The 57,671-nt window shown below is 56.0% G+C and carries 30 protein-coding genes and 26 pseudogenes; 37 read left to right on the top strand and 19 right to left on the bottom strand.

Annotation, left to right across the window (positions count from 1 at the left end):
* The first annotated feature begins 27 nt into the window (after positions 1-27).
* A complete protein-coding gene (locus tag MHI61_RS03850; RefSeq protein ID WP_011427357.1) occupies positions 28-768 on the top strand; it encodes a response regulator in 741 nt (246 codons plus the stop codon).
* 81 nt (positions 769-849) lie between these two features.
* Here MHI61_RS03850 and MHI61_RS03845 read toward each other — a convergent pair whose 3' ends face one another.
* Together MHI61_RS03845 and MHI61_RS03840 are read right to left on the bottom strand one after the other, a co-directional pair.
* Complete coding sequence (locus tag MHI61_RS03845; RefSeq protein WP_077991683.1) at positions 850-1,467, bottom strand: conjugal transfer protein VirC2; 618 nt, start codon at positions 1,465-1,467, stop codon at positions 850-852.
* Positions 1,468-1,469: 2 nt separating this feature from the next.
* Positions 1,470-2,165: a conjugal transfer ATPase VirC1 gene (locus MHI61_RS03840; RefSeq protein ID WP_011427359.1), complete on the bottom strand. Its 696-nt coding sequence runs from the start codon at positions 2,163-2,165 to the stop codon at positions 1,470-1,472.
* An 891-nt stretch (positions 2,166-3,056) separates the two neighbouring features.
* Here MHI61_RS03840 and MHI61_RS03835 point away from each other — a divergent pair.
* Positions 3,057-3,762, top strand: a pseudogene (locus MHI61_RS03835) (IS5 family transposase); the annotation flags it as partial.
* A gap of 16 nt (positions 3,763-3,778) precedes the next feature.
* Here MHI61_RS03835 and MHI61_RS03830 read toward each other — a convergent pair.
* Positions 3,779-4,012: pseudogene (locus MHI61_RS03830) on the bottom strand (transposase); the annotation flags it as partial.
* A gap of 62 nt (positions 4,013-4,074) precedes the next feature.
* Between MHI61_RS03830 and MHI61_RS03825 the strand changes: the two are divergent.
* A pseudogene (locus MHI61_RS03825) lies at positions 4,075-5,275 on the top strand (IS256-like element ISRle12 family transposase).
* A 71-nt stretch (positions 5,276-5,346) separates the two neighbouring features.
* Here MHI61_RS03825 and MHI61_RS03820 read toward each other — a convergent pair.
* Both MHI61_RS03820 and MHI61_RS03815 read right to left on the bottom strand, forming a co-directional pair.
* Positions 5,347-5,654: pseudogene (locus MHI61_RS03820) on the bottom strand (group II intron reverse transcriptase/maturase); the annotation flags it as partial.
* 546 nt (positions 5,655-6,200) lie between these two features.
* A pseudogene (locus MHI61_RS03815) lies at positions 6,201-6,650 on the bottom strand (transposase); the annotation flags it as partial.
* 529 nt (positions 6,651-7,179) lie between these two features.
* On the opposite strand from MHI61_RS03815, the gene virE1 reads away from it, so the two are divergent.
* The 6 genes and pseudogenes from virE1 to MHI61_RS03785 form a co-directional block, all read left to right on the top strand.
* Positions 7,180-7,377 carry a type IV secretion system effector chaperone VirE1 gene (gene virE1 / locus MHI61_RS03810; RefSeq protein WP_011427363.1) on the top strand — a complete coding sequence of 66 codons (198 nt, stop codon included), beginning with the start codon at positions 7,180-7,182 and terminating at the stop codon, positions 7,375-7,377.
* A gap of 3 nt (positions 7,378-7,380) precedes the next feature.
* Complete coding sequence (locus tag MHI61_RS03805) at positions 7,381-9,048, top strand: type IV secretion system single-stranded DNA binding effector VirE2 (protein ID WP_011427364.1); 1,668 nt, start codon at positions 7,381-7,383, stop codon at positions 9,046-9,048.
* A 65-nt stretch (positions 9,049-9,113) separates the two neighbouring features.
* Complete coding sequence (locus tag MHI61_RS03800; protein WP_239789422.1) at positions 9,114-10,667, top strand: virA/G regulated protein; 1,554 nt, start codon at positions 9,114-9,116, stop codon at positions 10,665-10,667.
* A gap of 76 nt (positions 10,668-10,743) precedes the next feature.
* Positions 10,744-11,037 (top strand): hypothetical protein, encoded by a 294-nt coding sequence (locus tag MHI61_RS03795; protein WP_239789421.1) that lies wholly within the window; start codon positions 10,744-10,746, stop codon positions 11,035-11,037.
* A gap of 41 nt (positions 11,038-11,078) precedes the next feature.
* Positions 11,079-11,279 (top strand): hypothetical protein, encoded by a 201-nt coding sequence (locus tag MHI61_RS03790; RefSeq protein WP_042119523.1) that lies wholly within the window; start codon positions 11,079-11,081, stop codon positions 11,277-11,279.
* Positions 11,264-11,935 (top strand): annotated as a pseudogene (locus MHI61_RS03785) (IS3 family transposase); the annotation flags it as partial. The gene MHI61_RS03790 and the pseudogene MHI61_RS03785, both read left to right, overlap by 16 nt.
* A 22-nt stretch (positions 11,936-11,957) precedes the next feature.
* Here MHI61_RS03785 and MHI61_RS03780 read toward each other — a convergent pair.
* A pseudogene (locus MHI61_RS03780) lies at positions 11,958-12,385 on the bottom strand (recombinase family protein); the annotation flags it as partial.
* Between the two features lie 144 nt (positions 12,386-12,529).
* Between MHI61_RS03780 and MHI61_RS03775 the strand changes: the two are divergent.
* The 8 genes and pseudogenes from MHI61_RS03775 to MHI61_RS03735 all read left to right on the top strand — a co-directional run.
* Positions 12,530-12,813, top strand: a pseudogene (locus tag MHI61_RS03775) (helix-turn-helix domain-containing protein); the annotation flags it as partial.
* A 71-nt stretch (positions 12,814-12,884) separates the two neighbouring features.
* Positions 12,885-13,580, top strand: a pseudogene (istB, locus tag MHI61_RS03770) (IS21-like element helper ATPase IstB); the annotation flags it as partial.
* Positions 13,581-13,974: 394 nt separating this feature from the next.
* A pseudogene (locus MHI61_RS03760) lies at positions 13,975-14,125 on the top strand (IS3 family transposase); the annotation flags it as partial.
* Positions 14,126-14,512: 387 nt separating this feature from the next.
* Complete coding sequence (virD1, locus tag MHI61_RS03755) at positions 14,513-14,959, top strand: T-DNA border endonuclease subunit VirD1 (RefSeq protein WP_011427368.1); 447 nt, start codon at positions 14,513-14,515, stop codon at positions 14,957-14,959.
* Between the two features lie 27 nt (positions 14,960-14,986).
* Positions 14,987-16,069 (top strand): relaxase/mobilization nuclease domain-containing protein, encoded by a 1,083-nt coding sequence (locus MHI61_RS03750; protein ID WP_239789420.1) that lies wholly within the window; start codon positions 14,987-14,989, stop codon positions 16,067-16,069.
* A gap of 182 nt (positions 16,070-16,251) precedes the next feature.
* A complete protein-coding gene (locus MHI61_RS03745; protein ID WP_239789419.1) occupies positions 16,252-18,126 on the top strand; it encodes a hypothetical protein in 1,875 nt (624 codons plus the stop codon).
* Positions 18,127-18,130: 4 nt separating this feature from the next.
* Entirely contained in the window at positions 18,131-20,131 is a 2,001-nt protein-coding gene (gene virD4 / locus MHI61_RS03740; protein ID WP_011427370.1) for a type IV secretion system ATPase VirD4, read from the top strand.
* Positions 20,132-20,295: 164 nt separating this feature from the next.
* Positions 20,296-20,445, top strand: a pseudogene (locus MHI61_RS03735) (helix-turn-helix domain-containing protein); the annotation flags it as partial.
* 110 nt (positions 20,446-20,555) lie between these two features.
* On the opposite strand, the gene MHI61_RS03730 reads toward MHI61_RS03735, so the two are convergent.
* Positions 20,556-21,701: an IS4-like element ISRel1 family transposase gene (locus MHI61_RS03730; protein WP_077988945.1), complete on the bottom strand. Its 1,146-nt coding sequence runs from the start codon at positions 21,699-21,701 to the stop codon at positions 20,556-20,558.
* Positions 21,702-21,864: 163 nt separating this feature from the next.
* On the opposite strand from MHI61_RS03730, the pseudogene istA (MHI61_RS03725) reads away from it, so the two are divergent.
* The 5 genes and pseudogenes from istA (MHI61_RS03725) to MHI61_RS03705 form a co-directional block, all read left to right on the top strand.
* Positions 21,865-23,122 (top strand): annotated as a pseudogene (gene istA / locus MHI61_RS03725) (IS21 family transposase).
* Positions 23,119-24,000 (top strand): IS21-like element ISRel3 family helper ATPase IstB, encoded by an 882-nt coding sequence (istB, locus tag MHI61_RS03720; RefSeq protein WP_003563080.1) that lies wholly within the window; start codon positions 23,119-23,121, stop codon positions 23,998-24,000. Before istA (MHI61_RS03725) ends, istB (MHI61_RS03720) begins: the two are co-directional and overlap by 4 nt.
* Before the next feature lie 151 nt (positions 24,001-24,151).
* Positions 24,152-25,262 (top strand): annotated as a pseudogene (locus MHI61_RS03715) (IS3 family transposase).
* 61 nt (positions 25,263-25,323) lie between these two features.
* Positions 25,324-25,569: pseudogene (locus MHI61_RS03710) on the top strand (transposase domain-containing protein); the annotation flags it as partial.
* A gap of 3,807 nt (positions 25,570-29,376) precedes the next feature.
* Positions 29,377-29,688, top strand: a pseudogene (locus MHI61_RS03705) (IS21 family transposase); the annotation flags it as partial.
* A 52-nt stretch (positions 29,689-29,740) separates the two neighbouring features.
* Here MHI61_RS03705 and istB (MHI61_RS03700) read toward each other — a convergent pair.
* Together istB (MHI61_RS03700) and istA (MHI61_RS03695) are read right to left on the bottom strand one after the other, a co-directional pair.
* Positions 29,741-30,622: an IS21-like element ISRel3 family helper ATPase IstB gene (istB, locus tag MHI61_RS03700; protein ID WP_003563080.1), complete on the bottom strand. Its 882-nt coding sequence runs from the start codon at positions 30,620-30,622 to the stop codon at positions 29,741-29,743.
* A pseudogene (gene istA / locus MHI61_RS03695) lies at positions 30,619-31,876 on the bottom strand (IS21 family transposase). Before istA (MHI61_RS03695) ends, istB (MHI61_RS03700) begins: the two are co-directional and overlap by 4 nt.
* A gap of 142 nt (positions 31,877-32,018) precedes the next feature.
* Between istA (MHI61_RS03695) and MHI61_RS03690 the strand changes: the two are divergent.
* The 6 genes and pseudogenes from MHI61_RS03690 to MHI61_RS03665 all read left to right on the top strand — a co-directional run.
* A pseudogene (locus MHI61_RS03690) lies at positions 32,019-32,201 on the top strand (IS21 family transposase); the annotation flags it as partial.
* Positions 32,201-32,778 (top strand): annotated as a pseudogene (locus MHI61_RS03685) (ATP-binding protein); the annotation flags it as partial. The pseudogenes MHI61_RS03690 and MHI61_RS03685, both read left to right, overlap by 1 nt.
* Before the next feature lie 929 nt (positions 32,779-33,707).
* The gene (locus MHI61_RS03680) at positions 33,708-34,070 is read left to right on the top strand and encodes a transposase (protein ID WP_009996987.1); all 363 of its coding nucleotides are present in this window, start codon (positions 33,708-33,710) and stop codon (positions 34,068-34,070) included.
* Entirely contained in the window at positions 34,067-34,477 is a 411-nt protein-coding gene (gene tnpB, locus MHI61_RS03675; protein WP_239789418.1) for an IS66 family insertion sequence element accessory protein TnpB, read from the top strand. The genes MHI61_RS03680 and tnpB (MHI61_RS03675) overlap by 4 nt, the downstream gene beginning before the upstream one ends.
* Positions 34,478-34,487: 10 nt before the next feature.
* Complete coding sequence (locus tag MHI61_RS03670; RefSeq protein ID WP_009996985.1) at positions 34,488-36,053, top strand: IS66-like element ISRel19 family transposase; 1,566 nt, start codon at positions 34,488-34,490, stop codon at positions 36,051-36,053.
* Positions 36,053-36,358: a hypothetical protein gene (locus MHI61_RS03665; RefSeq protein ID WP_009996984.1), complete on the top strand. Its 306-nt coding sequence runs from the start codon at positions 36,053-36,055 to the stop codon at positions 36,356-36,358. The genes MHI61_RS03670 and MHI61_RS03665 overlap by 1 nt, the downstream gene beginning before the upstream one ends.
* Before the next feature lie 44 nt (positions 36,359-36,402).
* Here the strand turns inward: MHI61_RS03665 and MHI61_RS03660 are convergent.
* A pseudogene (locus tag MHI61_RS03660) lies at positions 36,403-37,194 on the bottom strand (IS5-like element ISRel20 family transposase); the annotation flags it as partial.
* Between the two features lie 1,984 nt (positions 37,195-39,178).
* On the opposite strand from MHI61_RS03660, the gene MHI61_RS03655 reads away from it, so the two are divergent.
* The 5 genes from MHI61_RS03655 to MHI61_RS03635 all read left to right on the top strand — a co-directional run bounded on the left by MHI61_RS03655 (position 39,179) and on the right by MHI61_RS03635 (position 46,259).
* Complete coding sequence (locus MHI61_RS03655) at positions 39,179-40,591, top strand: trehalose-6-phosphate synthase (RefSeq protein WP_225882645.1); 1,413 nt, start codon at positions 39,179-39,181, stop codon at positions 40,589-40,591.
* 497 nt (positions 40,592-41,088) lie between these two features.
* A complete protein-coding gene (locus tag MHI61_RS03650) occupies positions 41,089-42,144 on the top strand; it encodes an NAD/NADP-dependent octopine/nopaline dehydrogenase family protein (protein WP_011427380.1) in 1,056 nt (351 codons plus the stop codon).
* A 1,054-nt stretch (positions 42,145-43,198) separates the two neighbouring features.
* A complete protein-coding gene (locus MHI61_RS03645) occupies positions 43,199-43,504 on the top strand; it encodes a hypothetical protein (RefSeq protein ID WP_011427381.1) in 306 nt (101 codons plus the stop codon).
* A 579-nt stretch (positions 43,505-44,083) separates the two neighbouring features.
* Positions 44,084-45,186 (top strand): IS3-like element ISRel21 family transposase gene (locus MHI61_RS03640; protein WP_086005037.1). Its coding sequence is split into 2 segments (ribosomal slippage): positions 44,084-44,345 and positions 44,345-45,186, totalling 1,104 coding nucleotides; the frame shifts between segments, so codons are not numbered across the junction.
* Between the two features lie 236 nt (positions 45,187-45,422).
* Complete coding sequence (locus MHI61_RS03635; protein ID WP_011427384.1) at positions 45,423-46,259, top strand: IS5-like element ISRel20 family transposase; 837 nt, start codon at positions 45,423-45,425, stop codon at positions 46,257-46,259.
* A gap of 124 nt (positions 46,260-46,383) precedes the next feature.
* Here MHI61_RS03635 and MHI61_RS03630 read toward each other — a convergent pair.
* Positions 46,384-47,232 (bottom strand): annotated as a pseudogene (locus MHI61_RS03630) (IS256 family transposase); the annotation flags it as partial.
* 52 nt (positions 47,233-47,284) lie between these two features.
* Positions 47,285-48,273: pseudogene (locus MHI61_RS03625) on the bottom strand (IS5 family transposase).
* A gap of 200 nt (positions 48,274-48,473) precedes the next feature.
* On the opposite strand from MHI61_RS03625, the gene MHI61_RS03620 reads away from it, so the two are divergent.
* Positions 48,474-49,427, top strand: a complete 954-nt coding sequence (locus MHI61_RS03620) for a hypothetical protein (protein WP_011427388.1) — start codon at positions 48,474-48,476, stop codon at positions 49,425-49,427.
* A gap of 322 nt (positions 49,428-49,749) precedes the next feature.
* On the opposite strand, the gene MHI61_RS03615 is transcribed toward MHI61_RS03620, so the two are convergent.
* The 4 genes and pseudogenes from MHI61_RS03615 to MHI61_RS03600 form a co-directional block, all read right to left on the bottom strand.
* Positions 49,750-50,043, bottom strand: a complete 294-nt coding sequence (locus tag MHI61_RS03615; protein ID WP_077991718.1) for a hypothetical protein — start codon at positions 50,041-50,043, stop codon at positions 49,750-49,752.
* Positions 50,043-51,677: an IS66-like element ISRel24 family transposase gene (locus MHI61_RS03610; RefSeq protein ID WP_011427389.1), complete on the bottom strand. Its 1,635-nt coding sequence runs from the start codon at positions 51,675-51,677 to the stop codon at positions 50,043-50,045. Before MHI61_RS03610 ends, MHI61_RS03615 begins: the two co-directional genes overlap by 1 nt.
* Positions 51,678-51,751: 74 nt before the next feature.
* Positions 51,752-52,089, bottom strand: a pseudogene (gene tnpB / locus MHI61_RS03605) (IS66 family insertion sequence element accessory protein TnpB); the annotation flags it as partial.
* Positions 52,086-52,514, bottom strand: coding sequence for a transposase (locus MHI61_RS03600; RefSeq protein WP_239789417.1), 429 nt, complete (start codon positions 52,512-52,514; stop codon positions 52,086-52,088). The pseudogene tnpB (MHI61_RS03605) and the gene MHI61_RS03600, both read right to left, overlap by 4 nt.
* 494 nt (positions 52,515-53,008) lie before the next feature.
* On the opposite strand from MHI61_RS03600, the gene MHI61_RS03595 reads away from it, so the two are divergent.
* Positions 53,009-54,907: a potassium transporter Kup gene (locus tag MHI61_RS03595; RefSeq protein WP_011427392.1), complete on the top strand. Its 1,899-nt coding sequence runs from the start codon at positions 53,009-53,011 to the stop codon at positions 54,905-54,907.
* 898 nt (positions 54,908-55,805) lie between these two features.
* A pseudogene (locus MHI61_RS03590) lies at positions 55,806-55,928 on the top strand (IS5/IS1182 family transposase); the annotation flags it as partial.
* Positions 55,929-56,084: 156 nt separating this feature from the next.
* Here MHI61_RS03590 and MHI61_RS03585 read toward each other — a convergent pair.
* Together MHI61_RS03585 and MHI61_RS03580 are read right to left on the bottom strand one after the other, a co-directional pair.
* Positions 56,085-56,476, bottom strand: a pseudogene (locus MHI61_RS03585) (IS5-like element ISRel20 family transposase); the annotation flags it as partial.
* Positions 56,471-56,815: pseudogene (locus MHI61_RS03580) on the bottom strand (transposase); the annotation flags it as partial. The pseudogenes MHI61_RS03580 and MHI61_RS03585, both read right to left, overlap by 6 nt.
* Positions 56,816-56,991: 176 nt before the next feature.
* Here MHI61_RS03580 and MHI61_RS03575 point away from each other — a divergent pair.
* Positions 56,992-57,330, top strand: a pseudogene (locus MHI61_RS03575) (transposase); the annotation flags it as partial.
* A gap of 150 nt (positions 57,331-57,480) precedes the next feature.
* Here the strand turns inward: MHI61_RS03575 and MHI61_RS03570 are convergent.
* A complete protein-coding gene (locus MHI61_RS03570) occupies positions 57,481-57,654 on the bottom strand; it encodes a hypothetical protein (protein ID WP_165779457.1) in 174 nt (57 codons plus the stop codon).
* Positions 57,655-57,671: the final 17 nt, after the last annotated feature.

Below are 57,671 nucleotides of genomic sequence, written 5' to 3'. Positions count from 1 at the left end.
CTCAGCCTCAGCCGCTGGGATCCTGGAATGAAAGGTGAACGGTTGAAACACGTTCTTGTCATTGATGACGACCTCGCGATGCGGCATCTTATCGTCGAATGTCTCACGGTTCATGCCTTGAAGGTGACTGCCGTAGCCGACAGCCAGCAGTTTAACCGCGTCCTCTCATCCGAGACCGTCGATGTTGTGGTCGTTGATCTCAATCTGGGACGTGAGGATGGGCTTGAAATCGTCCGCACGCTAGCAACAAAATCAGACGTTCCGATCATAATCATCAGCGGAGATCGCCTGGAAGAAGCGGACAAGGTCTTGGCTCTCGAACTCGGAGCCACCGATTTTATCGCAAAACCCTTCGGAACGCGGGAGTTTCTGGCACGGATCCGCGTTGCCTTGCGTGTGCGTCCGACCGTCGCGCGCACCAAGGATCGGCGCACATTCTATTTCGACGGCTGGACACTTAATCTCAGACAACGCCGTTTGACTTCGGAAGGCGGCGCCGAGGTCAAGCTCACTGCAGGTGAGTTCAACCTTCTGGTCGCATTCCTCGAGAAACCGCGCGATGTGTTATCCCGCGAGCAGCTTCTGATTGCGAGCCGGGTGCGCGAAGAGGAGGTATATGACCGAAGCATCGACGTCCTCATCCTGAGGCTTCGCCGCAAGCTCGAGCAAGATGCGGCGAACCCTCGGCTGATCAAGACTGCAAGAGGTGCCGGCTACTTCTTCGATATTGATGTGAATGTTTCCTACGGAGGAGTGATGGCTGCCTGATCTGGCGTAGCAGCCATCCGGCGGTTCGATCCCGAACCAATTTTTCCCGCGTCCGGCAGGTGCTCGAATTGTTCGGGCATCTCACGTCCTCCGGCCGCGTCCCGGTGCCTTCGCCGCGTCAAAGAATGAAGCAAGCGCGGCGGTGGCGAGTTTAAGGCCAAACGCGCGCGAAGTCTCCAGTCCGGATGGATCGAAGTGATCGCGTGCGATTTTCAGCGCCGATACGGGGAGCATGCGGGATGTCTGAACAATGACGCGTTTTTCGGAAGTTTCCTGAGGGATTGGATAGCTTTGGGAAGCCTTGCTAAACGATCCGTCCATCAGCATGGTTTCGAAATCGTCGAGCGCACGACGCAGTATCATCTGCAGAGACTTGGAAGCGCTGTATTGCAGGATCAGACTGTCATATATTTCTGATACTCCAGGCGCGGGCGGCCGCGCTGAAAGAAAAACCTGGACCTTTTCCGGCGCCGTGCTCGAATTGAGCGCATCCACAGTTCTTATCGATTGCGATTCGGGGCCGGAACGCTTGGCAAGAGCAGATGTCGTTCGTCGCTCTTCATGGCCGGCTCTTTGGGGCAACCGTGGCGCGGCTGCATCCCGGGAGAAATGTTGCAGGTCCGGATGAATAATCCCGGGTCGAGCTGCAGCAAGCCGCTTCGCTTCGTCGACGGACAGGGCCGGTTTGCGGATACCCATCTTCAACCCTCCAGGGCGTCGCCAATCAATTTTGAGATGACCACGAGTTCCTCCATCGCAATCCTGATATTCCGCTCAAGCAGACGCATCGTTGAATCAGCTCTCATGTTCAACAATGTGAGATGCAACATGCCGCGTTCCTTCATTGCGGCAAAGGCATCCCTCTCGTGCATGGGAGCCTGCACAACCGGGAGGCTCGCGAGCATGTCCGACATCGCGCGCTGCGATGTGGTCAATCGGCCGACCGGAACACGTTGTCGCAATACGGTTGTGGGAACTGCGAGGTTCTCGCTCAGCAACAGCTCGATAACGTAGCGGTAGGTCGACAATGCCTCGTCAATATCGAGCGGGGTCAACATTGTAGGGATCAGAAGCATGTTTGAGCTGGCAATGATGGTGTTGTTGAGTTCGCTCGATCCTCCATGCGTATCTGCCAACGCATAATCAAATCCCTGAAGCTCGGCGTCCTCATAGGCTGCCTCGAGAAGGGCCATCTCCTCGGCGGCGTAAACCTCGCAGCAAGGGTCCCAGGTCCCGCTGCGTATTGCATTTTCCTTCCACCTCGGCAGCGGCCGGTTCTCGTCGGCATCGAAGAGAGCCACCCGTTTGCCGTCGTTTGCAAGGGCAGCGCAAACACCCATGAGCGCAGTCGTTTTGCCTGCACCTCCTTTGAAGGAGCAAAATGTCAGAAGTTTCATTTTTTGTCCTGCCTGTGGTGTGACACTGAAATGGCGTCTGCCTGTTCGTATATTCCCGTGTTTCTTCGAGTATTCATGAGGGCATCTATTAATCGAATTTTATATTTCATTCCTGTTATATTGATCGCGAATGTAGCAATAGACGGCCGTTCCAGAAGTGTAATAGGCCTCGATCCGACAACGGTCAGCATGAATTCGCACGCTTATGTCCGTGAGGCCAATACGGCGGTAGCTCGCCTCGTGCTGACGAGGACGGTACGCGCAATGTAAAGGGAGATTCCGGTCCTCCTCGCTCACTAGCCGCGAGCGCAAACGGCCAAGAGACGCCCGGCGCGGCCCGCTCCAGGCGGCTTGAACGACAAATCGTGCACGGCCCCATCCATCTCCATCCCTGCATGATCGATCGATGTTCAAGGAGATAGTAGGGACACCTCGATCCCAACTGGCATTTCAAGATGGCCAAGTGCATGTCCGCGGCAGACGTCCCAGAAACATTGGCTTGTGGCCTGGAGCGTGTGTCGACCAATATTCAGACCGCAACGCCCAAATTTTTCGACAGAACGAACTGAGGAGGGAGAACGGCGATTTCCCCACGACCATGTAGCACTTGTTCTAACTTGAACGGGAAAATCCCGGCAAGCGCGAGAGGTGAGCCGCTGCGTTTGCAAACTTTGCAACGGGGGGCACAATGCGACCACGCGAGATCCGCCATTCCTGGCAGTGCAGGCAAATCCCTTTGAAGGCTCGATCATCGACCGCGGAGGTCGAATGCGACTGACGAGATCGATGAATGGGCGGGGGAGCGCGGGTCTAAGAGCTGACCGAAAAAGAGTTGAGTGAAATCAGCCAGTTGTGATTCTGTTTGTTTGCTTAGGACAAACGGAGACCACAATGGGCTGGACTGATTTCACCCGTCGGCAATATGCCCGACGCGCAGTGCGGTATGCAAGCGATCTGACGGACCGGGAATGGGGATTGATCTCGCCTTGCCTGCCTGGACCGAGGCGGTTGGGCAGACCGCGCAGCACCGATCTTCGCGAGGTCGTGAATGCGCTGCTTTACATCGCCACGACGGGGTGCCAGTGGCGGATGATGCCCAGAGATTTTCCACCTTTTACAACTGTGCGGTCCTATTTCTATGAATGGCGAGCGACAGGGTTATGGGGCCGGATCAACCATCATCTTGTGATGGAGGCGCGTGACTTGGAAGGTCGGGAGGCCTCGCCGTCTGCGGGCGTGATCGACAGTCAAAGCGTGAAAATCACGGAACGTGGGGGAATTTCGGGCTATGACGCGGGCAAGAAGATCAAGGGACGCAAGCGTCATAGTGTCGTCGACACGCTCGGACTGATGGTCGGCCTCATCGTTCACAGCGCCGATATTCAGGATCGCGACGGCGCGCCTGCCGTCCTCAAAACCATCAGGCGCTGGCCGTGGCTGAGGCATATCTTCGCCGATGGTGTTTATGCCGGACCGAAGCTGAAGGGCGCACTGCAAAAGATCGCTGCGTTCACTCTCCAGATCGTCAAGCGGACCGATAAGGCCAAGGGGCCTCGAGGTTCTGCCGCGTCGCTGGGTCGTGGAGCGCACCTTCGCATGACTTGGCAGATGCCATATCCAGCGGCCTTAAAGTAGTTTGCGCATTCTGCCGCAGTGAAGCGAGGCATCAAGGCCCCGACCGCATCCCATAGAGCATCGATCTCTCGCTCGGCTCGGCCTCGCAACATGGCTTTCAGCTTCGAAAATGCGTTCTCGATTGGATTGAAGTCCGGGCTATAGGGCGGAAGGAACATGAGCTTGGCGCCGGCACGTTCGATGGCATCGCGGACACCGGCTATCTTGTGTGCAGCAGGGACTGCCAGGAATCCTGTGCGTGAGGCCATGATGATGGAAAGGAGAGAATCATCACATGGCTATCGACAAGGAACTTCTGGACCAGCTTTTGGCTGGCCGCGATCCGTCTGAGGTGTTCGGCAAGGATGGCTTGCTCGACGATCTGAGGAAGGCGCTTTCAGAGCGCATTCTCCATGCCGAGTTGGACGAGCATCTCGATGACGAACAGGCGGAGGGCAACGCCAATCGTCGCAACGGCTCTTCGAAGAAGACGGTGCTGACAGGTACGTCAAAGATGACGCTGTCGATCCCGCGCGATCGGGCCGGGACCTTTGATCCGAAGCTGATTGCGAAATACCAGCGTCGCTTCCCGGACTTTGATCACAAGATCATCTCGATGTATGCGCGCGGCATGACGGTGCGCGAGATCCAGGGTCATCTCGAAGAAATCTACGGTATCGAGGTGTCGCCGGATCTGATCTCTGCGGTCACCAATGCTGTTCTCGAGGAAGTTGGGGAATGGCAGAACCGGCCGCTCGAGCTTTGCTATCCGCTCGTGTTCTTCGATGCAATCCGGGTCAAGATCAGGGATGAGGGCTTCGTCCGCAACAAGGCCGTCTATATCGCGCTTGCCGTTCTGGCGGACGGCACCAAGGAAATCCTCGGCCTGTGGATTGAGCAGACGGAAGACGCGAAGTTCTGGCTGCGGGTGATGAACGAACTGAAGAACCGGGGCTGCCAGGACATCCTGATTGCCGTCGTCGACGGGCTGAAAGGCTTTCCAGAGGCGATCACCGCTGCTTTCCCGCAGACGATCGTCCAGACCTGCATCGTGCATCATCCGCCATTCGCTCGAATTCGTGTCATGGAAAGACCGAAAACCGGTTGTCCCGGCGCTGCGGGCAATCTACCGCGCCAAGGACGCCGAAGCCGGAATGAAGGCGCTAGAAGCGTTCGAAACCGGATACTGGGGTCAAAAATATCCTGCCATCGCTCAGAGCTGGCGACGCAATTGGGAACACGTCATTCCTTTCTTCGCCTTTCCCGAAAGCGTGCGTCGGATCATCTACACGACCAACGCCATCGAGGCGTTAAACTCCAAACTCCGGCGGGCAGTCCGCTCGCGGGGCCATTTCCCCAGTGACGATGCCGCCATGAAGCTGCTATATTTAGTTCTGAACCACGCGGCCGAAGACTGGAAACGTCCGCCTCGCGAATGGTTCGAGGCCAAAACCCAGTTCGCCGTCGTCTTTGGCGAACGGTTCTTCAACCAATGACGAACCGGCCTCACGCACAGAATTCCTGACAGTCCCGTGCAGGCAGGTTATCCATAATGACCACGTCTCTAATCCGGCTCAATCATCTGCTTGACCACCATCTGCGCGATCCGATCACTGACCGTCGGCACGCCCAAAACCCTTTCGCCTCCAGTCTTCTTTGGAATGGAGACGGCGCGCACCGGCGGCGGAAAGTAAGCCCCAGAAGACATCCGATTCCAGATCTTGTAGAGATTTCTCGGAAGGTCTTTGTCAAACATCTCCAGGGTCTCACCGTTCACCCGGCTGCACCACGGTTGGCTTTGACCGCTTTGTAAGCTTCGTACACTTGCCGCTTCTCAATCCGAAACGGCTTGTCTGTCGTACCTATCGAAGTCATCCTGTTTCCAGTTGTTCCAAACAATACGACCACCTGATCCGATCCCTTTGCTCCGGCCCCATTACAGGGCCCTCAACGCTCATACGGATCGGTCCGCCCCAGTCTCCTGCATCGGTACTCTCGCCTTACGGTTTCTCCGCTTGGGCTTCTCCCTTGGCATCAGGAGCCTGGTTCCTGCAGTTCCGGGTGAAAGCCTGTGTCCAACTCACGCCCCCTCTACGCCGATCGCCGCCCGCCCAATCATCAGGCACCCGGCGGACTCGTCCCAGGATGACGAAACAGTCCTGGTTTCGACGACGCTTATATTCATAACGGCGCGTCTTCGGAGGGTTCACTTTCGTTCGTCTTTCGGACACGCACCTGCTCGGATCTCGTCCGAACTTTTCATCCGGCGCTCACCACCACGGCTCTTTACCGCAGCAGCTCGGACTGGTTTGAGACCCGCTCCTGAAAGCCGATCCCGGAGGGCCATCCTCCATCATTCACGCAGCTTCACGTTACGGGGTTAGCTCATACTGAACTCCTTCCGTGCCTCTGAAGCACACTTTCGTCGATGAAGATCAGTTTCTCCGGATCGAGGTCCAATTGACCATCGAACCAGGCGCGCCGGCGCTTCAGGACGTCCGGTCGGTCCTGCTCCAGTGCGTGGGGGTCTTTTTTAAAGGTTCACCCACGGCCTCGGAGCCAGGCGCCAAGTGCGCTGCGGCTGATCTTCACCTGCCGCTCGACGGACAAGCGCTCAACCATCTCACCGAGCGTCACATCCCTACGCTCGTCGATCAACGCGACAACGAATTCCTCGTGTGCATCCACTGCCGAAGGTCGTCTCCAGCCCTGTGGCCGAGCAGTTAACTCACCCTCTTTCGCTCTTGCGATCCAGCGGATCGCTGTCGAAATCCCAACACCGAAACGAGCCGCAGCCTGCCGAGCCGACATGCCCGACGCAGACGCTTTCAAAACCCGTATTCGGAGATCATCACTCAGGGCCTGTCCCATCATCCACCTCTCCGCTGTGGATGTTGAATCAGCTTCGGTCGCTCTCGTCACCTCACAATCGATTCATCAATCGCAGGACATGCTCTAGCAAGAGTTTCAGATGAAGCGCGATAGTCGTTCAAAGACCGGGGCTCAAATGGTAGATTCCACACACATTCACTTCAATTCAGGAGGCAAAACTGTGTCCGAAGAGAGACTGCTGGCGCAGGAGCCTTGAAATTCAGAGCACGGCAAGAATGTTGATGCGGCTTACATCGCGCGCGGGGTTCCGATTGGAGCCGCTGTCTGCCGACAGTCAAGCTGAAAAGGCGGCAATTCGGCGAACTCAAAGTGCGAGTTGTTCTGAACGATCTTCGGCCGGGAACGTGTGATGTCGACCTTGCGTCGGAAGAGCCGATTGCGGCCCGGCTCCCCAGCAAAACGGCTCCAAGTCTGAGGAAAGGGTCGCGCTTAGCGCCCTGCAATCGCTCAGGCCGTTCAAGGCCGCGGAGATGGAGAACGTCGCAAGTTTTGCAGGAGAAACAACGACATGGCGATCATTAAACTAAATGCGAATAAAACCAGGCCCGTCTCCTTGCCTGAGGAGCCGCGAGAAATTCACACAGAAGCGTTCAGCATCAATCACCGCTCAAACGGTTTCACGAGTTTGGATCTCGAAATGATTGAACTGGAGAATTTTGTCCTCCGGTGCCCGCTGCCCGAAGAGAATCTCGCAGGAAGGATTTAAACGATGGATCCGAAAAGCGAAGACAATGGGGAAAATATCCCTGTGACTGGCGAGCGCGACTTCGAAAATGCTGTTGTCGTCGATCCCAAGCGTCAAAGGAAGGAAGCACTAGACTCAAGCACGACTCCTGATATCGAGATGACGGGTAGCCACGAAACTTTCGAGTTCGACATCCCCGGGACCCCAGCTCACACGGAAAATGTAAGCTCTCAGTTCGACGAGATGCTTAATTCCCAATCCAGTCATGATTCCCATAGCGTCCACGGCAATCAGTCCGAAGTGGACAATGAGTTATCCAGCCTGTTCGCCAATATGGTTTTGCCTGGCCATGATCGGCGTGCAGACGAGTATATTCTGGTGCGGCAAACTGGACCGGATGCGTTTGCCGGTACGTCTAAAGGTGATCTTGAGCATCTACCCACCAAAGCGGAATTCAACGCAAGCTGCCGCCTCTATAGGGACGGGGCCGGCAATTATTATCCCCCGCCTCTCGCATTTGAAAGAATTGACGTCCCGGCGGAATTAAGCGCGAGATGGCATAACCTTGAGCCAAAAGACCAGGATAAGGCGCGTTTTCAATACAAGTTGGAAGTCTGGAATCGTGCTCACGCAGAGATGGGCGTCACGGGTACGAATATATTCTATCAAACAGATAAGAACATAAAGCTCGATCAAAATTACAGATTGAGGCCTCAAGACAGGTACATACAAACGAAATATGGCCCCCGAGAGGTTCAGAAGCGCTACGAACACCAATTCCAGGCTGGCTCGCTTCTGCCTGATATTCTGATCAAGACCCCGGAAAATCATGTCCATCTAGTGTACAGGTCTGCCGGTGACAAGTTCGCCAATAAGTCCTTTGCGGAGTTCGAGCGGATAATAAAGACTAAGTATGGTAGTGACACCGAGATCAAGCTGAAATCGAAGTCGGGTATCATGCATGATTCCAGGTATCTGGAGTCATGGGAACGGGGAGCTGCGGATATCCGCTTCGCGGAATTCGCAGGAGAGAATCGAGCTCACAACAAAGCTTTGCCGCTTGCGACCATCAATATGGGAGGGCAGCCGGATGGGCAGGGAGGAACGACTCGCGATCGCTTCGTTAGCGTCGATTTCCTAATGCAACACGCCCCCAACTCGCCCTGGTCGCAAGCTTTGAAAAAGGGCGAGCAATGGGATCGCGTTCAAGTCCTTGCCCGCGATGGTAATCGCTATATGACCCCTGCCAGATTGGAATATTCCGATCCGGAGCATTTCGCTCAGGTGATGAATCGAGTTGGACTACCCCACTCGATGGGCCGACAAAGCTATGCGAATTCCATAAAATTTGAGCAGTTTGCCGGGCAGGCGGCAGTGATTGTTGCGAACGGCGCAGATCTACGTGACATTCGAGATCTTTCTTCGGAAAAGCTGCAACAACAGCTGACCGAGAACAACGTTCTCATTGCGGACCGAAATGAGAAAGGCCAGCGAACCGGTACCTACACGAGTGCTGCGGAATATAAGCGGCTCTTAATTAAGTTACCAGACGACGCGGCCCAATTGCTTCGCGAACCGACCGATAAATATTCGCGTGATTTTGTCCGTCCGGATCCCGTGGTACGGCCAATCGTTGATAGTCGCCGAAACTACGAAAATCGACAGCGTGGTCAAAGCATAAACGGGCTGTGACGTTCCGCCACTGCGGGAGCGATGAGACCTGTACCGTCCGAAGTAGCTAGTGAAAGAGCTCAGCCGTGGTCAGCATCACAAAAAAGACTGTCACCAAATCGCTTACAAGTGACATGCGTCGTGCCACCAAGCGCCTGTATGAGCAAATGTGTAAAGCGTTGCTTACGGAAGAGAACGCAATGAGGCGGCAGGCACGGCTCGAGATGCCGAAAAAGAAGCGAAAATATACTGTCGATATGGAGATGGTCGACAAGCTGGACGCCGGCTTTCGAGGTGAAATAAGCTATAAAATTTTTGGAAATAAGCAGCTTCGAATCGACCGCCCAAAAGAACTAACCCGTGAGCACGGTATCTTTGAAAAAACGAAGAAAGTTCTAAAGCGCAACGCAGAAACGGGCGCAGTTTATTTGAGCCTTCACGAAAAGAAGAGTTGGGCTAGGGTTACGAGCCATCAGTACGCTGAGGACGGCACTCTTCGCACGAAGCATGTAAAATATCGAGACGGGCGCTTCGAGGAAAAGTGGGAGCGGGACGAAACCGGTTCCCTTGTCCGGACACGGTATGTCAACCGAGGCAGGCTCAGTGGTCGGCTGTTTCGGCCTGTTTCTGAGGAGCTGAGTGCGCCTGAGCCTGGCGGACCAGAGAACAGACTCTACCGCAAACTGACTCGTCAAGTAGGGTCCAGGCGGGAAACATTTGAGCGGGACGACAAAGGCGGCCTTGAGCTAGTCGGCTATAAACGCCCCGGCTTTTCCAGGAATACAACGAAATCGGAAGATCGCCATACCTCGCAAACGAAGATTCGGAAACTTGGTGGGACATTCAGCAAATCTTACAGGTCCCTCCTGGACAAGGAAGGCAACGAAGTAGGCCGAGATATCCTGAGTCACCGTCGGATGTTCAACAAGAGATCGGCCATCTACGATGAGTCCACAAAGCAATTGACAAGCATTAAACACACCTTCGGCAAAATTTATAAGAGTGAGTCGCAATACCTGAGCGCTGAGATAAAGAAAGTCTCAAAAAAGATACTCGGAGTGACGGTTCGTCGGAAACTGACGGCATTGAGCGAACCTGAACTTTGCGCGCAGAGACTCCGTGTTTCGGAATCGGTCGAGCATAGGAAAGCCTGGCAGGAGCCCACCGCTATCACCAGATCTTCGCCAAGGGAGGATCCTAGCATCCCTTTGGTGTCGAAGCCGGACCGGACTGACCGAGTTCGAAACGGCCGTGGTGTCCAGACCGAAGCCAAACTCACGCTCGTGAACGACAAACCAGTTGATCTTGCTTCACAAAACTCCCCCCTATTTCTCCAACAGGCATCAGAGCAGCAGTTTGGTTTGCAACCACAATCTCCGTCGTCAGCAGTGCATTTTTCGGATTCGGCTTCTAAGGCGGAAGGGGTTACACTAGGCAAAGGTCCAATATCGCAGAGTCCTCGTCGCGGCAATGAACGGGAGGTGCGATCGGAAGAAAATCTTGACAAGTATCTCGGACATTCCGTCTCGTCAAATGAGTTCTCTGTCGGAGATCACGCTTCATGGATCGCCGCAAAAACCAACACTAACCGGCTTGCGGGAAACGCCACCACACTCATCCTTGGATCTGCAATCGTCTGACGCCATAAACGATGCTCAGGCTCCGCAGGTAACTTCTTCAGCGGTCAGTCATCAGTCTGCTCCGGAACAAGAGCTCTTGAGTTTTTTGAATGGTGTGCCAGCCCCAGTGCATAGTGGCGGAGAGCGTATTGCTGAGCACAACCGAGATGTTGCTGCATCAAATGCGGCTTTTGATCCGCAGTCATTGTTCGGCGAACCAGACTTGTCACGCGCTTCGGAATTAAGGCTGGAATTTCCAGCGCAAGGCGACCGTCTATCGGATGCGGAACAGCAAGCGTTGCTGAACGGGTTGCTGGCTATACCGCTACCGGCTCGTTCTGCGAAGATGAATTCCGAACGATCGATGATTTTGGAAGGTTCACGGAGTTGAGAGCGGCCCGTGTCAGGAGGGCTTTCGCTATAGAGTGGGAAATGAGACACCCCGGCAAGGCGCTTCACGCCCTCACCCTCGGCCACACAAAGTTATCGATGATTTGTAAACTCGGAACAAATTTCTTCGATTCTGCGAAGGTCTTCTCCACTAGGATCGGGTTGTTCAAGACCAACCTGACGGAAAGACCACCGATGACCAATGACATGATGAGCGTGCGCTCCTCGGATTTTGCCGAATGACGATCCGCTACGAAACCAGGCGCAGCGATGACCATGACCTTCGAGAGCGGATGAAGGCGCTGGCGCATGAACGCCGCTGCTTTGGATATCGACGCCTTCATGTGCTGCTCATGCGTGAGGGTCGCCTTGTGAACCACAAGCGGCTCTTCCGGCTCTATCGGGAGGAGAAGCTGTCAGTGCGCAAACGTGGCGGCCGGAAGCGAGCGATCGGCACACCCGCGCCGATGCTGATCCCGATGGCAGCCACTGATCGATGGTCGCTGGACTTCGTGTCGGATTAACTCACCGATGGTCGCAGGTTCCGGGTGTTTGCGGTCGTCGGCGATTGCACCAGGGAATGCCTGGGCCTCGTCGCCGATACGTCCCTTTCCGGCCTGCGGGTTGCCCTTGAGTTGGACCGGATCATCGAGGAACGAGGCAAGCCGAAGATGATCGTCAGCGACAAATGGCAGCGAGTTCACCAGCAACGCGATCCTGCAATGGACGGATTGGACCAAGGTGGAATAGCACTACATCGCACCGGGTAAGCCGATCCAAAATGCCTTCATCGAAAGCTTCAATGGGCGGCTGCGAGACGAATTCTTGAATGAACGCTAATCTCGGCACTGACCCATGTTGCTCGCTCAGCGCTTTCAAACTGGCGCAGCGATTATAATCCTGTTTCATAACGCCCATCGTTTATGTTGTGGAAGAGAATAGGTTTTCCTGATCTGGATGCGATCCTGTGGGGTGTCGAGGGTTCTGCCGGGCGCGATCGAGGATCTGACGTGCTTGCGGGGTGGCGAGTTTGGAACGGCTGAAGATCCATGGGCCATCGGGTAGCGGATGAGCCCCCTCAATATCGCCAGCCTCGGCCGCCAGACGCGGCGTTTTGGCGTTATCCCGACCAACTTCGCCGCACCGCCCAGATTAAGCCACGGCTCGACCCCGTCGACCTGGGGACGGAAGACCGGAATCTTGCGATATGACCTCAGCGCGGTGACCCGCTCCCGTGTCCACCGATTGCCATTGCCGGTCGTCAGTCCGTTGCGATTGAGGACACCGGCAATCACATCATCATTGGCGATAAGGACGAGCTGTCGTACGGCGTCGACGATATCCTCAGGCTGTCAGTACCGGCGCAATACTCCCCAATAGTGCCGTTTGAGTCTTCCCCAGGTGCTGCGGCCATCGGTCTTCCGGGGCGCGCCCCGGAAGACCGATGGCCCGTCATCGCCGATACTCCTTCCGATGGTCGGAAGGGGATGTTGGTGATCAAGCTGAGGGAGACGATCATGATCCTGGATCTGCATCAGCAGGGGCTGACGGTGTCAGCTATTTCCAGAGAAACAGGCATCGATCGCAAGGCGGTGCGCAAGTACATAGAGCGAGGCCTCGAAGCTCCAGCCTATGGTCCAAGAAAGCCTCGGGCGACGGTCATCGACCCGTTCGCTTCATACCTGCGGGAACGGGTAAAATCCTACCCTGGTCTGACGGCAGTCGATTATTTCGAGAACTGCGTGAACGAGGCTATACCGGCGGCTACACGGCTGTGACGGATTTTCTCCGCGAGGTTCTCGCCTTCTACGATGCCATCGGCAAGGTCCTGGCGCAGGAGGGCCGCCCATGAGCGCGACCCTTGATTCCATTCCGTCCATGATCGATCGTATCCCTCATGATCTCGTCGGCCTGAAGATGCCACGTGCACTCGAAGCTCTCGACCATGTCGTTCGACGCGTCGAGCACGGTGAGCTTTCCGCCCTGGAAGCCATTGATATCCTTCTCTCCGAGGAACTCACCTTACGCGAGAACAGCCGGATCAAGACCGCACTGCGAATGGGTAGGCTTGCCACGATCAAGACGCTCGCCGGCTTCGACTTCACCTTCCAGCCTTCGCTCGATCGCGATCGTATCCTCACCCTGGCGCAGCTCGGCTTCGTCGATCGTCATGAAGCCGTTCATTTCCTTGGCCCACCGGGAACAGGCAAAAGCCATCTCGCCACAGCGCTCGGCGTCGAAACCGTGAAGGCCGGAAAGAGCGTGTATTTTACGACGCTCGCCGATCTCATTGGTTCGCTTGCCCGTTCCGAACGAGAAGGCAGGCTTCAGGATCGCATTCGCTTCTTCTGCAGGCCAAGCTTGCTGATCGTCGACCAGATCGGCTACCTGCCGGTCGTCCAAGGCGGCGGCAATCTCTTCTTTCAGCTCGTCAACGCCCGATATGAACGCGGCGCGATGATCCTGACGTCAAACCGCGGCTTCGCGGAATGGGGCGATGTGTTCGGAGATCCCGTCGCGACGGCGCTGCTCGACAGATTGATTCAGGAGATGCCGAACTCGCGGCACAGCGCCGCAATCTTCTCGCCATCCAGAACCCGCGCAACGAATTTGAGACGCTCGTCCATGAGATTACACTCCTGCCAAGGCACCTTTGCTCTCCTCGCAAAGGCCAAAAGTGTAACCCATGTCTCCGGTATGAACTGTCACCCTTCTCTCGGGAAGGACACTCACGGATCGGTCGAACATCCACGCCGGGACTTCAATAAGCCGATCAGAAGAAGCGCCAGAAAGGCTGCAGCGAAAAATAGCCGTTCCTTTGGTCAGCGCCTCATGGACGTGGACGAACTGACCGGACCAGGGATGCCACGGATACAAAAGCTCACGAACCTCCGTCCCGTGGGTGTTCTGTCGTCGTGTTGTACAATAATTTCCGGCCCTCGGCTGGATGACACCTGCCGAGTTCTCTCAAACAATCAACCCGCGACTTGATGCGGTGCTGCGCAGCCGGAATGGCCGCACCGCAACCCGCCGTTACCGCCCCGAATACAGCAACCGCTGGAACGAATTCAAAATTGGATAAAACTTAGGGGCAAGGTCAATCACCGAGTAAGCTCCCGGAAAGGGCCGCCTTCCAACGCTGATGTGAATATCGGAAGTCGTAGAACCGCTGCTGTTTGCGTCGGTGTCCAGTCCCAAGCCAGCAATCGCTCCAGCCTGCTGAACCGCAACCTGTCTCGGCTTTGGCGTCCCACAGACTGGCGTCTGCCCGCTCATTTGTTTTCGTTCTTTTAATTTGCAAGCAGTTCAATGAAAGACGGTTTCGCTGTTGTTATAATGATTGCGATTGTAATAATATAAACTGAAATTGTGGAAGTATAATATTGATTTGGGATTTAATAGGACTAGGCTTTCCATTGCTCCTGGCGGCGAAGCCCCGGACGGAACAAAATCGTTCCAATTCCATGGAGGAAGTCATGGCGCAGGCCAAACCGGCTCCGTATGATACTGCTACCGACCAGCATAATCGCGTGTGTATCGACGGCTTTAAGGTCGTAAGCACGCGTTTGCGATCGGCTGAATATGAGACCTTCTCCCACCAAGCGCGCTCGCTGGGACTGTCTGACAGTATGGCCATGCGCGTTGCAGTGCGCCGCATTGGGGGCTTTCTCGAAATAGATGAAAAAACGCGTGGTAAGATGGAAGGTATTCTTTTGTCCATGGGAACGCTTTCAGGCAATATTGCCGCCCTGTTGTCTGCTTACGCGGATAATCCGCGGCCGGATTTGGAGGCCCTGAGAGCCGAACGTATCGCTTTCGGCAAGGCGTTCGCCGACCTTGACGGCTTGCTCCGTTCTATTTTGTCCGTATCCCGCCGGCGTATAGATGGTTGCGCTATGCTGAAAGACACATTGCAGCGCTGACGTGGCACCCGCCCGGGAGCATGTTCGATGCCGGATCGACCTCAGGTTATCATTCGCATAGTACCTGATGGTGGAACTAGGACCCTCCAGCAGATCATCAATCAGCTGGAGTATCTCTCCCGGAAGGGAAAACTCGAGTTGCAGCGTTCAGCCCGGCACCTCGATATCCCCGTGCCGCCGGATCAAATCGCTGAACTTGCCCGAAGCTGGGTCCAGGAGACCGGAGTTTATGACGAAAGTCAGCCGGATGAGCGAAGGGAACAGGAGTTGACCACGCATATTATTGTAAGCTTCCCCCCGGGCACAGGTCGAGCAGATGCTTATGCGGCGAGCCGCGAGTGGGCAGCCGAGATGTTTGGGTCAGGCAACGGGGGCGGGCGATACAACTATCTTACGGCCTTCCACGTTGACCGCGATCACCCGCACCTGCATGTCGTGGTCAACCGCCGCGAACTTCTGGGACGTGAGTGGCTGAAGATTTCGCGGCGCCACCCGCATCTGAATTACGAAGCCTTGCGCATGAAGATGGCCGAGATTTCGCTCCGCCACGGCATTGTCCTTGATGCCAGCTCACGAGCAGAACGTGGTATCCTTGAGCGTCCGATGACTTACGCCCAGTTCCGGCGCCTTGAGCGGCAGGCCAGCCGGGTCCGGTTCGACGATGCAGATACGGAACAGGGGTCACCGCGTGAAGATCATCCCTTGCAGGACCAACCTGTGGATACGTTGCCTCCTGCCGGGCCTTCGAGCAAATCGAAGGCCGCAGTTCAACCGTCCGTCGCACATAACGCGTCGCCCGTTCCCTTGTTGGAGAGCGCAGGATTCGTTCCGGCGGGCAACCTCGGTGATGACGCACCAAATGCTGTCCGGGACGGCGCATGCAAGCCAAGGGACAATTCCGGAGTTCCTGGCACAGCAAACCAGAATGCGGTGCAGTCGCCAGACACCGCGCAAGAGAATCCAAAACGACGACGCGATGATGCTGGCGAGCCGAGTGGGGCAAAGGGCGGGAGATCAATTGCCACCGAGCCGGAGACAACCGCCCGGGAGCAGAACGATCGCAATAACCCCGCAACATTGCTGGCCGCCCCCCCAGGTCACTGTCGTTGAATGACACCGCCCGTAGCGGATCGGCGACTGATTCACTGCCTGCGGTTTTCGAAAGCCAGCAGCAGAGACCGCTTTCCTCGAAGCGGGCACTTGAGGACGAGGCACCGGGTGACCGAAAACGGGCAAGGGATGGGAGCAGCCAGGATCGTCGCCGGGATTAGGACGCAGGTAAGGAGCCAATCATGACCCATGGGCAGTTCACCGATTATCGCGCGCGTCCGGCGCTGACAGTCTCGGACGACGGCCATGGAACGGCAACAATCCCGGCGCTGGAGGGGCAGATCAAGGTACGGGGCGGCGGAGAGGGCGCGGCAGTCGCGGCCGATCTGCCGACACGACCGAATGAAGGAGTGCACCCACATATCAGGGAAATGCCGGCGAGTACTGCTGCCGGCCTCATCGAGGCCGCTGCGGACTCGCCTGGCGCATTCGAAGCGACTGCAAATGTACCCGCCATCCTGCACAATAACAAAGGTGATTTCCGCGCCGCCATGCAGTACTTGCGCTCGCTTGAACCGGAACGATCAGACAGGCGCGCCGGTGAACCTGCCATGTCGCCGGAGCCGCCAGCACGGGCCGCGAAGCGACTGCGCGGAAACCAGTCCCCCGGCTGGACAGTCAAATCGGCCGTACAGCGGCAAAGCGCGCTCGGCAGTCTCTGCCAGCCGAGCAACGCCCATCCGAAGCGAGTGTATACAACATTCGGCCACCGACAGAAACAACACGGGGAAACTGGCAGGAAAGCTCATCAATTCCGGACGCCACTCCCGTCTCCTTACCCCATTCGGGTCCACCCGCGCATTGGTTCGGGAGGGATACCGATACGGATAGAAACTCGGCTGATACCATTCCGCTTGCGAACTGGGGGTGGAGGAGACCGTGAAGCCGAAAATCTTGCGGTTCATGCGAACACTCCAACTTCCGACACGATGAGAGGTTCTCGCAGCGTGACACATACCGAAGTTCTGGACGATGCCGGCAGTACCCGCACGAAAGAACTCCACAGTCGTTTCCGCGAAGAAACGACCCCCGGATCATCTCAGGGGTTATTTCCGGGTACGCAAACCTCGCCACAAGGTCGCCACGAGGATATCCCCGACCTGAACGAAGCAGCTCTGGCCGAAATCGATGCGGCATACGACGCCCCGTTGAGAATGCCCGGGGGGACGACGAGTGTCATACCGGATATGCAGTCCGGATCAGGCGAGGCATTCCCCGGGGTCGTGGACGGGCCCTGCGTCGATCCGGAGATGCACGCTGTTAAACGCCATGGACTCTTGCCGCAAGCACCGGAGTGCGCTGCAGCGGAGCCCTGTGGCTGGCCTGGCTTCACATCGGCCGATCTTGAAAAAATCGATGCAATCGTGAGTTTTCGCTCGGACGGTTGGTCCCCGACGCGAAACATTCCGCCGAAATTCACCGCGGCTGGTCCCGACAGCGTCTCCCGGAATGGGCGCGCTGTCAGAAATTCGCCCGGGATGCCGGCCTGCGACACGGCGCACGCCGGGAATTTTCCGATCTGTCCGGCGCTGAAACGGCTCACATCAAGAAGTGTGCGCGGCTCGCAACGACCACTGCTGAAAAGGGAAAGCAACAGATATCGTCTCCGGCTGACCTGCGGTCCGGTTCAGGCAACCCATATCCCGACGCAATCAGCCGCCGGTCATCTGCCCACGATGTCCCACGATGCCAGTCAACTGACGTCATTGTGGCTCCGCGAGCCCGAGATGATCTGTAACGAACTAGTAGCAAGCGCTTGCCCGACGCCGGTTGCCTGCATCGCCAGACCACGAAAAAACGTCGGGCACGCACCCGCCAGGTTTCATGATACCGCTCCTGTTCCCGGACACCATCGTCCTAGCAGAAGGGGTAGGTTCACGCCTTTTGATGATGTGATGCTGTCGGAAATCGACGGCTGGATGAACGGGACCGCGGGAGCCGGCCACCGGCCAGCCGACCGGAACCGCGATCGCGTGAAGGTTACGACCGTTGGGTTCTGTTCTGGCAGCGCCCGGACCTCAAACGCGATTTCCGATTTGTCCCGCAGTGTTTGGTGAAGAGATGAACTCGAGCAAGAGCACGCCCCTACGTTTGGCCGTTAGTGTCGTATGCTCGCTGGCAGCCGGTCTTTGTGTTGCAAGCTTGTATGTAACGTTCCGCCAAGGCTTTAATGGCGAAGCGATGATGACCTTCAGTGTCTTCGCCATCTGGTACGAGTCGCCGCTCTATCTGGGGCATACGACCTCGGTATTCTACTACGCTCTGGCCATTGTCGTATCAACTTCAGCCGTCGTTCTACTCAGCCAACTGTTCGTGTCGCTGCGCAACCGCGAGCATCATGGAACGGCTCGCTGGGCAGAATTCGGGGAAATGCGACGTGCCGGCTACCTGCAGCGTTACACCAGTATCAATGGTGCGGTGTTTGGCAAGACCTGTGGTCCCCACTGGTTCGGCAGCTATCTGACCAACGGCGAACAGCCCCATAGTCTGGTCGTCGCGCCGACGCGAGCCGGCAAGGGCGTCGGCGTCGTCATTCCGACGCTGCTGACCTTCAGGGGCTCGGTGATAGCACTCGATGTCAAAGGTGAGCTTTTTGACCTGACGTCCAGGGCACGAAAGGCAAACGGCAACGTCGTTTTCAAGTTCGCGCCTCTGGATCCGGAGCGACGGACCCATTGCTACAATCCGGTTCTCGATATTGCGGCAATGCCTCCCGAGAGGCAGTTTACCGAGACACGCCGACTTGCTGCAAACCTTATCACTGCGAAAGGCAAGGGAGCGGAAGGCTTCATCGATGGCGCACGAGACCTTTTTGTTGCGGGTATCCTTGCTTGTATCGAGCGCGGCACTCCGACAATAGGCGCAGTCTACGACCTTTTTGCCCAGCCTGGCGAGAAGTACAAGCTTTTTGCGCAACTCGCGGAAGAAAGCCAGAATAAGGAGGCTCAGCGCATCTTTGACAACATGGCGGGCAACGACACGAAAATCCTAACCTCCTATACGTCGGTGCTCGGCGACGGCGGTCTCAATCTTTGGGCTGATCCGCTGGTCAAGGCAGCGACCAGCCGATCCGACTTTTCCATCTACGACCTGCGTCGCAGGAAGACCTGCGTTTATCTTTGTGTAAGTCCCAACGATCTTGAGGTCGTTGCGCCGTTGATGCGCCTTCTTTTTCAGCAGGTCGTGTCGATTTTGCAGCGATCCCTGCCAGGGAAGGACGAGCGCTACGAAGTTCTGTTTCTCCTCGACGAATTCAGGCATCTGGGCAAACTTGAGGCCATCGAGACCGCGATCACCACCATCGCCGGATACAATGGCCGTTTCATGTTTATTATTCAGAGTCTCTCCGCGCTGACGGGTACCTACGACGAGGCGGGCAAACAGAACTTTCTCAGCAATACCGGTGTGCAGGTATTTATGGCCACCGCTGACGACGAAACACCGACATATATCTCGAAGGCTATCGGGGAATATACGTTCAAGGCGCGCTCGACCTCCTATAATCAGACACGCATGTTCGACCAGAACATCCAGATCTCCGATCAGGGGGCACCGCTTTTGCGCCCCGAACAGGTGCGCTTGATCGACGACAGGAATGAAATCATCCTCATAAAGGGGCACCCGCCACTTAAACTGCGAAAAGTGCAATATTACTCGGATCGCGCGCTGAAGCGTATTTTCGAAGCCCAGACCGGTTCGCTCCCCGAGCCAGCGCCCCTTGTGCTGCCGGAGAACATCAATCGCGGAGACCTGGAACAGCCGACTGTCCTCGCGGCGGCGCGAGAGCCCGGCGACAAGGATTTTGTAGGCGACAATGCGGAAACCGATGGGTACAACGGCAACTGCAATCACGACAACGATGGGGCCATCGGATTTGATATCCCGTACGGCCCGATTGAAATCGACGATCTGGAGGAATACGCCAGCACAGCTTGTGTCACCGCCGATGCCGGCCCGTCTGCCGAAGTCGCTCCGGCTCTGGTTGCGCAAGAACAATTGCTGAAACGGATAATCGCGCTTCAGCAACGGTATAGGTCTGGCTCGTCAAACCCCGGGGATTGATTTGAAGCAGCGTCGTTCGGCATCATTCGATGCCGGAGTCGGTCAGATATTGCGGTTCGATCGATGCGGTGCCAGACCTAGACATGTCCTGCGATTGATGAATCGATTGTGAGGTGACGAGAGCGACCGAAGCTGATTCAACATCCACAGCGGAGAGGTGGATGATGGGACAGGCCCTGAGCGATGATCTCCTAATATGGGTTTTGAAAGCGTCTGCGGCGGGCATGTCGGCTCGACAGGCTGCGGCTCGTTTCGGAGTTGGGATTTCGACGGCGATCCGCTGGATCGCAAGAGCGAAAGAGGGTGAGTTAACTGCTCGGCAGAGCTGGCTCGGGAAATCTACACAGCTAGGATAAGTGGAATTTCTGCCTGACTTCGGCTTAGATGCCGGGAACAGGAGCACTGCTGTCCGGTTTAAATTTTGTCACCATTGGAGGCTCATCTGGCCGGGATTTCCGGGAGGGCTGTGGCGTGGCTTTAGCAGGCGGTCGATCCTTTTGCGGTGCATCAGGTTGGTGCGCACCAGGCGGGCGAAGGCCAGCGGGCTTATGATGGTGGCCTGGTCGGCCTTTGCCATCTGCAGCAGCAGATAGGCGATCAGAGCGACGGCCACCTGGATGCGCACGGCATTTTCGCTGTTGCCGAGGAAATGGCGGATCTTCAGCGTCTGCTTGACCCAGGGGAAAAACAGTTCGATCGCCCAGCGGCGCTTGTAAAGCGCGGCGATCTCCTCGGCCGGGGCAGTAAGATCGTTGGAGAAGATGCGCAGCACCTTGCCGGTTTCGATCCGCTCGCCGATCTCGCGCACCGGCCGGTTCATCGGGTTGCGGCGGCTCTTGGCCTGACGCTGCGGCAACAGGCCGATGCGGTCGAACAGGATGCCGGCATCCTCGTTTGCCGCCTGCTCGGCGCTCACCGTCAGTTTCGTGTGGGACTTTAGGCGGCTGACGATGCGGCAGCCGGCGGCGTCCAGCTTCGCCCACCAGCCGAAGTCGTAATAGCCGAGGTCGAAGACATAGGTGGCGCCGGCCTCGATCGGCATCTCCTTGGCGGCGGTGATGTCGTTGACATTGGCCGGGGTGACGGCCGCGTAGATCGGCCGTTCGGCATTGGCATCATAGACGACGTGCATCTTGGCGCCGCAGGCCTGATCGGAAAAGCGGGCCCACTGCGATCCCGCCCCGGAAAGTGGCAGACTGCTGCCGTCGATCAGATAGACCGCCTCGCCGACGGCCCGCTTGAGGCCGCGCCCGGCGCGGGCCAGCATCTGCGTGAACAACTCTGCAAAAACGGCGCTCGGACGCAGGCCGTTGGCATCGGCGAAGGTCGAGCGCGACACCGGGCGAGCGCCGAGATGGTAAAGGCGGGCACTATGGCTTTCCAGGGAGCCGACGATCTCGCGCGGGCTGACGGCACCGGCAAGCTGGCCGTAAAGCAGCGCGATCAACTGGCTCTTCGTCGACAGCCGCCGAACGTGCTTGTCGGCCTGATGCTCCTCCACAAGTCTTTCGAACACCGTCCACGGAATCCGCTTCAACAGATCATGAAAGACGCTATTGTCATGCCGCACGGTGTTGTTCCTCTTTCGTGTTGTCAGTACCGGAGCATACTCCCCAATAGTGCCGTTTGAATCTTCCCCAGGAGCTGCGCCGCTGGTCTTCCGGGGCGCGCCCCGGAAGACCAGCGGCGCGTCATCGCCGATACTCCTTCCGATGGTCGGAAGGGGGATATTGGTGATCAAGCTGAGGGAGACGATCATGATCTTGGATCTGCATCAGCAGGGCCTGACAGTGTCAGCTATTTCCAGAGAAACCGGCATCGATCGCAAGACGGTGCGCAAATACATAGAGCGGGGCCTTGAGGTCCCGCTTATGGACCGAGAAAGCCTCGCGCGACGGTTATCGATCCGTTTGCTTCATACCTGCGGGAGCGGGTGAAGACCTATCCCGGCCTCACTGGTAGTCGGTTGCTCCGAGAACTCCGGGATCGAGGTTATGCCGGCGGTTACACCGCCGTCACGTATTTTCTTCGTGACGTGCGACCTCCGGCAAATCCAGGTTTCGAGGTTCGCTTCGAGACGCCGCCAGGCGAACAGGCCCAAGTCGATTTCGCCCAGTTCCACGTCGTTTTCACTGACGAGCCAATGACGCAAGGATCGTTTGGTTGTTCTCGATGGTGTTGGGTCACAGCCGCCTCATCTGGGCACGCTTCGTCATGCATCAGAATCTGCCGACCGTCCTACGTTGCCACATCGCCGCTTTCGAGGCGATTGGTGGTGCGCCGCGGGAGGTGCTCTACGACCGGATGAAGACTGCCGTTATCGGCGAAGGTCAGACGGAGGGCATCATCTACAACCGTGCTCTCATCGACCTGGCCCGCCATTATGGATTTCATCCTAAGGCGTGCAAGGCCTACCGAGCCAAGACAAAAGGCAAGGTCGAGCGGCCGTTTCGGTATATCCGCGAAGACTTCTTCCTCGCTCGTTCGTTCCGCAATCTCGACGACATGAACGCCCAGCTCCGGCACTGGCTCGACACCGTCGCCAATCCAAGGAAGCACGCGACGACCCAGCGTGTCGTCAACGAGGCCTTCGCCGAGGAGCGGCCGTATCTGCGGCCGCTACCTCTGGCACCGTTCAAATCCGTTCTGAAGCTGGAGCGCCGCGTATCGCGGGAAGGCATGGTCAGCGTCGGCGGCAATACCTACAGCGTTCCGGATGCCACACGCAGTCGCATGGTTGAGGTCCACTCTCTCGCCGACGAAGTCCGCATCTTCGAGAACGGCACACTGATCGCCACTCATCCTGTGCTGGAGGGCCGCAAACAGCGCCGAGTCCATCCCGATCATCGACGATCGATGACGCCGCAACATAGGCCAAGGACACGAGACGAATCCCTTGTCGTCAAGCCTGCCGGCGACACCGTGCTGCAGCGGTCGCTCGCCTTCTATGACGCCGTCGGCAAAGTCCTGGCACGGGAGAGCCGCCCATGAGCGCGACCCTCGATGCCATTCCATCCATGATCGACCGTATTCGCCATGATCTCGTCGGTCTGAAGATGCCGCGCGCACTGGAAGCACTCGACCATGTCGTGCGCCGCCTCGAGCACGGTGAGCTATCTGCCCTCGAGGCTATCGATATCCTGCTGTCCGAGGAACTGACCCTGCGCGAGAACAGCCGCATCAAGACCGCTTTAAGAATGGGCAGGTTAGCGACGATCAAAACCCTTGCCGGTTTCGACTTCACCTTCCAACCTTCCCTCGACCGAGATCGCATCTTCACCCTGGCCCAGCTTGGCTTCGTCGATCGACACGAGGCCGTGCATTTCCTCGGCCCACCTGGAACCGGTAAGAGTCATCTTGCCACGGCGCTCGGCGTCGAAGCCGTCAAAGCTGGAAAGAGCGTCTACTTCACGAACCTTGCCGACCTCATCGGTTCGCTGGCCCGTTCCGAACGGGAGGGTCGGCTTCAGGAGCGCATTCGCTTCTTCTGCAGGCCAAGCCTGCTGATCGTCGATGAGATCGGCTACCTGCCCGTCGTCCAGGGCGGCGGCAATCTATTCTTCCAACTCGTGAACGCCCGATATGAGCGAGGTGCGATGATCCTGACATCAAACCGCGGCTTCGCTGAATGGGGCGATGTCTTCGGCGATCCAGTTGTCGCAACGGCGCTGCTCGACAGACTGTTGCATCATGCCGTCGTCGTTCAGATCGAAGGATCGAGTTACCGATTGCGCCAGCATGCCGAACTGATGCCGGAGCATGTTCGCTCCAAAGCCCTCATCGCACCACCGGCATTCGCCCCACCTCAAAAGCCGCGCGGGCGGCCGCCGAAAAATCCTCAATTCTCCCTGGCATCCACGTCGGCATAAGTGGGGAATTTTACTTCGGCACTTCTGGGGAAAATTACGCGGCATTGACACGTGTCCGAGATCGTCGCGAAACGCTCGAACATGAGTAGAATCAACACCGTGCACCATGTCCACTAAATTTAAACCGGACAGCAGTGGAACAGGAGAGACCATGACGAGAGACCGCGCCGGAACCATACCCGGCCTTCAAGGCAAAGGTGGCGCTTGCCGCCATCAGGGGCGAGCAGACGCTGGTGGAATTGTCCCAGCAGTTTGACGTGCACGCCAACCAGATCAAACAGTGGAAAGACCAGCTCCTTGAGGGGGCGACAGGCGTTTTCGGTGATGAAGCGAAGGCGGAACCGGCGGGTCCAACCGTGGATGTCAAAACACTGCACGCCAAGATCGGCGAGCTGACACTGGAGAACGATTTTTGTCCGGTGCGCTCGGCAAGGCGGGATTGCTGGGCGGAAAGAAATGATCGACCGCGCACACAAACTGTCGGTCGTGCGCCAGGCGAAGCTTCTCGGCTTCAGCCGTGGCAGCGTCTACTATTCTCCACGTCCAGTGTCGGGTGGCGATCTTGCTCTGATGCGCCGATTTGATGAACTGCATCTCGAATACCCGTTTGCGGGAAGTCGGATGTTGCAGGGGCTTTTGAGGGGAGAAGGGCTGGAAGCTGGGCGATTGCACATTGCCACGCTGATGAAGAAGATGGGCATTGAGGCTATCTACCGCCGCCCAAACACTTCGAAACCGGCTCCCGGTCACAAGATCTATCCTTATCTCCTGCGAAAACTGGCGGTCATCGGCCCAACCAGGTATGGGCAATGGACCTGACTTACATCCCTATGGCACGGGGCTTCGTCTATCTCTGCGCCGTCGTCGACTGGTTCAGTCGTCGGGTTCTGTCGTGGCGGTTGTCGATCACGATGGAAGCGGACTTTGCATCGAAGCGGTCGAGGAAGCGCTTGCTCGTTACGGCAGGCCGGAAATCTTCAATACGGATCAGGGATCGCAGTTCACCTCCATCGACTTCACGGCGGTGTTGAAGAAGGCCGAAAGCGCCATCTCGATGGACAGCAAAGGCGCATGGCGGGACAACGTCTTTGTCGAGCGGCTCTGGCGGTCGATCAAATACGAGGAGGTTTACCTCCACGCCTATAAAACCGTCTGAAGCTCGCGCTGGCATCGGCACCCGACGCCCACATTCATCCCTTGACCGGCAGACGCCGGATCAGGCTTACTTCAACGCGCTGGCACCGATGATTGTGGCAGCATAATCGAGGCGGAAATCCACTTAGAAAAACGCCCGAAGCTGTTCAGACAAACCGAGCCAGCTCTGACAACATTCTCGAACGCGACATCAGGGTTTTTGCGACGGGAAGAAAATCGTGACTGTTCAGCGACACTGCTGACAGAGCCAAGGTCAGCGCAGTGATCTATAGTTTGATGCTGACCTGCCGCGCCTGTGGCGTCGACCCTCTGATCTGGCTGCGGCACGTGCTTACTGAGTTGCCGCAGCGAGACGACTACGCCGACATCGGCGACCTGCTACCGATCAACTTCTCGAAAACCTCCGCCGCCTAACGGAGCCGGATATCGCTACCGATGCGAGGCGGCTCCAGCGGTGCCGCAGCCGTCAATGCGCATCGAAAATCGCGCTTACCAATCTTCGGCAGGATATATCCTGATGTATATGCCGTGCGGCTGGTGGCAACGCTTTAGGGAGATCAATTTCTTAATGGTAAGTCACGGGGTGCATATCCAAGCCCTCTTGCCCTCGAAAAGCCAACAAATGTCACCGTCAAATGGCGTGGAATGACCTTTGATATCACTATCCGTCGCTGTCGAGCTGCAGATATGCTTAAGCAAAGGGCCACACAATTATTCGATAGCGTTTCGATCGTAAAAATGCCATTATTCGTTTCGAGTTCCTTGATTAGTTAAGCTATATATATCACCTCACCTTTTCTCATTGCTACAACGACGCATTCTTCATCATATAGAAAATTAAACAAATCTCTCCTATCTTGCAAGTATGGTATGGCTAACCTACAAATTGATGGATAATGAAGTTTATCACATGCGGAATGCCCTGTTCGACGCTACTAGGAGCTACGCAGTTCATAAGAGAGGGACGGTTAGAGTCAAATACCTTTATCTTGAGAGTGCGGATGCAGAACGCTCTGTGGACGCTGGACGGTTGGTCGGAACCGGAACATATGAAGTTCAGACCTACCCTCCGTATGCCGCTCCTGTTGATGCAAAGCCCTGGTTCATCGTTGTTGACAGCAGCGCAAACCTGAATGGCGCGATTGATGTGATAGCATGGGGGAGAGCGATAAGGTCATGATCGAAATCCCCGCTCATTGACCTGGCGCTTATGGAGTGTTTTGCGGTTTGTTGCTTTTTGCATGTGTTTGTTTCCCTTAAAGTCCTTGTATTTAACCGTCATATGCGGCGGGTAATAGATTATTATCAATAAGTCAGGTCAACAATATGCTTGTGTTGATTATTTCTATGCTTCCGATGCTTGGCGACCGCTGATCGAGCAGCCACGGACGGGCGCGTCACGCCACTATTATACTATATTTCTATTTATCACCGCTTTACGATTATTTGGCGTCGTAAGTTTGAGACGATGAGTATTTTCCTATTGCCTCTCGTTATTCTAATCAATTAACTCCAAGTAAGTTCAAGGAAATACTATTCTGGTATTGAACGACCAGGCCTTCTATCGAACCCGTGGAGTGCGAGGCGGGGACCGTTACCCGACTTGGCCAATCAGCAAATCAAGGCAGTCGGTCGTCGCCGGAAACTCTTATGCCTTAAGACATAAACAATACAGATTATCCAAAAGATATATATAAAGAGTCACATTCATTAATTCGAATAAGAACATAATAAAATTAACGTGAAAGGAGGCGTCAGCATAACACAGTACCCTCATAAAAAACAATTAAATAAAAGTGGCGGCGCAAAAACAGCACACGCCGCCATACATCTTGAAGATAACAGAAATACAACACGCACTCAATTGAGCCAACGGTGCGGAACCTCGATTTGGCCGTAAAAAGAACAATCATCCTGCTAAGCTCCCTGAAAGACGGCCGGCCATGATTGCAGTTGGTAATAAGTTTTTCCACTTATGATCGCTAAAGAATGTCGGCGCCTCCCAACGAAGACGGCGCGATCGCTATAGTAACGTAACCAAGGGGAAAACTGGGTAAGGGCAGAATGCACGTTTTGACTCACACCAAAGGTTTACCGCATGACACTTGATGTCGTTTGCTAATTAGGTTTGCACTTATTTAATGGACATTGCGTTTGCCAGTTATCCGCGCTCTGCGTAGTTGCTTACGACAATAATGACGGATCAAAAATAGCCTCAAAATTAGCGGGCATTAAGAAAGTTGTAGTACTAAACAAGATAGAATTTTATTTCAACAATTGAAATATGATGCTCTGGCATCAACTTACAAGTACAAGAGCGATAAGAAACATAAGCGGGGATCCTAAACCCCTGACTGAAGAAAAACAAACTCGCCGGGCCCACATGGCAGCCTGCTTCGAGGCGCGTCTACTCATGCGAAAGCTCTGCCGAGGAAATAGCAAGAACGAAAGCGATGAAGGCCAGAGCACCGCCTATAACATAAAGGCCTTTGCACAGCGCCACGAGCGCGCCAACTGCAACCATCAGCGCAAACGTCATGCCGGGGTTTGGTGATTTTAGGTAAGATTATGGTTGAGGGGAGAGAACCAAATTCGTTCTTCGAAAACGTTCGACGCTTAGTAGGCAGGGTAAGGATGGAGATTGTCTTGGAATGCCAGAACCAATGAGGCTTATATAGGGGATTTCCGGGTGCGCGAGTGACTCCAGGCATTCTGGCTCTATGACCAAGGGTTGTCGCATGGCTGTTCGTGTCTGGAGAAGGGCGCCCTACCTCATTGAGCCGCATTTTTAAAATTTTCAATCGGCAGATATGCCGTTTCGGTGCAATGAGAAGGCATTTTGAATGCCTCTCGTACCTCGCGAAGAGCCGCAGCTTCTGTGCAGTCCTTGGATGACGCTGAAGGTAGAGATCGCAGCTTTAGGTTCTGCCATAGGGCTGCCCGAATAGAGGCAGACCCCTGACCCATCCCACCAGACTATCTTGACCCGGTCTCCACAGCGCGCTTCATAATGCATCCCTCCATCAAATTCCGGGCAACCGGACGACTTTGATAATCTTCATAAAATGTTTGGCAGGATATATAGACATGTCAATTTCAATGGTTCCTACATTTCTAGGTTTCTGTGCATTGGAGCGTGTGTTTTGTAAGCCCCCCGGCCTGAGACGGTGAGCACATTGGTGCCCATGATCGTGTCGGAGGCCGCGCCGGCGGTCCAACCCGCCGTGACGGAAGCGCCGGCCCCGCCGCACCCCCGCCGGAAGCGCAGCGACGTCACGATCGAACTGGGTCGCGACCGACGCGTCCGCATGGACGCCGACATCGACACAGAAGCGCTTCATCTGCGATGATCCCCATTCCGAGCGGCGTGAAGGTCTGGCTGGCGACGGACCATACCGACATGCGCGCAGGCTTTCCCGGATTGTCGCTCTTTGGCCGTATGGGAGTTGCGCCGCGCCAAGCAGCTATTAGCGGGGCGGTAAATCTTCCAAGGCCACCTCCAACATTCAAGCTAATCTTAGCCCGGCCGCGCCGCAGACACCTCCGCCGGCTGTCAGCCGTTTCGACGATGGTCTGGGAAGGGAGCCGTCGTCAAAATGCCCTGTCTCCCTCGTTTGCTCAGTAGCTTCACGCTGTGCTTTCGTCGTCAAAGCCGGAAGGAAAAAGCATGACTAAAGAACTGCATACGACATAAGAGAGATGCGACAGTCGCCGCCTCTTGGGATGCTGGCTAAACGTCAACGTTTTGAAGGAAGACTGGCGACGTGCACATTCGATGTCGCCCCCGGCACTGGGGATCGTCTCATCTGGGTTGGCGCGCTGCACGTGGCCGCGTAAAAAACGGATTCTCTCAACGGTTTGGTGCTTTTTCAAGAACGACTGGCATCTATTGCTCGATCCATCTCCACCCTATTGCAGAAAAAGGTAAATGTCGCTCTGCATGCCTGATGGCCCCAGAGTGGCCGTGTAGGGCACACCATGGATACTGAAGTTGGTCTGGGGGTTGTCCGCGCTCGGCAGCAAGTCATCCCAGTACATTGCAAGCCGAAGGTCCTTCGGTGCCGGTTGATTGCCGTGTTGTTGCCAGCTCGAGAGTCTCCGTTGCGGCATCGACGTCTTGCTGCCCCGAACCCCTCTCCGGCGCCAGCGACTGCGGCGTCACTCGCATCGAACCGCCCACGGAACTGCGACGCGGCACACGGTCGCCGGCGCTACTATCGTGCGAACCGCCGGTTCGAGAGCTGGGCGGCATTCGAAGCGCATCTGGACCGGTGGGTACGCGATGTTGCCGACCAGCGTGAACACGGCACGACTGGCATAGCGCCAGCGGAACGCTTTGCCGCGGAGGCTGGGGCGCTTCGCCCGCTGGCTGGCCGCGCGCCGTTCGGGCAGTTGCGGGATCTCATGCGCAAGGTTCAGGCCGATTGCGCAATCGACCTCGACACGAACAGCTACTCCGTGCCTTGGCGTCTGATCGGCGAGAGCGTTCAGGTCGTGGTACTGGCAGGCCGTGTGATCATCCGTCATGCGGGCCATGTCAATGCCGCGTAATTTTCCCCAGAAGTGCCGAAGTAAAATTCCCCACTTATGCCGACGTGGATGCCAGGGAGAATTGAGGATTTTTCGGCGGCCGCCCGCGCGGCTTTTGAGGTGGGGCGAATGCCGGTGGTGCGATGAGGGCTTTGGAGCGAACATGCTCCGGCATCAGTTCGGCATGCTGGCGCAATCGGTAACTCGATCCTTCGATCTGAACGACGACGGCATGATGCAACAGTCTGTCGAGCAGCGCCGTTGCGACAACTGGATCGCCGAAGACATCGCCCCATTCAGCGAAGCCGCGGTTTGATGTCAGGATCATCGCACCTCGCTCATATCGGGCGTTCACGAGTTGGAAGAATAGATTGCCGCCGCCCTGGACGACGGGCAGGTAGCCGATCTCATCGACGATCAGCAGGCTTGGCCTGCAGAAGAAGCGAATGCGCTCCTGAAGCCGACCCTCCCGTTCGGAACGGGCCAGCGAACCGATGAGGTCGGCAAGGTTCGTGAAGTAGACGCTCTTTCCAGCTTTGACGGCTTCGACGCCGAGCGCCGTGGCAAGATGACTCTTACCGGTTCCAGGTGGGCCGAGGAAATGCACGGCCTCGTGTCGATCGACGAAGCCAAGCTGGGCCAGGGTGAAGATGCGATCTCGGTCGAGGGAAGGTTGGAAGGTGAAGTCGAAACCGGCAAGGGTTTTGATCGTCGCTAACCTGCCCATTCTTAAAGCGGTCTTGATGCGGCTGTTCTCGCGCAGGGTCAGTTCCTCGGACAGCAGGATATCGATAGCCTCGAGGGCAGATAGCTCACCGTGCTCGAGGCGGCGCACGACATGGTCGAGTGCTTCCAGTGCGCGCGGCATCTTCAGACCGACGAGATCATGGCGAATACGGTCGATCATGGATGGAATGGCATCGAGGGTCGCGCTCATGGGCGGCTCTCCCGTGCCAGGACTTTGCCGACGGCGTCATAGAAGGCGAGCGACCGCTGCAGCACGGTGTCGCCGGCAGGCTTGACGACAAGGGATTCGTCTCGTGTCCTTGGCCTATGTTGCGGCGTCATCGATCGTCGATGATCGGGATGGACTCGGCGCTGTTTGCGGCCCTCCAGCACAGGATGAGTGGCGATCAGTGTGCCGTTCTCGAAGATGCGGACTTCGTCGGCGAGAGAGTGGACCTCAACCATGCGACTGCGTGTGGCATCCGGAACGCTGTAGGTATTGCCGCCGACGCTGACCATGCCTTCCCGCGATACGCGGCGCTCCAGCTTCAGAACGGATTTGAACGGTGCCAGAGGTAGCGGCCGCAGATACGGCCGCTCCTCGGCGAAGGCCTCGTTGACGACACGCTGGGTCGTCGCGTGCTTCCTTGGATTGGCGACGGTGTCGAGCCAGTGCCGGAGCTGGGCGTTCATGTCGTCGAGATTGCGGAACGAACGAGCGAGGAAGAAGTCTTCGCGGATATACCGAAACGGCCGCTCGACCTTGCCTTTTGTCTTGGCTCGGTAGGCCTTGCACGCCTTAGGATGAAATCCATAATGGCGGGCCAGGTCGATGAGAGCACGGTTGTAGATGATGCCCTCCGTCTGACCTTCGCCGATAACGGCAGTCTTCATCCGGTCGTAGAGCACCTCCCGCGGCGCACCACCAATCGCCTCGAAAGCGGCGATGTGGCAACGTAGGACGGTCGGCAGATTCTGATGCATGACGAAGCGTGCCCAGATGAGGCGGCTGTGACCCAACACCATCGAGAACAACCAAACGATCCTTGCGTCATTGGCTCGTCAGTGAAAACGACGTGGAACTGGGCGAAATCGACTTGGGCCTGTTCGCCTGGCGGCGTCTCGAAGCGAACCTCGAAACCTGGATTTGCCGGAGGTCGCACGTCACGAAGAAAATACGTGACGGCGGTGTAACCGCCGGCATAACCTCGATCCCGGAGTTCTCGGAGCAACCGACTACCAGTGAGGCCGGGATAGGTCTTCACCCGCTCCCGCAGGTATGAAGCAAACGGATCGATAACCGTCGCGCGAGGCTTTCTCGGTCCATAAGCGGGACCTCAAGGCCCCGCTCTATGTATTTGCGCACCGTCTTGCGATCGATGCCGGTTTCTCTGGAAATAGCTGACACTGTCAGGCCCTGCTGATGCAGATCCAAGATCATGATCGTCTCCCTCAGCTTGATCACCAATATCCCCCTTCCGACCATCGGAAGGAGTATCGGCGATGACGCGCCGCTGGTCTTCCGGGGCGCGCCCCGGAAGACCAGCGGCGCAGCTCCTGGGGAAGATTCAAACGGCACTATTGGGGAGTATGCTCCGGTACTGACAGGCCAGGTCGTGGCCGATCATGTCCTGTGCCAGGGCCGGCGGCAACGGATCGTGGACCGGTCCCATTTTGTCGGCGTGACCGGTGCCGAGGGATCCGTGCGTACAGCTCCCTTGGAAATGCCTCCGGCCACCTTGCTGCGGCCACTCGCGGAATACGAGGCGGTTGTTGGAGGAGGATGGTGATGGCGAACGTGGATCACGACCTACTCATCGCAACACTCGATCGACTGAAACTTGACGGCGATCCGCGATCAGCTCGACACTCTGCTTGACGAGGCGGCCCCGCTCGAAGATGAACTTGCGCGAAGCTCTGACATTCCTGGTATCGCGAGAGATCGCCCGGCGCGATGAGCGGCGCATCTCCATGTCGAGTAAAGTCGCACAGTTCCCGTTCGTGTGCGAACTCGACGGCTTTGAGTTCGAGGCGCAGCCGTCGCTTGATCATGGGCAAATCAGGGAACTGGCGACCTGTCGCTGGATCGCTCACGGCGATACGGTGCTATTCCTTGGGCCTCCTGGTACCGGTAAAACCCACCTTGCTGTCAGCCTTGGCCGCGAGGCGATCCGCCAGAACTACAACGTGCAGTTCGTCACAGCCGCGACGCTGGTGGCGATGTTGGCCAAGGCCCACATCGACGGCTCGCTCGACAAGCAGTTGGCGATCCTGGCTCGTCCGAAATTGCTGATCATTGACGAGCTCGGCTATCTTCCCTTCGAGGCGAATGCAGCGCACCTGTTCTTCCAACTGGTGTCCCGGCGCGCTTTTCGCGAAGCCGATAGCTGTCTCCTCGGATGGTGATCACCGTCGCTTGAAACAAGCGAAACGACCAATCAATGGAGGGGGTCAATTCCTCGCTTCGCTTGACACCTGGCGGGCATGTCGCCTTGATTTCTCATCGACGAAACCACGGTCGGACGCGAACTGAAAGCTCCCGGCTTTGCCAAGCTGTCGCCAGAAGGTCTAGCCTATTCCAATCGGACTGCTTTCGTGTAGAAGGGCCCGGGTAAAATAGAACTGCAACGAAGCACGTTTACAGAGCCATAGTTCTTGTTGGCCTTGTTTCTGTCATAAAACTCGCAACTTATGACGAGTGTTGCAAACACAAATGCAATAGTACAGCGCCAGGCCAAGTATGCCAGACTTGATCACTCGTCGACCTCGTCGTTGTCGCCCATTGGAAGCGGCACATCAAGGACCGCAATTACGTCAAAGCTGTCGCCAGCCTTCCGTCTCTTTGTATGCCCGACCAGATTTCGAAGAGGCAACTTGGCGCTTGGATACAATGTGAGGTGAAAGGTGTATCAAACGGACCAAGCATTCCGTTCAGTGAAAAGGCGTTCTTTGACGAGTACGTCGTTTTCAATTCACTATCCTGAACAATTCTTGGCTCTCTCTGAGCCTCTGAGCTACCTAGCTTTCCGCGTATAAAAAATCCTTTATTGTTTTGCGTTCCGAAGAGCCACGCAACCTTTCCAAAGGTGAAAAGGCACCAGATTCTAAATAGGTTTCACTAAGAGCCCGATTCAAAAGTTCATTCGTATATCCAATACCTTGCGATGCGCCTTATGAGCATTCTGATTGAAGGTGAGCGTACGGTGAGCTGTTTTTGCTGATCGGCCAAATCAGGCGATGTTCTGGCATTAGAACCAGCATTAGTGCTGACATTAATACCAGAACGAAGAGGTTTCATGGCTCGCATAGAGATCATGTCCGGTACCGAGCGCAGACGGCGTTGGTCGGACGAGGCGAAGCTGAGGATACTTGCGGAAGCTGATGAGCCCGGTGCTCGCATTGGCGATGTGGCGCGCCGGCACGACATTCATCCGGGCCAGATCCGCTTGTGGCGGCAATCATTCAACTATGCCGATCGGCCGACGGTGTTCCTCCCGGTGGAAATCACGGAGGAGGTTGGCGTAAGCCAGCCGTCTACCGCATCAACAAGGCCGACGATCGTTGAGATCTTGCTTCGAAACGGTCGGAGCTTGAAGGTTGCGGTTGACGTTGAGTTGAAGCTGCTTGGCCCGCTCGTCGCTTGCGTGGAGGCGGTATGATCGGCCCATCGGGGAATGTGAGGGTCTATCTGGCCTGCGGAGTGACCGATATGCGGCGTGGCATTGATGGTCTGTCCGCGCTGGTCGAGACGGTCGTGAGGGAGGCACCGGGCTCGGGCGCAATCTTCGGCTTTCGCGGAAAACGCGCGGACCGGATCAAGCTTCTTTGGTGGGATGGCCAGGGGTTCTGTCTGTTCTACAAGATTTTGGAGCGCGGATACTTTCCCTGGCCGACGGCGAAAGAGGGTGTAGCGCACCTGACGCAGGCGCAGCTTTCGATGCTCGTTGAGGGGATCGATTGGCGACGCCCGGCGTGGAACTTCCGCTCCCGGCCGAACGGGATAAAAGCTATATTTTGCAGGGGCATGGGAAGCTTAACGCTGGTGCGTCAGAGGCAAATCGGCTAGTTTCGCGGATATGGAAACAGCGCCGCTGGACAGTCAGGACGAGCTCAATACTTTGCGCGCACTCGTCGCGGAACAGGCGGCAAAACTTGAGAGCCAGGAAGCCGAGGTCATCAAGCGAGACTCCATAATCGGGCTTCTTCGCGCGCAACTGGAGCTTCTCCGACATCGGCAACATGGCGCGTCTTCGGAAAAGATCGACAGGAAGATCGAGCAATTCGAGCTGATGTTGGAGGAGATCGAGGCCTCCCGGGCCGAGGCTGAACAGCGCTCCGGGAAACCGCCTCTGCCGGAGTTGGACGACGCATCCGAGAAGCCGAAGCGCAAGCCTCTACCCGATGATCTCACCACCGAAGAACTGGTCTATGCAGCTCCCTGCAATTGCCCGACCTGCGGTGGCACTTCGTTCCTGAAGGCGGCCGACAGAGTGGTCCAGGTGCTGGAGCACGTGCCGGCGTCGGTCAAGATTGTCCGGCATGTCGAGAAGCGCATGATCTGCAGGGAATGCGATACGACAGTGGCTGGCGAGATGCCGACCTTGCCGATCGAGCGCGGCAAACCCGGGCCGGGGCTGCTCGCCCACATCATGATCGCCAAATTCGACGATCACATTCCCCTTTACCGCCTGTCAGAGATGTACGACCGGTTGGGGATAGACATCTCCCGATCCGTAATGGCCGACTGGGTCGGCCGGGTATCTGCATTGCTGACACCACTTGTCCTGTTAATCAGGGCCCATATCGCCGCACTCGACCGAATACATACGGACGATACCCCGGTCGATGTTCTCGACCCCGGGCGGGGCAAGACAAAAACCGGCAGGGTCTGGGTCTACATCTTTGACGGCAGTGGCTATCAATCCGCCACTCCCGCAGCCATTGCCTATTACTACAGCCCCGACCGCAGGGGCGCACATCCGGCTGATCACCTGGCAAGCTTCAGCGGCGTCATGCATGCCGACGGCTACGGGGGTTACAAGAAGCTCTATGGCAACCAGATCATTGAAGCCGCCTGCATGGCGCATGTGCGCCGCAAGTTCCATGATGTGATAAAGCTCAAGCCGTCTCCGATCGCTGAGGAAGCGCTGTCACGCATCGGCGCTCTCTACGATATCGAGAACCGTATCCGAGGCATGTCGGCTGACGAGCGGCGCACCCTGCGCCAACACCATGCCCGGCCTGTTCTGGACGAACTCAAGGCCTGGATCGAGGCGACACTCTCGACTTTGCCTCAGAAGCAGAGGCTGGCCGAGGCGATGCGATATGCCCTGTCGCGATGGGCAGCCTTAAGCGTCTACATCGACGATGGCCGTGTCGAAATCGACAACAACATCGCTGAACGAGCCATGCGTCCGCTTGGAATTGGAAGGAAGAACTGGCTGTTTGCCGGCTCGGACAAGGGCGGCGAGCGCATCGCCAACATCCTCACCATCATCGAGACGGTCAAACTGCAAGGCCATAATCCAGAGGTCTATCTGACGGATGTCCTGACCCGGATCCAGGATCACCCCGAAGACCGAATTGAAGACCTCCTGCCTTGGAACTGGACGCCGGCAAAAGCTCGATGCGAGGCCGCCTGATGGCGCGCTCGAGGTTCATCTACACACTCAGCCAAGTCGCCGGCATGATCGGCGAAAACCTCGAACTGATCGAAGAAGTGACCGCAAACTCGGACAACATCTCCGAAGGCGAACTGGTTTACGTCGGCGATGGCAGTGAAGACGGCACGAAGGGTCTGACCGAGAATGGCATCGAAGAACTTCAAAGCCTACTCGCCGACATCAGGACGTGGGACGGCGGTATCCGCGAGTTCCTCATCGACACACAGTGCGATCCCGAAATAATCGACCGCATCATGGCCGATGAGATGAAACGCGGCCTATAGATTCCATCTCTCGACACCCGAAAATGCGTTCGCCGGACGCTTACGATTGAAGCGATTTGCGCCCATGCGGTTGCGCTTTCGATCGATTTCTCCCAATCCTTGGCGAGACGGCGGCAGCGTCCAAGCCAGGCGAAAGTCCTTTCCACCACCCATCTCTTGGGCAGGACGACGAAGCCCTTGGCGTGATCCGAACGCTTGACGATTTCGATCGTCCAGTCACCATGGCCGCTCATTGCTCGCCTCAACTTGGCTCCGGCGTAGCCACCATCGGCGAAGATGTGGCGCAGCCACGGAAAACGGCGGCGGATCGCCTTGAGGACATGGGGTGCGCCGTCGCGATCCTGTATGTCGGCAGCATGGATGAACACGAAGATCAGAAATCCAAGCGTATCGGTGACAATCTGACGCTTGCGGCCCTTAATCTTCTTGCCTGCATCATAGCCGGATATTCCGCCGCTTTGCGTGGCCTTGACGCTTTGGCTGTCGATAATCCCTGCCGTCGGTTGCGCCTCCCGTCCCTCGATTTCCCGCGCCGCCATCACCAGAAGCTGGTTGATGCTCTGCCACAGTCCGATCGCGCGCCAAGCATAAAAATAACCGCGCACTGTCGAAACCGGCGGAAAATCGCCCGGCAGTATGCGCCATTGGCAGCCGCTCGAGGCGATATAGAGGATCGCCTCCGCGACCGAGCGCATATTCGTCGTCCGACGCCGCCCGCCACGACGCGCTGGCGGGATCAGCGGTTTGATCAACGCCCATTCCCGGTCCTTCAAATCACTTGGAAAACGAAGCACGTCTCGGTTATGCTCACGGCGAGCGATAGCAGTCCAGCTCATCGAAACCCCATTTGATTTAGCACCAATAGGGAATCACAACTGACTGTTATCGCTCAACTTCTTTTAAATCGGGCTCTCAGGCATTGGCAGGATATATCCTGATGTAAAACATCGTGTGAGTCTGGAAGGTCCACTTCCGGCTCATGTTTTACATCGGAGATGTCGCTTTCAGTCTATGTAACAAGGTTTTAAGTTCTTGCTAGACAGTGATGCGCCCTCCACCTCGCCACCGGCCGCTTCCATCGTGAGATACGGCGGCCGTACCCTTTCCAACTGTCCTTCGGTGGTGAATCCAGTAACAGAAAGCGACAGCACAATGGCAACAACCTGGTAACTAAGTGGGCTTGCCGCCTATTCCGTTTGTAAACATTGGAAAATTTCATTATCAATAAAGAAAGATATCAACGTGCCTGGCTTATATTAAACATTGAAAATAAAGACATCGCGCTAAACTTGCGAAATAACGTTAAATATGACAACTTCTACGAATAGCAATAAGAAGTCACACAGTGGCACAGGATCGACCATTCGTGGTCGGTGAGTTCGTAGCGGCGACGCGTCATAGAGGCTCCCTCATTCGGAAGCCTTGAATCACGACACGCGAAAAACGCCAAGCAATTTATGAGTTCGCTGCCTGGAATTGTCTGGTTTGCAATACGGAATTATTAGATGATAAAGTTTGAGTTCGAATATCAAAAGTGCTCAGTGCATAAAAAATTGCGACGCAATTCATACAAATATAAATTCTTTTCATTAGCCTGACCTGGCTTATTCATAAAACGAAACACGTAGACGGACCTCGCCACAAGGCCGAGACATAAACACGATAGCAAACGCTTACAAATCAAGGAAAAAATAACAACAGTCAAAAACTGACTGAACGAACACAACAATAGACCCAGGCCAACGTACGGCAACTTCGATCATGCGTTTACCGCCGGCCTACGGCTGGCCCATATCCGACCACGTCGATCGAGCCCGTCAGAGGTGCGTTCCGATCAACAGCGATGTACCATGATGGCCCGGGGGGCGGGTTGGCCGGAGACTTGTCCGACAGAGACGGGCTTCCACTCAACCGTCTAGTGCTCACACATTCCTCAACCTCCGCTTTGCTCATATAGATGTATCCGAGGTCAATCGCGGGTATACCCTTTGCAATTGAGTAGTTCGTCTTGGCGTTATAGAGCGCAGAAGTCAGAAAACGAGCAGACGCATTTGTGAGTTGTAAGGGGGTCCACGACGACGACGACATCGTGAGGAGGCAGATGCTGCAAGTCTACGTTGTGTGATGGAAGGACAAGGAGTTGTGATGGCTAGAATGACGAGGAGGGATATAAATAGGGGACGGATTAAGTCCTTCCAGCCGTTGCAAAGTGGGTTTTTAGCCGGGCGAACAGAATAATGGCCTTTGCATGCGCGAAGCGCTAAAGAATAAAAAACTAGGGCCCTTCGCGAGACCCAAACATGGCTTACCGTTGGAGAACGACAGAAAGCGACAGCGTTAGGTTATTCTTATTGGCCACGCTTTGAGATGGCGACGCTTGATGGCTTTTCGCAAAAGACAAGAGGTCATTGATATCGCCCCGCGAAGAGCCGCCGCGAAAGCTCAAGGGATTGACCCTGAACACTTATGATGCGTGGATGTGGAGGCCCAATAAGGAAGAGCGCCCCGTGGCGCAAACAGCCCGGTTAGAATGCCCCGCAGTCGCAATCAAACTAGAGCCACCAAATCGATTGAAGAGGCACAATGCGTCACGCGCAAGGCTTGGCTTGGCTTGGCAAGGTTTGGCTTGGCAAGGCTTGGCTGGATATATAGCTTTGTAGCCTTTCTTTGTTTGTATGTATAAATAAGATTACGTATAATGCGAAATTGTGGCGAGCATTTTAATAGTAGGATTTCAATAAATACATTTGAATTATGAAGTGTGTGAGGCCGCAAAACACACTTGGTTCATCTACGGTAAATTGTTCAGAATGCTGTGCGCTGACGGAGCATGAGTTTCTAGGATGCCCGGTCGACCCAATCGACACGCAGGGTCGTCTGATCGTAGTTTCCAACAGAATTCGCCGTGATGCGTCTCCTGGTAACAATTCAGGCGGGTTGGCCGTCGCCGTGAATGCTGCTTTGAAGTTGAGGGGAGGCATCTGGATGGGCTGGTCCGGAAATACTGACGCCGAGGCTACATCAACGAAAATGACTCGAGAGGGAAATGTAACGTACGTCGAAGTTGACCTCACCACCGCCGACGTCCGGGACTACTACAACGGCTTTTCCAATCAGACCCTTTGGCCTCTTTTTCACTCGTTTAAGGATCGTGCGGTTCTTAGCGAAGATTACGAGGTGGCCTACCGGCGGGTGAACGCCACCTTTGCGGAAATACTTTTTCCTTTGTGGCGTCCGGATGATGCAGTATGGGTGCATGATTACCACCTGATTCCACTGGCTGAAGAACTAAGGAAGCTAGGTTCCATAGGGCGTGTCGGTTTTTTTTTACATGTCCCGTGGCCGAAGTTCGAAGTGCTTCATGACGTGCCTGTACACAAGCTTTTGCTTAAAGCAATGTCCAGCTATGATGTGATAGGCTTTCAAACACGCAATGATTTGACAAATTTTTATGAGGCTGTGAATTGCTGCAATGAGGGTGGAAAACTAGAGAATGACGTTGTTCTCTTGTTTGGGCGGAGGATCAAACTGGGTGCGTACGCTGTTTCCATTGAAACCCTGAATTTCGCGAAGTCCGCTGCGGCTGCGGCGAAGCAGCCGTCGATGCGTCAAATGGTGGAAAGCTTGCAGGGGCAGACGCTGATTATATCAGTTGATCGCCTTGACTACACGAAGGGCATCCTGGAGCGTGTGAGGGCTTACGAAACGTTCCTTAAAGGTAACCCCTCGTATCTCAGGAAAGTGACTTATCTCCAGATCGCTCCCATATCCCGCTCCGACGTTCTGGAATATCAACAATTGCAAGCGGCGGTCGCGGAAGCGGTCGGCAAGGCAAATGGCGCAATCGGGACGGCGGACTGGACGCCTCTTCGCTATATCAATTCTGGTTCGTCTAGAGATGAGCTTGGCGCTCTTTTTAGGTTGGCGAGGGTTGGATTCGTAACGCCGATCAGGGATGGCATGAACCTCGTGGCGAAGGAATATATTGCAGCGCAAGACGCGGCCAACCCTGGCGTTTTAATTATTTCTGGGTTTGCTGGCGCCGCGCAAGAGCTTTCTGCGGGTATTATTGTAGATCCCCGAAATATTCAAAGTATGGCTCAGGCAATTGCAGACGCCTTAGAAATGCCGCTTACTGAGCGTAAAGATCGTTGGAGGAATATGATGACCTGGCTGTTGGAACACGATATCAACTACTGGACCAATACGTATCTTGATGACTTATTTAGCTAAAGCACTACTGTCATGGGACGAATATTATTTATTTATACGTTCATATGTATAACTCGTTGTGCTCAAAAGGCGAGACCCATGTAAAGATCAATACAGTATACATCGTCTGCCTGAGTCAAATTATTGGTATGAATTAGTTTCGCTAACTAGCTTCGTAATTTTCTTTATCTCTAGTGTATGGCTTATTTAATCTGAAATAATGTATCTATATTATTTGTTGTATAAATGGCGCATTTTGTTTCCAAAAGGCGATCTAAAAGACCCATGACTGCCTCCAAAAGACAGTCTTGAATCTGATTTGCTCACTTTTGGGAATCCCAAGAGTTCCACGGCTTCTAGATCGTATGGTTGTGCGCCATTGTGATTGATGGGCCACTCCAAGACTTTAGCGCATAATGCGTAAGTGCTTACGTCAAAAATCCCTTTCATCGATTATAAATACGGAGTTTGGCAAGGGGAAATTCACATCTCAATCCTACAATCAAATTTCTCTAAATATGAAAGTCCTTATTATCGGCGCCGGTAATCTTGGAAACGCGTTCGCCGCGGACTTATCCAGCCGAAATCATCGGGTTTCAATTTGGACTCACCCCAGTCATCCCGGCAACAGCATCAAGATTGCCAATGAAGGGCTAGAAGCAAAGGGGGCTGTTGTTGGGCATTTCTACCCCACCATTCTCCCAGACCTTGGCCATGCCGTATCCGAGGCAGAAGCAATCATTGTTACCATTCCCGCTAAGGCCGGCGTTAAGGAAGAGCTGAAGGTCAGGCTGGCTGAACATGACCTCGCAAGCAAGATCCTTATATGGGTTCCCGGACTTTTGGCGAGCCTGGTTGGGGTTAAGCTAAGCACTGCTGCCACGTTTGAGGCGTCCAACTCACCTTATGGCTGCCGTATCGATGAAGGTAAGGCTTTCATTAAGGCCTTTAAAAAGGTGATTGAGATTGCCGCTTTCGATGCTGACAGTGAGACGGAGTATCGAAGTCAAGTCGAAGCTCTCTTTCCAAGTAGGCTTGAATGGCGTGCAAACATACTGGATGTCGCCATGCACAACACCAATTTCATCACTCATCCGGTGACCGTGATAGAGAACGCCCAGCGCATCCTGGCTGGTGAGAGCTTTCGCTTTTATAGGGACGGTATGACCCCCTCCGTCTGTGAGAAGATGGAGAAACTTGATGAACTCCGCATGTCCGTTATTGCGAAGTTCAATTTTGCAGGGATTAGCCACATCGGTCTGGTCAATCGTTGGTATGGAAGGAACGAGCCAAACTACCTCGCGTTTGCGCGCAATTCTCCCTCTCACAATGCCACGCTTGGAGTTCCCTCCGACATGCAGCACCGTTACCTTACTGAAGACTGCCGGATGCTCCCCTTTTACAGAGGCCTTGCAGAAAAGTTCGGTATCAACGCCGAGATCGCGGACTGGGTTTTGGCTCAAGCACGGGCTTTAGCCGGAGAGGACTTCGAAGAAACCGGACTGACCCTAGCTAAACTGGATATGGAGGGTCTCTCTGGGGATGAAATCGTCGCGAAATGGGGTGCAAATTAATCCAGAAGTACCGAAACACAATCTACGTTTGTGTTTTCGCGGAAGTTATAAGTGTTGTTATGCTCTACATTATGCGGTTATAGCCGCTCCCCGTAGTGTGATGATGGCGTTCAACCGAGCCCTAAGGCTCTAATGCATTATAAATGAAAGAACGCTAAATCGGATTGTACGTGGTTGTGATGTATCTGCTCGCTCTTATGTATAAATAAAGCGGCCTTTGTTATCGTTTTAATGTAAATCAACAAGATTGTGCGACTATCTTAAGTGTGAGTTACCATTCCGTGCTCCCCGTGAACTGCACCCTGATGCCGAAATTTTCGACTACGCGAAATCCGTTACCCTTAGAAAGCCAAATATTACGTAGATTTTGATAAAATAATTTCGGCAACGCTATTTCAATTTGAGCGGTTAAAGGTTGCGTGTTTGCAGCTGCCGACGGAGGGATACTGTAATAAAAAATCAAACACAGCTATTTAAATCAAGTGGAATTACAAAAACGTGTTCAACCAAAGTACCATAATCCATATATTTTATTCTTTGATAAGCCGCGTAGACTACCATCCCGCGAATACACGCTTTTGATTTGAGAAGGGTTAGTCCGTCAATACAGTCGGCTTCGACGAAAATATGCTAGGGATTACTTTGCTCCTGCAAACCGGACCTCACTGGGCATTTGAGCCCTGCCCTGACGTCATTCTCACGAAAATGGCTCGTCACCCGGTCTATAAATTCTTATCACTGACCAACATATTTGCCAAAAAGGCCGAAATTTCTTGCAATGTCTAGCCAATTTCCCGAAGCACCGTATCCTATAATTCGCGAGATGTTGGGGCAGCAGATGGCTTTTTTTGTCTGCTTGAACTCCGAAAAGGTAGGCCTGTACTTTAAATTTTCTGCCGTTTGCAATAGTGATTGAATATTTTGTACAGATCAAGTTCGCGGTCGATTGGGAACCTTTGGAGGAAAAACTGGCAAGCGAGAATAAAGATGCGCTCGTGGCAATGCAGAAGATCAAATCCATTAATATCGTCGAGTTGGCCGACAAGGGGTGGGGGTGGCTGACAACTTCAAGGAAAACGTAAAGGATGCCTATTCTATTGCTGAGCGGATTGCTCTGGGATATGAACCAGCGAGGGATAAGCCATTGCTTGATGCAGTCGGCAAACGAATCATGATATCGAAAGCTGTGCCCAATTACCCCCATATTGAAAATCTCGATCAACTGAAGACGTTCTTTATCTGGTTTAAACAAATCAAGAGTTTTGACAACGAGCCCGGTTGCGCCAGCGGGATCGCAAATTGTTTTACTTTTAATCATTATCTTGACGCGACAACTACAGCACAATCACTAACTCAATGATGACCGGTCTTACAGGTGTCCCGTGAACAAAACTGCGCTGTCATTTTCAAGTGACGACAATAAGATAAGGCAAAAAGTCTTGCGCCACGTGATTGTGCCCCACAAGCGTTTGGACGCGATAGGCGGGTTTCGTCCTGTGTGAGGTAAGCGCTGACGACAGAGCAGATAACCACTCCCCAATTGGTGCCTTTATTCACTGATTTTTGTGCAATTAATTATAGGGGCAATTTTCAAGCCAGTATTCCGAAAGTCTTTGAGTCACGTGATGCTCAATAAAACGATGGATTTATGCGCACGGCGCTGTCAGTAAGTCTCGTAAGCCATGACGATAGCACAGTGGAAGGCGCATATTTCAAAACTGGCGGCTTATCTTCGCTGGCAATAAGTGGACGTTCCATTTGCCGTCGCACCAAAGGGCCGCGTAACCCTGCCCTGTTTAACGAATGCGTGTTTGATCCTGATATGTCTAATTGGTTATAAAAGACGATCTTGGCGGGTGATCTGAACCCTTCAAACTGGACCAGTTTTGGTTAGAGTTTTCCGGTGCATTTTCCTGGCTGGGAAAGGGACCAGAAGACGATGAAAGCGTCGCAGTTTTCGGACGCTCAGAAGGCGTTCATTCTGAAGCAAGGTGATGAAGGCGTGTCGGTTGCTGAAATCTGCAGGAAGGCGGGGATCAGCCAGGCGACTTATTTCAACTGGAAGAAAAAATACGCGGGCATGCTGCCACCGGAGATGAAGAGGCTGAAACAGCTCGAGGACGAGAATTCGCGCCTGAAGAAGATCGTCGCGGATCTGACGCTGGACCGCGAGATGTTGCAGGATGTCATCCGCCGAAAGCTCTAAGGCCTGCTCGGAAGCGGGAGATGGTGAAAGGCATGTGCTGCGATTGGGCGATCTCGATCCGACGTGCTTGTGGAGCGTTGAACTTCGATCGATCAACTCACCACTATACCTCTCGCCGTGCTGATCAGGCCGGTCTGGAACGTCGTATTCGCGAGATCTGCGAGATCCGTGTGCGGTACGGCTATCGCCGCGTGCATGTGCTGTTGGAACGCGAGGGTTGGGGCACCAACATCAAGCGAACCTACCGCATTTACAGGGACTTGGGGCTACAGTTGCGGAACAAGACACCGAAGCGGAGGGTAAAGGCCAAGCTTCGCGAGGATCGGCACATGGCCGTCGGACCCAACGACGTCTGGGCGATGGACTTCGTCCATGACCAACTCGCAATCGGTAAGAAACTGCGCGTGCTGACGGTGGTCGACACCTTCTCGCGCTACGTGCCGGTGCTTGATCCACGTCATAGCTATAGAGGCGAAGACGTTGTGCAAACCCTTGAACGGGTGTGCCAAAAAGCCGGCTATCCGAAAACGATCCGTGTCGACCAAGGGACGGAATTCGTGTCGCGCGACTTGGACCTGTGGGCCTATTCCAAGGGCGTGACGTTGGACTTCTCACGCCCCGGCAAGCCAACTGATAATGCCTTCATCGAAGCGTTCAATGGCCGCTTCCGTGCAGAATGCCTGAACCAGCATTGGTTCCTGACCCTTGCGGATGCCCGCGAAAAGATGGAGGATTGGCGTAGATACTACAATGAGGAAAGACCTCATGGTGCGATCGGCAACAAGGTGCCGATCTCGTTGGTGAATTCAGGGTGCGCAACCAGCCCGCCTCCCTGAATAAAGCCGGAAAACTCTAGCATCCGGTGGTCCAACGTTTGGGAGCGGTTCAAAACCGCCGGGGCTCTAATCGCTGCCGGATGAAAGTTCGGTGGCAGGTGACGGGATATATAGCGACGTAGAGTTCGTTTGTCCGTATGTCCGTTTATCCCTAGGATTAGAGCCCGATTTAAAAGAAGTTGAGCGATAACAGGCAGTTGTGATTCCCTATTGGTGCTAAATCAAATGGGGTTTCGATGAGCTGGACTGCTATCGCTCGCCGTGAGCATAACCGAGACGTGCTTCGTTTTCCAAGTGATTTGAAGGACCGGGAATGGGCGTTGATCAAACCGCTGATCCCGCCAGCGCGTCGTGGCGGGCGGCGTCGGACGACGAATATGCGCTCGGTCGCGGAGGCGATCCTCTATATCGCCTCGAGCGGCTGCCAATGGCGCATACTGCCGGGCGATTTTCCGCCGGTTTCGACAGTGCGCGGTTATTTTTATGCTTGGCGCGCGATCGGACTGTGGCAGAGCATCAACCAGCTTCTGGTGATGGCGGCGCGGGAAATCGAGGGACGGGAGGCGCAACCGACGGCAGGGATTATCGACAGCCAAAGCGTCAAGGCCACGCAAAGCGGCGGAATATCCGGCTATGATGCAGGCAAGAAGATTAAGGGCCGCAAGCGTCAGATTGTCACCGATACGCTTGGATTTCTGATCTTCGTGTTCATCCATGCTGCCGACATACAGGATCGCGACGGCGCACCCCATGTCCTCAAGGCGATCCGCCGCCGTTTTCCGTGGCTGCGCCACATCTTCGCCGATGGTGGCTACGCCGGAGCCAAGTTGAGGCGAGCAATGAGCGGCCATGGTGACTGGACGATCGAAATCGTCAAGCGTTCGGATCACGCCAAGGGCTTCGTCGTCCTGCCCAAGAGATGGGTGGTGGAAAGGACTTTCGCCTGGCTTGGACGCTGCCGCCGTCTCGCCAAGGATTGGGAGAAATCGATCGAAAGCGCAACCGCATGGGCGCAAATCGCTTCAATCAGAATGCTCATAAGGCGCATCGCAAGGTATTGGATATACGAATGAACTTTTGAATCGGGCTCTTAGATATCTGGATAAAAAGATCGTGTCCACGGGAGTGGTGTAGCTGACGGCTGATTGCCGTGCTTTCCCGACATGGGTCGGAAGGGGATATCAGCGTGCCACAGCGGGGCAGGCTGATTTGGGGATCATCGCTCATTTGGGCCATGGTCTCAAGCATCAGATACCTGGCACGCTGGACGGCCCATTCGTCATTCTGTTCGAGCAGCAATGCACCGACGAGACGGACGATGGCATCGTCGTTCGGAAAGATGCCAACGACCTCAGTGCGGCGTTTGATTTCGCCGTTGAGGCGTTCAATTGGATTCGTCGAGTGCAGCTTTGCCCGGTGCTCTTTCGGGAAGGTCATGTAGGCGAGGACATCGTCTTCAGCGTCGTCCATGATGGTCGCGAGCTTCGGCACTTTCGGTCTGATCTGGTCGGCGACACTGCGCCATTGAGCGCTTGCTGCCTCCGGCGTCTCCTGGGCAAAGGCCGTCGCGATGAAGGCGGATACGACCCGCCTGCCGCTCTTTCCAGCATGCGCCAGCACATTCCTCATAAAGTGAACGCGGCACCTTTGCCAAGTGGCATTGAGAACCTTGGAAACGGCAGCCTTGATGCCCTCATGTGCATCGGAGACAACCAACTTCACCCCGCGTAGACCGCGGCGTGTCAGCCTGCGGAGGAATTCCGTCCAGATCGGTTCGGCCTCCGAGGTGCCAACTTCCATACCCAGGACCTCGCGCCGACCGTCGCTGTTGACGCCGACCGCGATAATGACGGCGACTGAGACGATGCGGCCGCCACGCCGGACCTTGAGATAGGTCGCGTCCACCCAGACGTATGGCCACTCACCTTCAATCGGCCTGTCGAGGAACGCCTTCACTTTGACGTCGATCTCTTCGCACAGGCGGCTCACCTGGCTTTTGGAGATGCCGCTCATACCCATGGCCTTGACCAGGTCGTCGACAGAACGGCGTTGGTGCAGCGATCGCCGTGTAAGCGGACGTCTGTCTTTGATGCCTTTGCTACTCGGTAGCTTGTCTGTACCGGACAGAATTCGGGCGTGCACATTCCAGCATTCGATTGAGGACGGCGCAGCCGATGGCGACCTCCGTCTGCTGGGCGCCGAATGAGCGTGCCCTTAGCCGGCGGCCGATGATCGATTTGTACCGACCGATCGCGGTCTCGACTAGCGATCGCTTACCATATCCCGTAGCGACTTGCCACTTCAACCGGCCATCGGCGTTAATCGCCGCAATGTGGCGGTCTCTTTGGCGGGAGGGACCGGCGTCCGGCCGTTCTATCGCATTGGCGCGTGGTGGAATGACGACCGCCGCGTCAGGACTGTGTCCGGCGACGGCCTCATAGGTCGGGTTTCCGTCATAGGCGCCATCGGCCGTGAACTGATCGATCGGCATGTCGATCTGGTCGAGCAGCGGCTCCACCTGCGAGGCGTCGCCGGCATCCTGGTCCGTCATGGCGTGTGCGATGATGTCGCCGCTGTCGGCATCCAGCGCCAAGTGCAGCTTGCGCCATCCCCGACGGGATTTTGTTGCTTGCTTTTCTTCCAGCCATTGGCCTGCACCGTAGATCTGCAAGCCTGTACTGTCGATGAGGACGTGGAGGGTCCCTTGTCCGGGAGACGAAACTCCTGCCGTTTCTTTGGCGCTCTCGGTTTGCTTGCCCTCCGGCTCAGCGTCGTGTGATCGGGAACAGCGAGATCCAGGCCGATCAGCTTCAGCACCGACGAAACAAAGCCCTCCGTCTGTCGGAGACGCAGGCCGAAAACCAATCCCAGCGTCAAAGCAGTCTCGATCGCCAGATCGGAATAGCGTGGCTGGCCACCGCGTGTCGTCCGCTTCGGCGCCCACCAGGACGACAATGCCTCCGGCGAGATCCAAAGCGTCAGGCTACCGCGCCGACGAAGACCTGCCTCGTATTCCGCCCAGTTCGTCAGCTCCAACTTCATCTTGCTGATGCGATGGCGTCGGGAGGCGTTGTGTTTGAAAGGCATCGTTGCAAAGACCGGTTATTGCGATTGCCGACCACCTACGCCAATGCAATTAACGATCCACGCACCAACGCCCCAATCACCAAATCAGGGCAGAGGGCCCTCGGCAGAGGCATACATTGCATCCGTAACCCAATTAAACAATACTTCGCGGGAAGCGCCTGGTATCATGATTGTACTGCGTTGAAATTAGGTAACGTGCTATGGATAGGACGAATGCGACCCGTCAAGCTACAAGTAGTTTGAACGCTTTCGATCGGTTGGATTCCGACACCGCCGGCAAGATTCTTGGTTGCTTAGTCAGCAACGAAGCTCCAGAAACGATGAAATCTCTAAATGCGTTACGACGCACCAGTAAGAGATTGCGCAACATCGTGGAAAACGATGAAAGTACCGGGGCTTTGTACCGCAGTTTGAGCCGGTTGAGCAAAGCAATCGACATCATCTATCGCACCGCGATTCCGGAGAGTGGCTTCGATTATCCCGACGATAATCCAGGTCACAGGGCGTACGCGCATGTTCGCATTGAAGCCGTTGAGGCGACTTTACATCTTCAACCGGCATTTAGGAAACGTGAACTCGTGGCGCATGTTATGAACATGGAACACGGCTTGGAACAAGCTTGGGCGATTGGACGACTGGCCGGGAATCTTAAGATTTTCGATCAGATCGAGAGCAACGCTATCCTTCAGAAATCATTCGAATATTTCTCGGATGAACTTGAAGACATGAGTGACGTGCTCATGGTGGCGGGCGGGATAGCGCTTGTCGAAGCCGACGTTAGAATGACTCCGCTCCAAAGACGGATGGTACAAACCATTCTGGAATCCAACGGACAGCATCATGTTCTAGATGCAGCAATTAACATCTGTCAGAAACGAGCAGAACGTAGAAGTGAGCTCCGTACAAAATGGGAAGACAAAATAAGTGCTTCAAGGACCGGTTGCAGCGTATCAAATTTAGACCCTATAATAACCGGAATCGAAAAGTCCATCCAAGAGTTAGTGACTGGTTACCAGGGAAGTGATTACGGCCGCATGTCGAAAGCAGCCGAAATTCAGATGCATTTAGCGGACTTAGTGAAACGCACTATAGATACCCATCAGAGTAGGGGTTTCGAGCGAGAACACAGAGAGCGATCAGATTTTGGGCGATAGGCAGACAACAACCTAAAATCGATGCCATGACGGACCGATGCTGCTCGAACAGGTGGCGTCGGTCACTTGATGCTTGAGGCCAAAAAGTCGATCCCGTTTCGAAATAGCATGCCTCAAAACTGAATGGGTCGCTCTCACCATTCTTGTAAGCGTAATAGGACGTTCCGCTCGACAACTTGGCTCGCGAAGCTTCCGCGATTGGTTCATCGACGCCTGCAAGGTTCGCAATAAGATGAACGATCGGCTCTCCGAATCCGCTCCGTACTCATCCTGGTGAGGGAGATAGTTCGTAACCATCCGGCCAAGGCCGCGGGGCTTATGATTACGGCTCGTCTGCCATGATGCGTTCGATCTTTTCCGGATCACGTTGCTCGTCGAGAAGAAATTGGCGAACGCCGCCTTCCCAGGAGCGCACGTCGGCAAGGAACTCCTGCAGGCTCTCGATGCCGCGGTCGGTAAAGGTTGTGATGCCCTCGTCGGTGCCGTCGTAGACATGGATCATCTCGCCGTAGTCGATGTTGTCGGAATTGCTGGCGATTTCTTCAAGCAACTCGAGGTTCTCACCGATCAGCGTGGCGACATATTCGATGGTGTAGACATGCGTCGGGCGCGCCATCAGGCCGCCACCTGCCGGGCGCTTCCGGCGGGCAAGTTCCACGGCAACAGTTCCGGCAGCCGTGATACGGGAATGCCAGGCATGCGGGCGAGCACGTCCGCCAACCAGGCCTGCGGATCGATATCGTTCATCTTTGCCGTGACGATTAGGGAATACATGAAGGCAGCACGCTCGCCTCCGCGCTGGGAACCGGCGAATAGCCATGCCGTTCTTCCGAGAGCAACGCCGCGCAGGGCTCGTTCGGCGGCATTGTTCGTCAGACACAGTCTGCCGTCGTCGAGGAACCGGGCGAAGGCTTCCCAGCGACCCTCCTTCTCGAACATGTAGTTGATCGCCTTGGCGACGGGGTTGTGCTTCGACATTTGCCCGCGCTGGGCCATGAGCCAATCGTGCAGTTCTTCGACGAGCGGGCGAGCATGTTGCAGCCTCGCTGCGAGCCTATCCTCGGCAGGCATTCCGTTTATGCCGCGCTCGATGTCGAAGAGCGCGTCGATGCGGGCAACGGCCTCAAGCGCGACGGGCGATATCTCGTGGGCAGGTTTGCCCTTGCGCACGTTGCCGGCGATGTCAGCGAGTTCGAAGAATTTGCGCCGCGCGTGGCTCCAGCAAAGTGCGCTGATCACCAGCGCGGGGCGGCGGTCGACACGATAGAGGTCGTTGTAGCCGCCATAGGCATCGGCTTGCAGGGTGCCGTGCCATCCGGCGAGATGCGTGTTGGGGTGGGTCTTCTCGCGATCGGGAGAGAAGTGGAAGAGTGCGGCGGGAGGCGCGCCGCCCGCGAAAGGGCGGTCATCGCGGACGTAAGTCCAGAGCCTCGCCTGCTTTGTTGCTCCCCTGGCCAGAAGCGGCACGGTGGTGTCGTCACCATGCAGCCGCTCGGCGGCCAGAACATGGGCACGGATCAGGTCATGGATCGGCTGCAGGGCCGTCGTGCAGGCTCCGACCTGATCGGCCAGTGTGGAGAGACTGAGAGCGACGCCTTCCCTGGCGTAGCGCTCAGCCTGGCGGTTCAATGGCTGATGTTGGCCGAACTTCTCGAACAGGATCGTCGCCAGCAGGTGCGGTCCTGCCCATCCCCGCGGTGTCGCATGGAAAGGGGCCGGTGGCTGGCTGATCTTCTCGCAGTCCCTACAGGTGAACTTCTCGCGAACCGTCTGGATCACCTTCCACTGGCGCGGAATGATCTCCAGCGTCTCGGTGATGTCTTCGCCCATCTTCACGATGCGGGGCGAGCCGCAGCAGGTGCAGGTCGACGGGGCATCGATGACCAGGCGCTCGCGCGGCAGGTGCTCGGGAAACGGCTTGCGGGCCGGCCGGCGGCGTTCGAAAGCGGAGACATTTGTGATTCTCGTCGCCACGCGTTCCGCAGCGATCTCGTCTTCGGTGGCGTCGGCTTCAAGTTCTTGGAGCTGCAATTTCATTTGCTCGATCAGCCGGGCGCGGCGCTCCGAGCTCTGGCCGTACTGCTCGCGACGTATCTTGGCGATCTCGAGCTTGAGATGCCGGATCATCGCCTCAGACGTCGTCACGACCGCGCGCACCTGTGCGAGGTCGGCCTCGGCAGAGGCGGCACGCGCTTCCGATGCCGCAAGCGCGGCGCGCAGTCTGGCTATCTCCGAAGCAGCATCATCCATGGCCGAAAGCTACCATGCCGCATGCCGAAAGCCCAACAAAAACAGAGGAATGCAGGCGGCCAGCCTGCCTTCGAAGGCCGCTGCGTCCAGCGCGGGTTGCGCCAGTCGATCCCTTCCAGGAGATAGCCGAGCTGCGCCGACGATACAGGCACGGCGGAGCCATTCTGGCTGACCGGCCAGATGAACTTTCCAGCTTCCAGCCGCTTCAGGTAAAGCGACATGCCGACGCCGTCATGCCAGAGGACCTTGATCAGGTCACCCTTGCGACCCCGGAAGCAGAAGACCTCACCGCCATCAGGGTCCCACGGCCAAGGCCTTGCTGGACCTTCAGCGCCAGGCTGTTCATGCCGCAACGCATGTCCGTCACGCCACCCGCGATCCAGACCTTCACACCAGCGGGAAACGCGATCATGACCCATCCACGACGGGCAACAGGCGGGCAAGAATGGTCGGATCAAGCGAGGCTGGGATCATCAGTCGTCGGCCGTTCGGCAGGCCGATCTCGATCAACTTATCGCCGTCCGCCTGGAGTGGAGCCATCATCTCGGAAGATGCTGCAGGCGGCGGCAAAATCGAAAGCGGCACGAAGCTCGTTGATGCGGAAACGCTCAGAAGCCCGCTTCGGCACTCCCGCCGCCAGGTCGTCAACAATGACCGCGACAATCCATAACGCCGTGCTGTCGCCGAACCCTGCCGGTATCCGTGCAGACTTTCTTCGACAATCCGCACCTTCTCTTCATCCGACCAATCTCGACGGCGACCAAGATCGTCGACGGACAGAACCTCAATGGGGGAAATGATTGTAGCGCATGACATAAGGTATGGACTTAAAGCCAATCAGCAAATCAAGACAGACGGCCTTCGCCGGATGGATACGATGAGGCCTTTCATCCATCTGTATGTTAAACGCGCTACCGATTTCAATCGACGCACAGTCGCTTGTTACAAACGAAATCAAAATGTCGCGCCTCAGCAGACGCGCGGACGTGCCCGACAAATTGGCACTGCGTATCGTGTGCAGCGTCAGTGATCAGCCTTCGCAAAAGCAACAGTGCCAGCCGCGGGCGAAACACGCTTCAGGACTATGAAGAGCCAGATCGCAGCGCTTATCTGCACGGCGACCTGGAACCTCTTGAGCACTACAGATGAAGCTCGATTCAATTTTCCAGATCGGTCGAGTTCATGAGATAAGCTCTCAAAGAAGGCTTGTGTCAGCGAGGAGTCCTTCGACAGATCAATGATCTATACCCGCTGCGAACGTCTAATTTTGTTAGGCACTCCAAGCGATGCGGGAAAAAAGAGGCTGGCTCTGAGGAGCTTGTTGAAACTTCATGTCCGAAGAGAGCCATCCGCACGAAGGCCACATGACGCCAAGCAAACTGTTCTATCTCGCGCTCGGTTCCGTCGGTGTCGTCTACGGCGATATCGGCACGAGCCCGCTTTATGCCTTTCGCGAGGCGCTGAAGCCCATCGCCCATGACGGCCTCACCCGCTTCGAGGTGATCAGCCTGATCTCGCTGATGATCTGGGCGCTGACGATCATCGTCACGATCAAATATGTGCTGTTTCTGCTGCGCGCCGACAACGAGGGCGAGGGCGGCACGCTGTCGCTGCTTGCCCTGTTGATGAAGACCGCCAACGGCCATACCGCCATCCTTATGCTGCTCGGCCTGATGGGCGCCGCCCTCTTCCTCGGCGATGCGATGATCACGCCGGCGCTGTCGGTGCTCTCGGCCGTCGAGGGCCTGAAGCTCGTCACGCCGAGCTTGTCGGACTATATCGTGCCGATTTCGGTGGTGATCCTGGCGCTGCTCTTCGTCGTGCAATCGCGCGGCACCGGCGCCGTCGCCAGGTTCTTCGGCCCGATCACCGCCGTCTGGTTCCTCGTCATGGCCGCCGCCGGCATTTCCCACATCTCCGACGATTTCGGCATTCTCGCCGCCTTCAATCCCTATTATGCCGTCAGCTTCCTGCTGCATGAGGGCTTTTACGGCGTCGTCGTGCTCGGCGCCGTCTTTCTGACGGTGACGGGCGCCGAGGCGCTTTACGCCGATCTCGGCCATTTCGGCCGCCGCCCGATCCAGTGGGCCTGGTTCCTGCTGGTCTTCCCGGCGCTGACGCTGAACTATCTCGGGCAGGGGGCTCTGGTTCTCGGCAAGCCGGAGACGATGTCGGATCCCTTCTATCTGATGTACCCGAAATGGGCGCTGCTGCCGGTCGTCATTCTGGCGACCGCCGCGACGATCATCGCCAGCCAGGCGGTCATCACCGGCGCCTTCTCGATGGTACGCCAGGGCATCAACCTCGGCTTCCTGCCGCGCATGGAAATCCTCTTCACCTCGGAAACCAATACCGGGCAGATCTTCGTGCCGTCGGTCAATGCCGTGCTGTTCATCGGTGTCATCTTCCTGGTCCTGAGCTTCAAGACCTCCGATGCGCTGGCGACCGCCTATGGTATCTCGGTCACCGGCGCCATGGTCGTCACCTCGATCATGGCCTTCGAATTCGTTCGGGCCCGCTGGAACTGGTCGCTTCCGCTTGCGGTGGTCGCGCTTGCGCCGCTGGTCGTGCTCGAATTGATCTTCCTCGGCGCCAATCTTTTGAAGATCCACGACGGCGGCTATATCCCGATCCTGATCGCCACCGCCTTTACCGTCATCATGTGGACCTGGCGCCGCGGCACCGCGATCCTGATGGAAAAGACCCGCCACACCGATATTCCGCTCCCCTCCTTCGTCAGCGCGATCGAGCGTAAGAGCGACCATTCGCCGGCCCAGGTTCCGGGCACCGCGATCTTCCTGACCAGCGATCCGGAATCGGCGCCTGCCGCGCTTCTCCACAATCTTAAGCACAACCATGTGCTTCATGATCGCAACGTCATCCTGACGATCCGCACGGCCAACAAGCCGCGCGTCCTGAACCAGGACCGCTTCAGGATCGAGCAGATTTCCGAGCGCTTCTTCCGCGTCGAACTGCTCTTCGGCTACATGGAAGCGCAGAACGTCTCGCAGGCCCTGGCAGTGTTACGCAAGGCCGGACTGAAGTTCGACATCATGTCGACCTCCTTCTATCTCGGCCGCCAGAAGGTAATACCGGACACCAATTCAGGCATGCCCTACTGGCAGGACCGGTTCTTCATCCTCCTCGCGAATGGGGCCTCTCTACCATCAGACTATTTCCACCTCCCCGCCAACCGGGTGGTTGAACTAGGATCGCAGATTATCGTTTAGATGCGGCCGAGACGGCGGCCAGAGAGTACCACCTCGGCGGTGTTTGACAAACAACGGGTTGTCCAAACTTCGAGCAGGTTGCGAACACAATATCTGCTTCAAATGCAGAGCGCGCCTCATGTATCCATCCCGTTGGATTAGAGCCGAAACCGACCTTCTTCACAGCAAATCAATTAGCACATTCAAATTTCACGCGGGGTAAAAATTGCAAAAGGAGACGGAAGCATGAGCCTGAACAGGAAAGCAGATACCGCAGACAGCCGCTCGGATCAGGAACCGGCCAGAGTCGACGACACTCGATCGTCAGGGTCCCCATCCGCTTCTGAGGTCGGGCCGTTCCGGTAAAAAGATCATTTTTTCAACAGTTGCTGTTGGACTTTACCTACGGATGTGACTTTTTTATCCGCTACAGCGATATGGCCGCTGAACATTAAAGGGGCACGGATATACGATAGCGGCTTCAGCCGGGGGCGCGGCTTGCTCAAAGCGGCAAGCTAAGGTCTTCGGCGGCGATATGGCTGACAGTTTCGACGAACAGGGCGCACTCGGCCTGCATGACGTTTCGTTCAAGACGCTAACCGCCAAGACGTTCGCCGGCACGAGGACCGCGAGGGACCAGTCGGGATTGCGGCGCAGCCGGGCGACGGCCCTGAGGATTTCCTGTTTGAGTGGGCGGAGGCTGCGGCCGCGATATCGCGAAACGGAAACGCCTGCGTAGGCGGCGGCCGTATATTCACCCGCGATGATGTCATTGGCGAACTGCGCGATTGCCGTGCCGGGGCTGCGATTGTTCTCGCCGGCAAAATCAAAGGGCGTGGGGTTGAATGCGGCGATGAACTCATCGAACCGGCGCGGGTGTGCGTGACGCCGAACATGATCACACCTCCGCATCCGGCCGTTCGTCCACTGGCGAAAAGCCGGTATCTCGGATCGACATCTCGAAGCTGTTTCAGGGGCTTATAATGGCGACGTCGGAATGACCGGCTCAACCTGTGGTCGCATTCATGAGCACGCGGCCACAAGGTGCCCGTCTAGTTTACGATGCCTCGCTGACAGCAGAACAATCGGGCACGGCGTTTGTTTTCACAAGCCAAATCCATGACTTCGGTCACGCGAACGCGCTGCAGACAGTCGCATATCGGAGTTACGCGGTTCTCTCAGAGCCCGATTCAAAAGTTCATTCGTATATCCAATACCTTGCGATGCGCCTTATGAGCATTCTGATTGAAGCGATTTGCGCCCATGCGGTTGCGCTTTCGATCGATTTCTCCCAATCCTTGGCGAGACGGCGGCAGCGTCCAAGCCAGGCGAAAGTCCTTTCCACCACCCATCTCTTGGGCAGGACGACGAAGCCCTTGGCGTGATCCGAACGCTTGACGATTTCGATCGTCCAGTCACCATGGCCGCTCATTGCTCGCCTCAACTTGGCTCCGGCGTAGCCACCATCGGCGAAGATGTGGCGCAGCCACGGAAAACGGCGGCGGATCGCCTTGAGGACATGGGGTGCGCGCCGTCGCGATCCTGTATGTCGGCAGCATGGATGAACACGAAGATCAGAAATCCAAGCGAACGGGTCGAGATTCCCTGGATATACGCTTCCTGGATAACGGCCGTCAGAGCCTTTTCCGCCATGCGGCGCGGTTCAAGGAAGCTCGGAAAGTAGCTGCCTTTGCGCAGCTTCGGGATGCGAAGCTCGACCGTTCCAGCTCGCGTTTCCCACTCGCGGTCACGGTAGCCATTGCGTTGTGCTAGCCGCATGGGGTTCTTCTCGCCGAACTCTGCACCCGTAGCCGAGCCTACTTCCAGCTCCATCAGCCGCTCGGCAGCAAAGCCGATCATCTCACGCAACAAATCTGCATCCGCGCTCTTCTCAACAAGTGAGCGCACGTTCATCATGTCATTGGTCATCGGTGGTCTTTCCGTCAGGTTGGTCTTGAACAACCCGACCCTAGCGGAAAACACCCATGGCCGCCCGCAAAGCCGATCACCCGCTACAGCGCAACGAGAAGCGCGCGGGCACTCGGCTTTGCTACCTCCCGCCACCTACACCATCTGCTGGGACACGATCATCAAATGGGGTTTCGATGAGCTGGACTGCTATCGCTCGCCGTGAGCATAACCGAGACGTGCTTCGTTTTCCAAGTGATTTGAAGGACCGGGAATGGGCGTTGATCAAACCGCTGATCCCGCCAGCGCGTCGTGGCGGGCGGCGTCGGGCGACGAATATGCGCTCGGTCGCGGAGGCGATCCTCTATATCGCCTCGAGCGGCTGCCAATGGCGCATACTGCCGGGCGATTTTCCGCCGGTTTCGATAGTGCGCGGCTATTTTTATGCTTGGCGCGCGATCGGACTGTGGCAGCGCATCAACCAGCTTCTGGTGATGGCGGCGCGGGAAATCGAGGGACGGGAGGCGCAACCGAGTGAACACCGGTGCCTGGGCCGAGGTATTCCGGCAAACCATCATCGGGTATGAGCGCCCCATGCACGGCCCGGGTGGAATTGCCCAACCGTTTTACCCGCTCGTGAAATGACCCGACCGGGCTTGCCTGAACCGCATCCTTAACCCCGTGACTTACAAGCATGATGTTCGCGAGATTTTTGCCGTTTCCACCGGATTGTCGGAAGGCATGTGCTTCGCAATTTCGGTGAATAATTCAGGAGGGAAATAAGTCTGCTGTTCGACACGGCTCCCGGCACTTGGAGAGCTTTGAACCTCGGTGGCCTGCTGTTGCTTTTCTCTATCCATCAATCAGCCTCCGATAT

The organism is Rhizobium sp. K102, from assembly GCF_022385315.1.
GTDB lineage: Bacteria > Pseudomonadota > Alphaproteobacteria > Rhizobiales > Rhizobiaceae > Rhizobium > Rhizobium croatiense.
Note: the sequence above shows the minus strand (reverse complement) of the source record. Positions and strands in the feature narration are given on the sequence as shown.

What these genes read in the sequence shown, in the direction of transcription:
- virD1 (WP_011427368.1), top strand. Translation starts at nt 14,513, where the DNA reads ATGGCGCAGGCCAAACCGGCTCCGTATGATACTGCTACCGACCAGCAT.
- MHI61_RS03570 (WP_165779457.1), bottom strand. Translation starts at nt 57,654, where the DNA reads ATGGATAGAGAAAAGCAACAGCAGGCCACCGAGGTTCAAAGCTCTCCA.
- MHI61_RS03670 (WP_009996985.1), top strand. Translation starts at nt 34,488, where the DNA reads ATGGAAACAGCGCCGCTGGACAGTCAGGACGAGCTCAATACTTTGCGC.
- MHI61_RS03635 (WP_011427384.1), top strand. Translation starts at nt 45,423, where the DNA reads ATGAGCTGGACTGCTATCGCTCGCCGTGAGCATAACCGAGACGTGCTT.
- MHI61_RS03850 (WP_011427357.1), top strand. Translation starts at nt 28, where the DNA reads ATGAAAGGTGAACGGTTGAAACACGTTCTTGTCATTGATGACGACCTC.
- MHI61_RS03610 (WP_011427389.1), bottom strand. Translation starts at nt 51,677, where the DNA reads ATGGATGATGCTGCTTCGGAGATAGCCAGACTGCGCGCCGCGCTTGCG.
- virE1 (WP_011427363.1), top strand. Translation starts at nt 7,180, where the DNA reads ATGGCGATCATTAAACTAAATGCGAATAAAACCAGGCCCGTCTCCTTG.
- istB (WP_003563080.1), bottom strand. Translation starts at nt 30,622, where the DNA reads ATGAGCGCGACCCTCGATGCCATTCCATCCATGATCGACCGTATTCGC.
- MHI61_RS03845 (WP_077991683.1), bottom strand. Translation starts at nt 1,467, where the DNA reads ATGGGTATCCGCAAACCGGCCCTGTCCGTCGACGAAGCGAAGCGGCTT.
- virD4 (WP_011427370.1), top strand. Translation starts at nt 18,131, where the DNA reads ATGAACTCGAGCAAGAGCACGCCCCTACGTTTGGCCGTTAGTGTCGTA.
- MHI61_RS03745 (WP_239789419.1), top strand. Translation starts at nt 16,252, where the DNA reads ATGACCCATGGGCAGTTCACCGATTATCGCGCGCGTCCGGCGCTGACA.
- MHI61_RS03790 (WP_042119523.1), top strand. Translation starts at nt 11,079, where the DNA reads ATGAGACACCCCGGCAAGGCGCTTCACGCCCTCACCCTCGGCCACACA.
- istB (WP_003563080.1), top strand. Translation starts at nt 23,119, where the DNA reads ATGAGCGCGACCCTCGATGCCATTCCATCCATGATCGACCGTATTCGC.
- MHI61_RS03595 (WP_011427392.1), top strand. Translation starts at nt 53,009, where the DNA reads ATGTCCGAAGAGAGCCATCCGCACGAAGGCCACATGACGCCAAGCAAA.
- MHI61_RS03615 (WP_077991718.1), bottom strand. Translation starts at nt 50,043, where the DNA reads ATGGCGCGCCCGACGCATGTCTACACCATCGAATATGTCGCCACGCTG.
- MHI61_RS03665 (WP_009996984.1), top strand. Translation starts at nt 36,053, where the DNA reads ATGGCGCGCTCGAGGTTCATCTACACACTCAGCCAAGTCGCCGGCATG.
- MHI61_RS03620 (WP_011427388.1), top strand. Translation starts at nt 48,474, where the DNA reads ATGGATAGGACGAATGCGACCCGTCAAGCTACAAGTAGTTTGAACGCT.
- MHI61_RS03750 (WP_239789420.1), top strand. Translation starts at nt 14,987, where the DNA reads ATGCCGGATCGACCTCAGGTTATCATTCGCATAGTACCTGATGGTGGA.
- MHI61_RS03805 (WP_011427364.1), top strand. Translation starts at nt 7,381, where the DNA reads ATGGATCCGAAAAGCGAAGACAATGGGGAAAATATCCCTGTGACTGGC.
- tnpB (WP_239789418.1), top strand. Translation starts at nt 34,067, where the DNA reads ATGATCGGCCCATCGGGGAATGTGAGGGTCTATCTGGCCTGCGGAGTG.
- MHI61_RS03680 (WP_009996987.1), top strand. Translation starts at nt 33,708, where the DNA reads ATGGCTCGCATAGAGATCATGTCCGGTACCGAGCGCAGACGGCGTTGG.
- MHI61_RS03650 (WP_011427380.1), top strand. Translation starts at nt 41,089, where the DNA reads ATGAAAGTCCTTATTATCGGCGCCGGTAATCTTGGAAACGCGTTCGCC.
- MHI61_RS03840 (WP_011427359.1), bottom strand. Translation starts at nt 2,165, where the DNA reads ATGAAACTTCTGACATTTTGCTCCTTCAAAGGAGGTGCAGGCAAAACG.